Genomic DNA, 57,129 nt, shown 5'->3' with positions numbered 1-57,129 from the left:
GGCCGTTCACCGCGAAGGCTTGGCGGCGGATGCCGACGCGATCGGTCGCGATGCCGGGGCCGAGCTGAAGCGGGCAGCGGGCGACGTTTACTTCGCCCATCTCAAGTAGCGTCGCCTCGGCCCCTACCCGGCAGGGTCTCGCTCACACGAGGCTTCGCTCGATCGTTTCCTCGTCGCAGACGACGCCCGCCGTGCCGGCGAATTCCGCCTCGCTGGCCTGGGACGGCGGCCGATCCCGCTTCTCCCCTGACCCGGGCGAAAAGCTCGCCATGAAGGTGCGCATCACGTGGGCGACCCCGGCCTCGGCGATGCTGCGCTGGTCCTCCTCGTAGTAGCGCCCGCCATTGGTGTGGCTGGTGATGATCTCGTATGAGGGAAAGTAGACGAGGCGCGGATCGTCGCGCTCGCAGACCTCGCCGGCCGCAGCACGCAGGACCGCCTTCGAATGCGCGTTCGCGACGAGCACATGCCCGTCGCGATAGGTCGCGATCAGTGGAACCGGCGAAACCGTCAGGATGACCCTCGCCGCCGCGTTCACGCTCCAGAGGCGGTCGAGAAAGCCGGAGACGTCGGCGGTCACCTCCGCGGTAGTGGCGTTGACGAAGGCGACCTCGGCCGGATCGAAGCGCCCGCCGGCGACGCCCGGCGCGAGGGAAAGCGCCGCCCCGTCGGCGCGGCAGCGCCAGCCTTCGGTCAGACCAAGGGTCACCACCAGCACGTCGAGGCTTTCGAAGAGCTCGCGCACGCGGGCGAGATGGAGATCGCGCGCTTCGATCACCGCCGCCTCGTCGGCGAAGCCGTCGGGCTCGATGGTCGGGCGGAACGGGTCGACGAAGCGCCCATCCTCCCGTTGCCACGCCTTGAGGTCCGGATCGAAGGCGCCGAAGGCGCGGTCGAAGAGCTGCACGAACTGGCGCGGGCCGTAGAGATTGCCGTAGCGGGCGGAGAAGGTGCCGTACTGCCGCGCCGACGCGTCGGCCGCAGCCATCCCTTCCGGCGCCGATTCCGTGACGTGATAGCGGAAGCCGCCGCGGGCGAGCGCCTGCGAGACCCGCTGCGCGAAACACGAGCCGGCGGTCGCGACCCGGTCGGTGCGCGCGATGCGGAAGACGTCGCGCGGCCCCGGATCGACGGCGAAGGGCGGCACGCCGGCCACCGCCTTGCGCCAGAACCGCTCGGCCGGTAGATCGCGGTAAGGGTTCATCGCCTGATCCGATCCTGCACGCCCGCCCGCGAGAGGCCGCGCGCCGTTTGGCCCCGCTCCCCGCCCTTTTCAAGCCGTTCGTTCCGGTCGTCCAGGCCGCTGCGGCGCGTCCGTTCTCCCCCCGATCCTGGGCGAGACCGTGGCGGCGTTCGCCGGGCCGCCCCCGCATCGCGGTGATCGGCAATTGCCAAGCCACGGGCATCGCGCAGGCCCTGCGCCTGCTTCTGCCGGGCGCCGAGGTCGAGGCGATCCTCGTCGGCGGGCTTGCCCGCAGATTCGGGCATATCGAACGGCTCGCGCAGCATCTGGCAGAGGCCGATCACGTCTTCTCTCAGTTCTTTCCGGTCGGCTTCATCGCGGGCGGCAACGTCCACGGGCTGGCTGAGCGCATCCCCGGCCTCAGGCTTTTCCCGACGATCCTGTTCTCCGGCTTCCATCCCGATCTCGTTCATGTCGGCGACGAAGCGAGCCTGAGGCTGTCGCGGCTCGTCGCCTCGCCGATCGGACCGTATCACTCGGCGATCGCGCTCCAGGGCTATCGCCTCGGTCTCAGCGTCGAGGCGACGCTGACGCTCTACACCGGCCCCGTCTTCGATCGGCTCGGCTATTTCGATCTTTGGCAGCTGAGCGCGGATTATCTACTGCGCACGGCGCGCGACGTCGGCTTCGGCCTGGATCGGGAGTTCGCGCTCTGGAGCCGCGGCGGCGTGTTCATGCACGTCATCAACCATCCCCGCCTTCACGTCCTCGGCGACATGGCCCTGCGCCTGGCCCGCGAGTCGGGCTGCGATCCGCTCGACATCCCTGTTGCGGCCTACGCGCCGGATACGCTGGCGGCCGAACCGGTCTGGCCGGTGCTGCCCGCGATCGCCGAACGCTATGGCGTGCCGGGCTCGACCCTGTTCAAGGGGGACGGTCGCCGCGCACCGCCGCGTCTCCTCGACCTGCCGGAATTCGTCGCCGAGAGTTTCGCCCTCTATGCCCGGCACCGGCCGGAGGATCTCACCTGCGCGCGCCTCGACGGGTGGCAAACCGATCCGGAGATCCGCGAACTCTTCGACGCCCCAGCGTAGCGCGCGTCGACACGGGCGATCTCAGACGGCAGCGCGGCGCCCGCCCTCGCCGGGACGCGCGGCCATCAGGCCGGCGAGCTCCACGATCTCGCGCGTTTCGAACGGCTTACGGAGATAGATGCTTCCGGGAACCGTCCGGCCCTCGAGTTGCGCCGCCGTCGAGGCATAGACGATCGGCCGGTGCGGATGCCGCTCGCGATAGGCGCTCGCGACGGTCCAGCCGTCGATCAAGCCCGGCAGGAGGATGTCGGTGAACAGCCAGTCGATCGACTCGCCGCCGTCTCGCAGCACCGTCAAAGCGGCCTCGCCGCTCGAGGCCGCCAGAACGCGCATGCCCTCCCGCTCGCACAGCCGCGTCAGCATCTCCAACAACAGGTAATTGTCCTCGACGATGAGCACGGTCGTAGCTGACGACATGACCCTTATCCGGTTTCGGGCTGTGCTCATCACACGGCCGAACGGTTAATGCTTCGTTAACTCCACGGCTGCATAGCAATCTTTCGCAAAGCTGAGCAATCGAATGAACCCGCCCGACCTGCCTCAGCCCGAGCCGCCCCGGGCGGCTGCCTTCGATGCCGAGACGCTCGCCGAGCTGGAGGACCTGTTCGGCCGTTCCCGTTTGATGGAGCTGCTCAGCGTCCTCGACCGCGAGATCGCGACGCGCTTCGATCCGCCGGCCGTCGAACCCTCACGACTCGCTCAGGACGCGCACATCCTCGTCTCTTCGAGCGGCGGTCTCTCCTTCCACGATCTGTCGGGAGCCTGTGCAGCCCTGGAACAGGCCTGCCTCAGCGGCGCGGAGATCGCGGTGCCCCTCGGAAACGCCGTTCATGCCGCCCGCCACGCGCGGGACGCGATCGCCCTCCTGCGCGCAGCCTGACGTCAGAGCTGTTGCTGCACCGCAACATCGGCAGGCAAAGCGACGAGGCTCCGGCTCCGGCCCTCGGGGCGCCGCATTTACTGCCAGAACACTGATGCCGCGTTGCGGTCGAGCTTGAACCGGTGACGGATCTCGCCGGCCCGGCCGCTCGGCCCGCCGAGGAACCCGTCTCGCACCCAGACAGCGGCGTCAGCACACCCGTGAGAGACACTTAACCATCCGCGGCTACACCATCTGGAACGAGAACGCCCTCGGTCGACGCAGGTCCGCGTGCGGTGATCGAGGTCTCACCCCAGCAGGAATTCGGGTCTGGTCCCGATCGCCGAGCGATCGTGGCGGGAACCGGAAGGACAACCGACACGGCTCGGCCGTGAGGAGACAGACGATGTCGACACCCGCGCGCTTTCGTGGGCTTTCCCTGACGCTGGCACTCTGCGCCGCCCTCGGGCTCGGCGCCTGCAGCAAGGATAGCGATCTCGCCGACGCCTCGGGCTTCGGGGCAGGCGGCGCCGGCGGCGTCGCACGCCCCGGCAGTGCCCAGGATTTCGTCGTGAATGTCGGCGACCGGGTCTTCTTCGAGTCCGACTCGACGGATCTCACGCCGACCGCCACCGCGACCCTCGACAAGCAGGCGTCCTGGCTTCAGCGCTATCCGCGCTACAGTTTCCTCATCGAGGGTCATGCCGACGAGCGCGGCACGCGCGAGTACAACTACTCGCTGGGCGCCCGCCGCGCGCAGACGGTTCAGGACTACCTCGCCTCCCGCGGCGTCGCGTCGTCGCGGATGCGGACGGTCTCCTACGGCAAGGAGCGCCCGGTGGCGGTGTGCAACGACATCTCCTGCTGGTCGCAGAACCGCCGCGCCGTCAGCGTCCTCGACGGCGGCGCCGGATCCTGAACCGGGCCGGGGCCCGGTTTTGCGGCCGACCGGGCCTTCTGCTAACGGGTGAGCGTGCCTCGTCGAAAATCCCGGTGATTCACCTTATCCGCTCTGGCCGCATCGGCGAGGCGGAGGACTTTCGAGGCACGAAGACGGCCGCGAGCCAGATGACCGATCGGTGCCAGCCGCCATGTTCCGCCGCCTCCTCCTGACCCTCGGACTCGGCCTCTCGATCTCGACGGCCGCCCTGTGCGCCGCGCAGGCGCAGGACGCATCCGAACTCGTGGTGCGCCTGAACCGCCTGGAAAACGTGTCCCGTCAATTGTCGGGGCAGATCGAGACGCTTCAGTACGAGAACCGGCAACTCAAGGAACAGCTTCGGAAGTTCCAGGAGGATGTCGAGTTCCGCTTCCAGGAAGGGAAGGGGAGCGCCGCCCCCGCCCGCAAGACCCCGGCTCCTGCCGCATCGCCGCCTTCGGCAGCGCCCTACGGCACCAATCCCGGCGAGGGACGCCCGGGCAAGCGCAGCGATGCCTTCGACCCTGGGCAGAACCCGAACGCGCCGGGCGCCCCGAAGCCACTCGGAACGACGCAGCCCTCGCTTCCGCTGCCGACCGGCGCCATCGCCGAGGCCGAGGCGCCCCTTCGCCGCTCCGTCCCGCCGACGGTGGCGGATGCGGATGCAAGTGCTGCCGATGACACCGATCTTCCACCGCCCGGTTTCGGCGGCCCGGTTGACCTCTCTCCGCCGCCCGTGCGCACCGGGTCGATCGGTACGGTCGAGGCGCCCGGGACAGCCGCGAGTATCGCCGCCACCGGCAGCGGCGACGCGCAGGCCGACTTCGAGGCGGCCTACAGCCTCATCCGCGAGCGGCAATACGAGCAGGCCGAGATGAGCCTGCGCCAGTTCATTCAGTCGCATCCCCGCGACCGGCTGGTGCCCAAGGCGACCTATTGGCTCGGTGAGAGCTACCTGCAGCGCAATCGCTCCCGTGAGGCCGCCGAGCAGTTCCTGAAGGTCTCGACCGACTACGCGAACTCCCCCGTCGCTCCCGAAGCCATGCTGAAGCTCGGCGCATCGCTGCATGCCCTGGGGGCCAAGGCACAGGCCTGTGCCACGCTGGCCGAAGTCGAGCGGAAGTTTCCCGGGGCGGGCGCCGGCGTGCGTCAGGGCGTCGAGCGGGAGCAGAAGCGCGCCCGCTGCGCCGCTTGAGCGAAGCGCCCGTACCCCTCGACGAACGGCTCGCCCGCGCCCTCGCTCCGCTTCTCGACGGGGCCACGTCTCCGCTTCTCCTCGCCGTCTCCGGCGGACCCGATTCCACGGCCTTGATGCATGCGGCCCGCTCCGGTGGCGCCGGCGTCCATGTGGCGACCGTCGATCACGCTCTGCGCGCCGGGTCGGCGGAGGAGGCGGCCGGGGTAGGGCGTCTCGCGTCCGAATTCGGCCTCGTCCACACGGTTCTGACCTGGCAGGCGCCGCGCCGCGACAGCGGCATCCAGGCCGCCGCACGCCGGGCCCGCTACCGCCTTCTCTCCGACCACGCCGCCCGGATCGGCGCCGGCCTCGTTCTCACCGCCCACACGCTCGACGATCAGGCCGAGACCGTGCTGATGCGACTCATCGCCGGCAGCGCCCCCTCCGGTCTTGCCGGCATGCGCGGCGATCGCCCGCTGACTCCGGAGATCCGGCTGGCTCGGCCCTTCCTCGGCATCCCGAAATCCGATCTCGTGGCGTATTGCGAGGCGCATGGGCTTCCCTTCCTGCGCGATCCCTCGAATGCCGACGAGCGCTTCGCCCGGGCCCGGCTGCGCAATCTTCTGCCCCTGCTGGCGCAAGAGGGCCTGACCGCGGCGCGCCTCGGCCGTCTGGCCGTCCGCGCCGACCGGGATGACGCGGCGCTGAGACAATGCGCCGAGACGGTGCTGTCGCAGGTCGCACGGAACGGCATCGACGAATTGCGCCTCGACGGCCATCGCCTGTCGCGCGAGCCGGAGGCGATCGTGATGCGCGTGCTCGATGCCGCCCTCGACCGGATCGCGCCGGACCACGAGGCGCCGGTCCCGAAGCGCCTCGAACGGCTCGAGACTCTTGTTCTCGAGGGTTTGCTGCCGGCGCTGAATGAGGGGAGGGTACTGCGCCGGACCCTGCGCGGGGTTCTCATCGAGGTCGACCGGCAGGGCAGTATCCGTCTCGCCGCCGCACCGCCGCGCAGGGCAATCCGGGAGCGCCGCTAACGCTGCGTGGTGAGCCTCGCCGCAGGTCCGTCCGATTTACTTGGCAACCGAGGGGGCGCCGCCTACATTGGCTTCGAGCGCGTGGGGTATGCCGCGACCTTGCGGGACGACGCTCGCACGCCTCCCAGGACCGATCGATGAACCCGAATTTCCGCAATTTCGCCCTGTGGGTCGTCATCTTCCTGCTGGTGCTCGCCCTCGTGACCCTGTTCCAGAACCCGGGTCACCGCGGCGGCGGCAGCGAGATCGCCTACAGCCAGCTTCTGAACGACGCCGATGCCGGCAAGATCCAGTCCGTCACGATTTCGGGTCAGGATGTCAGCGGCACCTATGTGGGCGGCGGCAATTTCTCGAGCTACCTGCCGAACGACCCGAGCCTCGTTTCGAAGCTTCAGGCCAAGGGCGTGCAGATCACCGCGCGCCCGCCCTCCGACAACACGCCCTGGTTCATCCAGCTTCTCGTGAGCTGGCTGCCGATTCTCGTGTTCATCGGCGCCTGGATCTTCCTCTCGCGCCAGATGCAGTCCGGCGCGGGCCGCGCCATGGGCTTCGGCAAGTCAAAGGCCAAGCTTCTGAACGAGGCGCATGGCCGCGTTTCCTTCGAGGACGTCGCCGGTGTCGAGGAGGCCAAGGAGGATCTTCAGGAGATCGTGGAGTTCCTGCGTGACCCGCAGAAGTTCCAGCGTCTCGGCGGCCGGATCCCCCGCGGCGTGCTCCTCGTCGGCCCGCCCGGCACCGGTAAGACCCTGATCGCCCGAGCGGTGGCGGGCGAGGCCAACGTGCCGTTCTTCACGATCTCGGGCTCGGACTTCGTCGAGATGTTCGTCGGTGTCGGCGCGAGCCGTGTGCGCGACATGTTCGAGCAGGCCAAGAAGAACGCGCCCTGCATCATCTTCATCGACGAGATCGACGCGGTCGGCCGTCACCGCGGCGCGGGTCTCGGCGGCGGCAACGACGAGCGTGAGCAGACCCTCAACCAGCTTCTCGTCGAGATGGACGGCTTCGAGGCCAACGAGGGCGTCATCATCATTGCGGCGACCAACCGCCCCGACGTGCTCGACCCGGCGCTGCTGCGTCCCGGCCGCTTCGACCGTCAGATCATGGTGCCGAACCCGGACGTCACCGGCCGCGAGCGCATCCTGCGCGTCCACGTCCGCAAGGTGCCGCTGGCGCCCGACGTCGACCTCAAGACCATTGCTCGCGGCACTCCGGGTTTCTCGGGCGCCGACCTGATGAACCTCGTCAACGAGTCGGCCTTGCTGGCGGCGCGTCGCGGAAAACGCATCGTCACGATGCACGAGTTCGAGGACGCCAAGGACAAGGTGATGATGGGCGCGGAGCGCCGCACCCTGGTCATGACCGAGGACGAGAAGCGCCTCACCGCCTACCATGAGGGCGGCCACGCCATCGTCGCTCTGAACGTTCCCGCGACCGATCCGGTCCACAAGGCGACGATCATTCCGCGCGGCCGTGCGCTGGGCATGGTCATGCAGCTGCCCGAGCGCGACAAATTGTCGATGTCCTACGAGCAGATGACCTCGCGTCTGGCGATCATGATGGGTGGGCGCATTGCCGAGGAGATGATCTTCGGACCCGAGAAGGTGACCTCGGGCGCACAGTCGGACATCGAGCAGGCGACGCGGCTGGCGAAGATGATGGTGACCCGCTGGGGCTTCTCGCCGGAGCTCGGCACCGTGGCCTACGGCGACAACAACGACGAGGTTTTCCTCGGCATGTCGATGGGCCGTCAGCAGACGGTCTCGGAGGCGACCGCTCAGAAGATCGACGCCGAAGTGCGGCGCCTCGTCGAGGCCGGCCTGGAGGAAGCCCGCCGCATCCTGGGCGAGCACAAGGACGACCTCGAGGCGCTGGCGCAGGGACTGCTGGAGTACGAGACGCTCTCGGGCGAGGAGATCCGGAAGCTGCTTCAGGGCGAGCCGCCGGTGCGCGACTCGGGCGATGTGCCGCCGACTCCGGCGCGCGGATCCCCGGTCCCCTCGACCGGACGCGGCCGCCCCCGCGGCAGCGACGGCGGTCTCGAGCCCAGCCCGCAACCGCAGGGCTGAACCAGACCAGGGGTAGGGAAGGGGGCGCCGTGCGGCGCCCCTTTTCGTGTCTGCCTCCCGTCCGGCTGCACATCGAGCGGCCACTTCATCATCAATCGCTCTCGAATTCTCGACGGAACGGCCGATCATGCCGAGTTCGGTCACCCTGATCGTCGCCCTCGGCGCGGCGGTCGCCGGCTTCGTCCAAGGGCTGTCCGGGTTCGCATTCGGCCTCGTGGCCATGTCGATCTGGGTCTGGGTGATCGATCCGCAGCTTGCGGCGGCTCTCGCGGTCTCGGGCGCACTCGCCGGCCAAGTCATCGCCGCCTTCACCGTGCGCCGTGGCTTCGCGATCGGCTTGCTGGCGCCCTTCGTGCTCGGCGGTCTCGCCGGAGTCCCTCTCGGCGCCTTCCTGCTGCCGCACCTCGACATCCACTGGTTCAAAGCCGTCCTGGGCGCCGTCCTCGTCCTGTGGTGCCCGGCGATGCTCCTGTCGAAGGATCTGCCCCGCATCACCTTCGGCGGTCGGATCGCCGACGCGGTCGTCGGCCTCGGCGGCGGCGTCCTCGGGGGGCTCGGAGGGTTCACGGGCACGCTGCCGACGCTCTGGTGCACCCTCCGGGGCTACGAGCGCGACGTGCAGCGCACGGTCATCCAGAACTTCAACCTGTCGATGCTCGCCGTCACGCTCGTCGTCTACGTCGCCTCCGGGCTCATCACCCGCAGCATGCTGCCGATGATCGCTCTGGTACTCCCGGCCATGCTCGTCCCCGCGCTCATCGGTGCCCGCATTTACGTCGGATTGAGTGAAGCCGGCTTCCGCAGGATCGTCCTGAGCCTCCTCACCGCCTCGGGTGTCGCCCTCCTCGTGTCGGCCCTGCCGCATCTTCTCCGATAGCGGCCCCTCGAACGGCCGCAGCCGCCCCATTTCGACCGCCTTTGTCGCGGAGCAACCGATTCACCACGCCCGCGATCCGCTCCGCCGGCCCGGGTCGTTGTCTGGTAATGTGGCCGTCTGCGAGCCACGCCGAGCGCGGAGAAGCGACGTTGCGCAAACACTTCGGAACCGATGGCATTCGCGGCCGGGCCAACGGGGTCATCACGCCGGAACTCGCCCTCAAGATCGGGCAGGCCGCGGGCCTGATCTTCCAGCGCGGCGACCATCGCCACCGCGTCGTGATCGGCAAGGATACGCGGCTGTCGGGCTACATGATCGAGACCGCGCTCGTCGCCGGCTTCACCTCCGTCGGCATGGATGTGCTGCTGCTGGGTCCGATGCCGACCCCCGCCGTCGCCATGCTGACCCGCTCGATGCGCGCCGATATCGGCGTGATGATCTCGGCCTCGCACAACCCGTTCGAGGACAACGGCATCAAGCTGTTCGGACCCGACGGGTTCAAGCTCAACGATGAGCTGGAATTGGAAATCGAGAGCCTGATCGACGGCGACATGCGCCGCCGCCTCGCCAGCTCGCGCGACCTCGGCCGTGCCAAGCGGATCGAGAGCGTGCATGCGCGCTACATCGAGTTCGCCAAGCGCACGCTGCCCCGCCACGTGACTCTCGACGGCCTGCGCGTCGTCGTGGACTGCGCCAACGGCGCCGCCTACCGCGTCGCTCCGGAGACACTCTGGGAGCTGGGCGCCGAAGTGATCTCCATCGGCGTCGAGCCCGACGGCTTCAACATCAACCACGATGTCGGCTCGACCGCGCCGGAGGCCCTCGTGCAGAAAGTGCGGGAGCTGCGCGCCGATGTCGGCATCGCCCTCGACGGTGATGCCGACCGCGTCCTGATCGTGGACGAGAAGGGTCAGAAGGTCGACGGTGACCAGCTCATGGCGGCCGTGGCCCAATCGTGGAAGGAGGACGAGCGCCTCACCCAGCCAGGCCTCGTCGCGACCATCATGTCGAATCTCGGTCTCGAACGCTTCATCAACGGGCTCGGCCTCACGCTCGCCCGCACGGCCGTGGGCGACCGCTACGTCCTCGAGCACATGCGCGAGCACGGCTACAACCTCGGTGGAGAGCAGTCCGGCCACATCATCATGTCGGATTACGCCACCACCGGTGACGGCCTCGTGGCCGCCCTGCAACTGCTCAGCGTCGTGAAGCGCCGCAACCTGCCGGTCAGCGAAGTCTGCCACTGCTTCGAGCCGCTGCCGCAGATCCTCAAGAACGTGCGTTTCCGTTCCGGCGAACCGCTGCGGGCGGATTCGGTGGTGACGGCCATCGCTCATGCCAAGGATCGGCTCGGCCAGTCGGGGCGCCTCGTCATCCGTCCTTCCGGCACCGAACCCGTCATCCGCGTGATGGCCGAGGGCGACGACCACGACCTTGTTGCCGAAGTGGTGGACGAGGTGGTGGATGCCGTCACCCGCGCTGCGGCCTGAAGCGCCACTCTCTTGAACCTGGGCCCTCGCTCGATACGGGGGCCTGTTCAACTTGAGCGGTGACCCGCAGGGCGTGTGAACGCGGACAGCAAAGCCCTCCGTCAAAGGCGATTTTCAATCGCACGGCGCAATCGACGATTGGCACTGACTATCTCGAAACTTCAGCAAGCGGAGAAAGGAGTCAGCAAGACTAAATTTTTACGTTAAGTCTGACTTAACCTTCATAGACCATCCTTCTCTCCGCATCTCGGGCCGGCCTGACCTTTCGGCGCGCTCGATGGGTGAAGGATATCTTAATGCGCCGCCGCTCCAGAATTCCCGCATTGGCGCGCACCCTCACGCTCCTCGCGGGCGTCGGGGTGCCCTGCCTTGCACAGGCCGCCGACCTGCCTCTCCCCATGCCGGCGCCGCTGCCCGAACCGGAGGTGTTTGCCGGTGGATGGTATCTGCGCGTGGATGGCGGCTATGGCTCGCTCGACCTGCGCAAGAGCATCGCCGAGGACGTTTCGCACCCGCCCAAGCCGTACGACTACGCCGTCATACAGGATAAGGTTTCGAACCAGTACTTTGTCGGTGCCGGCGTCGGCTACCAGATCAACCCGTGGCTGCGCGTCGACGCGACCGGCGAATACCGTTTCCGTAGCACGTGGAGCTTCGTCGCCGAAGACAAGACATTCGGTGATACCGGTGGCTACAACGTCACGAGCGGCAAGTTCGACTCCATCGTCGGCCTCGCCAACGGCTACATCGATCTCGGCACGTGGTACGGCATTACACCGTTCGTCGGCGCCGGCATCGGTGTCGCTCATCACAGCTTCGGCGGTGTGACGGACAAGGGCTACGGCGCGTATGAGGGTGGCTACGGCATCGGCCGGCACAACGAGCGGACGAACTTCGCCTGGGCGCTCCACGCCGGTCTCGGTTACGCCGTGACGCAGAACCTCCGGTTCGAGGCGGCCTACCGCTTCCTCAACATGGGCGAGGCCGCGACCGGCGTGGTGACCTGCGCGCCGGACTGCCCGAAGACGGTCTACCGGATGAAGGAACTCGAATCGCACGACGTCAAGGTCGGCTTGCGCTACATGTTCGGTGCTCCCGTTGCGGTCGCCGCCGTCGATTACGCGCCGCCCCCGCCGCTGGTCCGCAAGTACTGATTGCCGAACCCTCTCGATGCACTTTGGCACGGCGCGGAGCCTTCCCGCGCCGTTGCTGTTTTCGCGTCCGCGCGGCCGGATCCGGTTAAGGTTAAGCCGATCATAACCTTTATCGAAAAGACTACCGGTCGATCGAGGCGCGGCCATCTCCTGCCGCCATCTCCGACGAGGCTTCCCATGTTCGTATCGCATCGTCTGGCGCTGGCGGCCACGCTCGCGACCGGCACGCTGTTAGGGGCCCTGACCGGGTCCTTCGCACTTCCCGGCGCCGCCACCGCCGCCGACCTGCTTCCGCCGCCGCCGCCACCGCCCGTTCGGGCCGAACCGGTGGTCATCGGCAGCGGCTGGTATCTTCGGGGCGACTTCACGCAGACCTGGTACGATCACCCCCGCGACGACGCCATTCCCGATCCGAGCGATCCCGGCATGCCGCCCCTGGTCGGGCTGCGGCTGAGCTCGGAAGCGGGCTACGGCGGCGGCATCGGCTATCAGATCAATCCCTGGCTGCGCGTCGACGCCACGATCGACCAGCGCGGTACCTCTTCCTTCCGCGGCTACTCCTCGCGCTCGGTGTTTCAGACCGGCTACAACCTCGAGGCCGGCAAGGTCGACGTGCTGACGGGTCTCGTCAACGTCTACGCCGACATCGGAAAGTGGTACGGGTTCACGCCCTATGTCGGCGCCGGCATCGGCTTCGCCGACATGAGCATGCGCCGCAACTACACGCAGACGACCTGCCTCATCGATGGCTGCGACGGCGCCGCCGGCACAGGGCCCCGCGACCCCGCCTTCCGCGCCAACCATTCGGTGACGACCTTTGCGTGGGCGCTGACCGCCGGTGTGTCCTACGATATCGGCGCCGGCTTCAGCCTCGATGCGGCCTACCGCTACATCAATCTCGGCCGGCTTCGCAGCGGGCTGGACGAGTATGGCGGCCTCACCCGGGTGAAGGATCTGGCGGCCAACGAGTTCAGGGTCGGCCTGCGCTACCGCTTCGCCGACGGCCTGCTCCCGACCGCCGCCCAGAACTTCGGCAACTGAACCGACCAGAGCTGTCATTCGTCGACACACGGCGTCCGGGTGGATCCCGGGCGCCGTTCCCGTTTCGCGCGCCGGCAATCCGCCACGCGCCGAACGGCATAGGCCGGTATCCAACACAGCACGATACTCGAACAGAAGAGTCGCCGATCCGGCTCGATCTGATGTCCGGAGCGCAGCGCCCGTCATCTCGGGACGCCAACCAATGTTGGTTCAGCATAAAAAATTAAGGTTACCGAGATAGTACGAATGGGTCAGCCCGGCGCCGCGACGGCCCGGTGCGTGAGGACGACGACGATGCGCATCGCGACCCTGGCCCTTCTGACTTCCGTTCTAGTATCGCCTGCTCTCGCGGCCGACCTCGACTACGGCGTCTTGCGCGGCGCTGATGACGACTACGTCTCCACGGCTCCGCTGATCGATTGGAGCGGGTTCTACGTCGGCGGACATGGCGGCTACTCGTCGGCCGCCCTGGGCTTCAACAACGCTTTCCAACCGATCGTAGCGAATGCGCTCCGCAACACCGTTGCAGAGATCGAGATGGGAGCGTCTCAATATCTCGCGACGCGCGCAACCCATTCCGGCGGAGCCAGCTACGGCGTTTTTGCCGGCATCAACTATCAGTTCGAAGACGTCGTCGCTGGCCTGGAAGCCGATTACACCTATTTCGGAAGATCCGGATCTTCCTTCGATCGTATCGCTCGCTTCAGAATCACGAATGACGGCTTCCTCACCACAGTCGCACTGAATGGCCAGGCAAGTACCGAAATCGAGGATTATGGGACAGTTCGGGGCCGCCTCGGCTACGCCTTCGGAAATCTTCTGCCATTCTTCACAGGCGGTCTCGCGGTTGGCCGGGCGACGGTCAGCGACACGGTTTCAGTGCAAAACTACGCCTACGATAACGCCGCCTACACCGCCAATCAAACAGGCGGTACGACGACCTACATCAAAAACTACGGCTACTCATCCTTCAGTCAGACAAATCCGCCCGGCAGCATCCCCGCACCCGGCACCCTCTACGGGGCGACGAAGAAAGTCACCGTCGTCGGCCTCGCCGTCGGTGGCGGCATCGAATATGCCATCACGTCGAACTTCCTGCTACGTGGCGAATATCAATACGTGTTGTTCAACGACTTCCAGGGCCACAAGGCTGAGCTGAACACCGTGCGCGGTGGCGCCGCCATCAAGTTCTGATACGACCGACCACGAGGGCCTCCGATGCGCCACCTGCTTCCGCTCGCCGCCGCGACACTGGCCGGTTTCGCGGCGATTTCGCAGGCTGAGGCCAGCGAAACCAGGAGGCGGACGGCACCGCACTCGGCGGTGACGGCACTCCCGCCGGAAACGCCCTACCGCGATCCGCGTCCGCGCTTCCGCGCACCGCCGGTCGAGAGGCTTGCCGTCCGGGCCTATGTCCCGCGACCGACCAACCAGCCGATGTTCAACGAGCCGCCGCAGCCGCTGCGCTGACGCCGGCTCAGCTGTCGAGCTCGCTGTCCCAGTAAAGATAATCGAGCCAGGTGTGGTGATATTGCCGGTGGTCGAACTCCGGTTGGCGGCGGTGGAGTTCGTGACGCGTCGGCCGGTGCGGCTCGTTCAGAAGGGGCATCTCCGCCTCGTCCGGCGTGCGGTTGGCCTTGCGAAGGTTGCAGGGCGAGCAGGCCGCCACGACGTTTTCCCAGGTGGAGAGGCCGCCGCGGGAGCGGGGCACGACGTGATCGAAAGTCAGACCGCCCGAGGGAAGGCGGAGACCGCAGTACTGGCAGGTGAAGGTGTCGCGCAGATAGATGTTGTAGCGCGTGAAGGCCGGGCTGCGGGCGAGCGCCACGTAACTCTTGAGAGCGACCACGCTCGGCACCTTCAGGGACCGGCTCGGGCTGTGGGCCTCGATGTCGTAGTTCGCGACGAGGGTGACGCGGTCGAGAAACAGGGCCGTGAACGCGTCCTTCCAGGACCACAACGAGAGCGGATTGTAGGAAAGCGGCCGGTAATCCGCGTTGAGCACCAGGGTTTGCAGATCGATCATCGACGCCACTCACTGCTCGTGACGGCGCCCTTCGGGCGCCTCGGCCTTGGACGCTGGATGTCACAAGGGCCATGCCGTGCCCGCGCCGGTCGGAGCCTAGGAGGTGCCTCGGATCCGAACCGGTGGGCATGGCGCTCCGGTACGGCCACGAGTCTCCGACCCGTCGCGCGCGCTCTCACCGCAGCCGGCGCGCGGTGCGCTCCAGCGGGGCGGCGGATGTAGATGAAACCAGTGGGATCTTGACGCCGAAAGCTCCCCCGACCGGCGAATCTTGCCGGTTCGAGCCGAAGCGTGGCAGGGCGGACGATCAGCGCCGCCTCCTCGCTGCGTGAGGATATGGCCAAGTCCATCGACGCTTAGTGTAATATCAGCGTGACAAGCTTGTGAAGGCGAGCCGGTGGTTCGTGACGTCGCGGCGGCTGATTTTTCCTACGAATCGGACTTTGATCGCCCGATCCCGCACGCTTTCGCCCAATTGCGCGGGCAGAGATTGCGGCACAGAGCCATGGGTCGCGCTTTGCGGCGGGTTGTTGTGCGCTGCAAAAAGTTTGTCCGCGCTCCCCTGGGAAGCCCGGGCCGGGGCCCTAGCTCGAGGGCATCACGGCGGAACTCCCGTATCGGCTCGCCCGAGGCGGCCGTCGCGCGGGCTTGCGCAATCGAGGCGGCGTGGCTGCCTCAGCGCCGCCAACCCGACGCGAACCGTTCCTCCCGCGAAGGATGACAATGCTACGACGCTGCCTTCTCACCCGCTTCCGCCATAGGATCGTCGGCACAGCCCTGATCGCGACGCTGGCCGCGACCGCCGTCCTTCCGAACCCGGCGGTGGGGCAGGGGAGTCCGCCAGCGGCGCAAGCACCGGCCGCGCAGGCTCCGGCCGCGCAGGCTCCGGCCGCGCAGGCTCCGGCGGCCAAGCAGCCGACCGCCGCGCCGACCCCGGCGAACAATCCGCCGGCTCCTGCCAACGGGCAAGCGGCGCCGGCCGCCAAGCCGGCCGCGCCGAAGGCCCCCACCTCGGAGGCTCTACAGACCCTTCGGGACCGGCTCGATACGATCAAGGCGGATCTCGAAGCGCGGGAGAAGGCGATCACCGGCCCGAATGTCGGCGCGGGGGATCTCACCCGTGCCCGCGACGGACTCGATCCGCTCGCTGACCGGCTGCGGTCGATCATCGACCTGCTCGGACCGCGCCTAGAGGCCGCCCGCGAGCGTCTGGCCCAGATCGGCCCGAAGCCGAAGGAAGGCGAAGAGAGCGAGGAGGTCGCCCGCGAGCGCGCGGAGCGCGAGCAGGCCGTCAACGACATCGACGGCACCCAGCGCTTGGCGAAGTCTCTGCTGGTGCAGAGCGATCAGATCGTCGATCAGATCTCGAACCGCCGCCGCGCCGCCTTCACACGCGGCCTTTTCGAGCGCAGCTCATCGCTGCTGACCCCCGATCTCTGGATGAGGGTCGGCGCCGACATCCCGCGGGACATCAGCTCGCTGAAAAGCGGCTTCGACGACACCGTCTCCCTGTTCCGCCGAAACGGCAACCTGTGGAACCTGCTGGTCCTCGGCCTCGCCCTCGGTCTGTCCGTCGCTCTGTATTTCGGACGCCGCAACATCGCTCCGGCCCTGGGGCGCCGGGACATCAATGTCACCAATCCCTCGAAGCGCGCCAAGCTCCTCGGTGCTTGGCGCGTGCTCCTTCTCGGGACCCTGCCGGCCCTGGCGGGAAGCTATGCCGTCTACTACGCCCTCGATGTGACCGAGCTGCTGCCGGCCCGCTTCCTGCCGGTCGCCAGCACCATTCTCGGCGGCATCGCCTTTATCGCCTTCGTCGAGGCGACGGCCGACGCCCTGCTCGCGGTCAACAAGCCGGCCTGGCGTCCCGCACCGGTCTCGGATGCCGCCGCATGGCGCATCACCGCGCTCGCCGTCAGCATCGCCGTAGTCATCACGGTATCGAAATCGACGGAAGCCCTCAATTCGGCGATCTACGCCGCCCTGCCGATCTCGATCGCCACCCGCGGCATCGGAGCTATCTCGGCGGCGCTGCTGCTCGCCATCGGCCTCCATCGGTTCGCCGACACGGCGGAGAAGGAGGAGGAGTGCTTCGGCCCCTATGTCGGCACCGAGACCTCGTCGAATATCGGCGGCCCGCTTCGGCTGCTCGGCTGGGTCGCGGTCGCCGTGATCGCGGTCGCGCCGCTCGTCGGCTACGTCGCGTTCTCGGCGTTCGTCGTCGATCAGCTGATCTGGAGCGCCAGCATCCTCGTGCTGCTCTGGCTCCTGATCGTCAGCGCCGACGTCCTGATCGGCGGCTCGCTGTGCGAGGACACCCGCATCGCCACGACGCTCCAGGCCAATACCGGCCTGCGCAAGCGCTCGCTCAACCAGATCGCGGTGCTGGCCACGGGCTTTTCCCGCGTCCTGCTGATCGCTGTCGCCGCGCTCCTCGCGCTCGCACCCTGGGGGCTCGACTCGACGGATATCTTCTCGTCGATTCGCACGGCCTTCTTCGGGTTCAAGGTCGGCGACGTCACGATCTCGCTCTCCGCGATCGCCTTCGGCGTCGGCATCCTGGTGCTCGGCGTCTTCATCACTCGCGGCGTGCAGCGCTGGCTGGAGAACACCTATCTTCCCGCGACCGACCTCGACGCGGGTCTGCGCAACTCGATTTCGACGGTGGCCGGCTATGTCGGCTTCCTGCTCGCCCTGGCTCTGGCCTTCTCCTATCTCGGCCTCAGCCTCGAAAAGCTGACCATCGTCGCCGGTGCCCTCTCCGTCGGTATCGGTTTCGGCCTGCAGTCGATCGTCAACAACTTCGTCTCGGGCCTTCTGCTTCTCTGGGAGCGCCCGATTCGCGTCGGCGATCAGGTGCTGATCGGCGACAGCGAGGGCATCGTGCGGCGCATCTCGGTGCGCTCCACCGAGATCCAGACCTTCGATCGCTCGGCGGTCATCGTGCCGAACTCGAACCTGATCTCCGGCATCGTGAAGAACCGCGTGCGCGGCGACCGGACCGGTCGGGTGATCATCTCGGTCAACGTCCTTCGCAGCAAGGACCCGGTGGCGGCGGCCGAGATGATGGTCGCCTGCGCCAAGGCGCATCCGGACGTGCTCAAGGAGCCGGCGCCGCGGGTGGTGTTCAAGAAGATCGGCGATCCCTTCCTCGAGTTCGAGCTGATCGCCATGGTGGTCGACGTCAATCTCGGCCAGAAGGTGCAGAGCGACTTGAACTTCTCGGTGTTCAAGGCCCTGGCCGACGCCGAGTTCATCCCGCCGATGGGCCCGGCTTCGAGCTTCATCACCGTGCAGGGTCTCGAACCGGTGCGCGACGCGCTCGGACAGATTGCCCACGCGGTCGGCAGCCCGGCGGCGCAGGTCATCGCACCGCCGGCTCCCCCCCGCTCCCAGAGCGAGGAGAGAGCGGCGGACGACACGCCGTCATCCGACTCGAAGGAGGCGCCCCGCCGGCCGACCGGCGCGTCGCAGGACGTGTCCCTGCGACGCCATGGCTAGACCAAGCCGGATCGACAGACGGCGAGGCCGGCCCTGAGGATAGCGGGGCCGGCCGCACCGATACACTTGAGTTTCCCGCGGGCAGGGGCCACCTGAATCCTTCGTTCACGGGAAACACGCTGTCGTGCTCGGACGTCACACCAATCTTGCCGCGCCCGCGGTGCTCGCCCTCGTGACCCTGCTCCAGGGCTGCGCGGGACAGATCGCACCGGAAGCGACCGGCATGCCGAGCATGTATCTACCGCTCACCACCGGCAGCACCGCCGTTGATACCGGCGCGGCGCGGGACATGATCTCGGCCTATCGGCGCAACAACGGCTTCGCACCGCTCGTCGTCGACCCGGAATTGCAGCGCTTGGCCGAGACCGAGGCCGCTGCCATGGCTGCTTCCGATCGGCCGAGCAAGAGTCAGACGGTGCGCGCCGCGGTGACCCGCCTCGGCTACGATGGGGCCGACGCAAACCTTTCGGCCGGCTACCACACGCTCGCGGAAGCCTTTTCCGGATGGCGCGACAGCCCTCCGCACCGGGCGGTCATGCTCGCGCCGGAGGCGAAGCGCATGGGCATCGCAACCGCCTACGCGCCGGGCTCCAAGTACAAGGTCTATTGGGCGCTGCTGGTGTCCAAATAGCCGTCAGGGCAGAACCCTGCCGTTCGGCGTCGGCGGCGGCTCCGAGAGAAGCGTCACCGTCACCCGGCGGTTGGCCGCGAGATAGGGATTGTCGGGGAACATCGGCTCGGTATCCGCCTTGCCCGTGACCGAGGCGAAGCGGTCGTCGGGCAGCCCGGCATTGGCCAGGACGTCGCGCACGCTCAGAGCGCGGTTGGCCGAGAGTTCCCAGGGCGGGGCGGTGTCGCGGGTGCCGGGGCGCGTGGTCGCGGTGAAGCCGGTCACGGCGATGCGGTTCGGCAGCTTCATCAGCGTCGGCGCGAGGCGCTCCAGGAGCCGCCGGGTGCGGTCGTTGGGACGGCTCGACCCTTCCGGGAACATCGAGCGGCCGTCCTGATCGACGATCGACACGTCGAGGCCCTTCCGGCTCGGCGCGATGATCACGTTCTTCGACAGTTCCGCCACCTCCGGCATGTCCTGCATCGCCTGCCGCAGGGAGGCGGCGGCCTGTCCGAAGGCATCCGGGAAGCCGCGGTCGGGGATGCCGTCGTCCAGCCCGCTGTCGATCTGCGGCGGCGTCGTGCGGTCGGTGGCACGCTCGGGCGGCACGTCGCGCAGATGCTTGAACTTGTCGGCGGTCGGTATCCCTTCGCTTTCGAGAATGCCGGCGAATTTCGATTCCTTGTTCACGCCGAAGGCATCGCGCATCGAGCCGGCGACGACCTGCAGCTTCTTCTGGTCCTGGGTCGAGTAGGCGGCGATCATGACGAAGAAGCTCATCAGGAGCGCCATCAGGTCGGCGAAGGTCACGAACCAGCCGTGACCGCCATGGGCGCCGCCGCGCTTCTTCTTGGCCACCGCCTACGCTCCCGTCACGCCGCTTCCGCGGCGAGATCCTCGCGGTGGTTGGCCGGCAGGTAGGCGATCAGCATCTCACGCACCAGCGAGGGGCTCTTCTGGTCACGGATCAGCAGGATGCCGTCGATGATGAGGGAGCGGGACACATCCTCCTCCTCGAGCTTCACGTGCAGCTTGTCGGCGATCGGCAGGGTGACCATGTTGGCGATCAGCGCGCCGTAGAGCGTCGCGAGCAGCGCGGTCGCCATGGCGGGCCCGAGCTTCGAGGGGTCGGACATGTTGGCGAACATCGTCACCATGCCGAGGATGGTGCCGATCATGCCCCAGGCCGGGGCGCAGTCGCCGAAGGCGCGGTAGATCTTCGAGCCCTCGTCGAGATGCATCAGGAAGTTGTCGCGGTCGCGCTCCATCGTGTCGCGGATGAAGTCGCGGTCGTAGCCGTCGGCGATGTAGCGCGCGCCCTGGGCCAGGAACGGATCGGAGATCTCCATGTTCTCCAGGGCGATCGGGCCGGACTTGCGCACCACATCGGCGATCTTGGTGATTTCTTCGATCAACTCGTGCGGCTTCACCGAGCGCATGGTGAAGGCGTAGCGCAGGCCCATCGGCAGGCCGTGCAGCATGGTGGAAAACGGGAAGCGGATCATCGTCGCGGCGATGGCGCCGCCGAAGATCACGATCACGGCGTGCTTGTCGAAATAGGCGGCGAAATTGCCGCCATCGATCATGATCAGCGTGAACACCACGCCGACGCCGCCGAGCAGCCCGATACCGGTTGCGAGATCCATGACGCCGACGCCCGAAGCCCGGCCGATCCTGCCGGCCGTCCCCGAGGTGTAAAAAAACAGGCTGAAGGAACCGTAAAGGGGCTTGGACGAACCGACCATTCGCCGTCATGTGCCGTTCAGGGGCGGGACGCCATAAGTGCCCGTGCCGATTGCCCGAGTGGCGTTTCGCGGACAACCGCAGCCTCACGGTCGGCCGGCGCCGGATCAATCCGGTTCCAACGACGGGACCCCACGGCCGCAGCCGAATGGGGCGGGGAGCGAAAGCACGATGTCGATGATTCGACTCTATGCGCGGGTTCTGAGCCTGCTCGGAGCGGAGAAGCGGCTGGCCACCGGTCTGATCGTGGCCAATGTCGCGCTCGCGGTGGCGGCCTTCGCCGAGCCGCTGATCATGGGCCGTATCATCGACGGCCTCACCCATCTGTCCAAGGACACGCCGGCGACCGCGCTGGTGCCCTGGATCGTTTCCTGGGTGGTGTTCGGCCTGTTCACCATCGGCGCGGGCGTGGCGATCGCCCTGCATTCCGACCGGCTGGCCCACCGCAACCGGCTCTCCACCATGGCGAATTTCTTCGAGCACGTGCTCGAACTGCCGATCGCCTTCCATTCGTCCAACCATTCGGGCCGCGTGCTGAAGGCGATGCTGGAAGGCACGAACGCCATGGCCTGGGTCTGGCTCAACTTCTTCCGCGAGCACTTCGCCGCGCTGCTCTCCGTCGGCGTGCTGCTGCCGCTGACACTGTTCGTGAACTGGCGGCTCGGGGCGATCCTCGTCGTGCTCGTCCTCGTCTTCACGGCACTCGCGACCTACGTCATGCGCCGCACCGAGACGCTCCAGGGCGAGGTCGAGCAATTCCAGTCGGGTCTCGCCGCCCACGCCTCCGACGCGCTCGGCAATGTCGCGGTGATCCAGTCCTTCACCCGCGCGCGTGCCGAGAAGGAGGCGATGCGCGACATCATCCACGACCTGCTGCGGGTGCAGATTCCGGTCCTGTCCTGGTGGGCGATGGCCAACGTTGCCACGCGCGCCTCCGGGACGCTGACCATGACGGCGATCTTCATCACCGGTATCGCCCTGCACCAGCGGGGTGAGGCCACCGTCGGCGAGATCGTCGCCTTCATGAGCCTCGCCACCATGCTCGTGACCAAGCTCGATCACGTCGTGACCTTCGTGAACGGCGTGTTCATGCAGGCCCCGAAGATGCGCGAGTTCTTCGAGGTGGTCGACACCGTACCGACTGTGCGGGACCGGCCGCAGGCCAAGCAGGTCGCCCGGTTCGAGGGCGAGGTGAGCTTCGAGGACGTCGCCTTCTCCTACGACGGCCGCCGCAACGCGCTCGACGGCGTGTCCTTCACGGCCCGTCCCGGCGAGACCGTGGCGCTGGTCGGCACCACGGGCTCGGGCAAGTCGACGACGCTGGGCCTGCTGCACCGGACCTTCGACCCGGACGCCGGCGCCATCCGCATCGACGGTCTCGACATCCGCGACATCGGCCTCTCGAGTCTGCGCCACAACATCGGCGTCGTGTTCCAGGAGCCGATGCTGTTCAACCGCTCGATCCGCGAAAACCTTCAGGTCGGCCGCCCCGACGCGACCGATGACGAGATGCTCGACGCTCTGGACCGTGCCCAGGCCAGCGAGTTCATGGCGCGCCAGCCGGACGGGCTCGACACGATCATCGGCGAGCGCGGCCGCTCGCTCTCCGGCGGCGAGCGCCAGCGGCTCTCAATCGCCCGGGCGCTCCTGAAGAACCCGCCGATGCTGATCCTCGACGAGGCCACCAGCGCCCTCGACGCGGCGACCGAACGCAAGCTGCAGCAGGCGCTGGAGACGGTGATGGAGGGGCGCACCACCTTCGTGATCGCCCACCGCCTCGCGACGATCCGCAACGCCGACCGCATCCTCGTGTTCGAGAACGGCAAGATCGTCGAGGCCGGCGATTTCGATGAGCTGGTCGCTCTCAACCAGCGCTTCGCGGCGCTCGCCCGGGCCCAGTTCATGGCGGCCGAGACGGAAGACGATCTGCCGCTCGCCGCCTGACACGGCGGTCGCTCAATCGAAGCCGAGATAGCCTTGGCTAACCCGCACGGCACCCGAACGGTGATCCAAAAGGGAGCGCTCGGATTGGGCCTCCGGCGAGACAGGATCGGGCCCGGTCCCCACGGGGGCCGGGCACTGGGCACAAAGCGCCGCCGGTGGAACCCCCTTGACCAACGCTCAGTCGAACCGGGCGTCGCTTCCGAATGCGCTGCGGATTACGGTCTGGCCCGGACCCGTGGCGCGGTAGGAGCCGGGTTTTCGGATAGCGGCGCCGGCGCGGCGTCGAAGGCCGTCTCGTCGAGCGTCAGAATCGGCAAGGCTCCGAGATCGATCGTCTGAGTGGAGACCGGTTTGGAAACCGGGGCAGCGGGCGCGACTGAGACGACCGGCTGCGGCTCGGGCGCCGTGATAGCCGTCGAAAGTTGCCGGGAGGCCTCGATCGCAGCCGGCGCTTCGCTGTCCGGGGCCGCTGGGTTGATAACAACGGAGCGGACCGGCCGAACCTCGTCTTGAGCAGGTTCTGCCCCTGCCACGAGGGCGGTCTGCTCCGAAACGGCGTCACTGCTGCGGATCTGCGAGGCGATCGCCCAGGTCGTGACGAGGGAGAGACCCAACAGGCCGGCGGCGATGCTCCAGGCGGGCCGTCGGCCGCGCCGATCGAGGAACTTCAGCGGGCCGGGCTGCAGGCGTCCGCGCCGCAGAGCGAAGCGCGGCTGGCGGACCCGCGGCCAAGCGTCCAGCGCGGCCGCACCGTCGGCTGCTCCCATCGGGGTACTCCGGTTTCGTCGAGGATCGGCCGTTCATACACGGGTAGGATCCACGTCGAAAATGAGGCGGACGCCGCAACCTGCGGCGAGGAGGCGCGCTCGGGGTCAGGCCTCGGCTGCCTCGCGATCGATGTACCACGTCAATCGCCCCGCGCTCTCGACGTGACGCGCCGGCAAATCCTCGCCCGCCGCGAGCCGCCGAAGCGCGTCGCGCTTGCCCGCGCCGTTGACGAGAAACAGCACGGATCGCGACGAGGCCAGGGCGGGAAAGGTCAGGGTGATGCGCGGCACGAAAGGCTCCATCCCGGCTTCCGGCACCGGCGCCACCCAGGCCGAGCGCTCGGCCAGAGCCGGCTTGCCCGGAAACAGCGATGCGGTGTGACCGTCGCTGCCGAGACCAAGGAGCACGAGATCGAAGAGCGGACGGTCCGGGTCGAGCCGCTCGCCGCCGTAGAATGCCTGCAAAGTCCGCTCGTAGGCGCGGGCGCCCGCCTCAACGCCTTCGTCCGAGGGGATGAAGTGCAGGTGCGTCGCCGGCACCGGTGCGGCGTGGCCGAAGGCCTCGCGCACCATCCGCACGTTGCTCAGGGGATCATCCCATGTCACGACGCGGTCGTCACCGAAGAACCAGTGGATGCGCGCCCACGGCACCCGCTCGACGAAGCCGGGCGAGGCCAGCAAGGCGTAGAGCCGCTTCGGCGTCGAGCCGCCTGACAGGCAGATCGCGACGCGCTCGCCCGGCGCGCTTTCAGCTATCGCGAGAAGATGCTCGGCGGCCGCACGGGCGGTCGCCTCGGCGTCCGCCGTCAGCTCGGTGTTCGGGGGAAGCGCGATCACGGCGCGGGCCCGCGGCGCGGCGGCTCCTTGTGGCCACCGAATCCCTGGCGCATCGCCGAGAGCAGCTTGTCGGCGTAGCTCTCGTCCTCGCGGGAGCGGAAGCGGCGATACAGCGCGCTGGAGAGGACGGTGGCCGGTACGGCCTCCTCGATCGCCGCGTTGATGGTCCAGCGGCCCTCGCCGGAATCCTCGACATAGCCCGAAAACCCTTCGAGGCGCTCGTCGCCGGCCAGCGCGGCGGCGGTGAGATCGAGGAGCCAAGAGGAGACGACGCTACCCCGCCGCCACACTTCGGCGATGTCCCCGAGATTGAGATCGAAGCGGCGCTCCTCCGGGACGTCGGGAGCGTTGGCGTGGCGCAGGATGTCGAAGCCCTCGGCATAGGCCTGCATGAGGCCGTACTCGATGCCGTTGTGGATCATCTTCACGAAATGGCCGGCGCCGCTCGGGCCGGCATGGATGTAGCCCTGCTCCGCCCGTGGGTCGCGGTCCTCGCGTCCCGGCGTGCGCGGGATTTCGCCGATGCCCGGCGCGAGCGTGCGGAAGATCGGGTCGAGCCGATCGACGGCCTCCTTGTGGCCGCCGATCATCATGCAGTAGCCGCGCTCCAGCCCCCATACGCCGCCGGATGTGCCGACATCGACGTAGTGGATCCCCTTCGCGTCGAGGTCGCGGGCACGTCGCACGTCGTCCTGATAGAACGAGTTGCCACCGTCGATGATGCAGTCGTCGGCGCTCAGGAGGCCGCCGAGCGTCCTCACCGTCTCCTCGGTGATCTGCCCGGCCGGAAGCATCACCCAGGCGGTTCGGGGCGCTTCAAGCTTGGCGACGAGATCTTCGAGGCTCGTGGCGGCGGTCGCACCTTCGGCGGCCAGCGCCTCCACCACCTTCGGATCGCGGTCGTAGACCACGGCCGTGTGGCCGTCGCGCAGAAGACGGCGAACGATGTTACCGCCCATCCGGCCGAGGCCGATCATGCCGAGTTGCATCCGGTCGCACTCCCATCGGGGCCGTCAGGACCCGCCGCGCGATCCGTCCGGTTCACGGATCGGATCGTTCGAGCGGCGGCGACACCCGGCAATGGTAGGGCGTAAAACCCGGAATCAAGGCTTGGGTGGCGTTGCCCCCGAGGCCGGGGGCTGGCCGGGCGCGGCGTCCACCCGTTTCTCCGGGTTCTTGACCTGGCTGTAGGCGACGTTGCCGAACGAGCCGATCGTCGCGGACCAGGGCAGCGGCTCGGCCGTCCGATCGGTGCGGTTGGCCTTGCAGAAGGCCGCAAGCAGTCCGTTGACCACCGCATCGTCGCCGGCTTCGGGGGCGGCCGCCTTCACCTGCGGCGCGACCCGGGAGAGGACGGGAACGAAGTCGTTCGGCTTCAGCCCGTTCAGCGCATCGCCGCCCACGGCCTGCTCGATGCCGGCCTTCAGCTTATCGTTCTCGATGGTCGAGCACGGGGCGTTGCCGGCCATCATGGTCCTGATCTTCCGCCGCGCGTTCGCGACGACGCCGGTCTCCGTGACCACCGGCGCCTTGTTGCCCCAGGAATTGCGGATGTAGTCGGTGACATCCTTGATCTGGTCGTCAGTCATCTCCTGCCCGATGGCCGGCATCGGCGCGTAGCCGCTTTGGGCGGCGAGTCCGCCGACGATCACGTTGATGACCGTCTCCGGGCCTGCGGACTGAACCGAGGTGTTGCCCGCCAGAGCAGGGATCGCGCCCTCGACGCCCTTGCCGTCCGGGCGGTGGCAGGAGGAGCAGTAGGTCAGGTAGGTGTCTGCCCCCGGTGCGCCCGGCTGGTTGAAGGCCTGGAGGTCCCGCTCCTTGTAGGTCTGCTTGGCCGGAACCGTCCGCAGATAGGCGACCATCGCCTTCAGGTCGGCGTCAGTCATCTTGGAGAGCGATTCCTCGATGGTCTGGCGCATCGGGCCCGCGGCCACGCCCGGCCGGTTGCCCGGGGCCGTGCCGGTCTTGAGGTAGGTGACGACTTCCGCATCGCTCCAGGCGCCGATCCCCTGGTGCCCGTCCGGCGTGATGTTGGGCGCGTACCAGCCGTCGATGACACCGCCGCCGAAGCGGCCGGAAAGGCTGGAATTGCCGACGAGCTTTCGCTCGTTGTGGCACATGCCGCAATGGCCGAGACCTTCGACGAGATAGCCGCCGCGGTTCACCTCGGCGCTCGCATTCGGATCCGGCTTGAACCGTTCCGCGGTGAAGAAGGCGGTGCGCCAAGTGATCAGGGCAGTGCGCACGTTGAAGGGGAAGGGGATCTCGTTCTCCTCCCGCATCTCCCTCACCGCCGGCAGCGATTTGAGATAGGCGAAGATCGCCCTCGTATCCTCGTCGGACACCTTGGTGAACCAGCCGAACGGAAAGGCCGGATAGAGGTACTCACCCTCGTCGCCGATGCCGTGACGGAACGCCTTCTCGAAAGTCTCGTAATTCCACTTACCGATGCCGGTCTCGTCGTCCGGCGTGAGATTGGGTGTCATGATCGCGCCGATCGGCGTGTCGAGCCGATAATTGCCGGCCATGAACTTGCCGCCGGTCTTGGTATGGCAGGCCGTGCAGTCGCCGGCCGTTGCCAGATACTCGCCGCGCTTGATGAGATCGGTATCTGCCTCCTGCGCGCGGGCCGTGCCGACCGAGAGGAGTGTGGCCAGAGCGAGCCCACCGGAGCCCAGGACGGTCAGACGTGTCATGAACCCGATCTCCGACGTTGAAGAGCCCCCGGCGAGAATCGTTCTAGGTTATTGGCGGACGCGCACCGAACGTCCGCCACTTTCGGTTGTTCCGGGCCGCATTGTCACAGTTCCGCGCGGAGCCGGATCGCTCCGGCGAAAACGGATCGCCAACTCGGCGAGATGCGCGACGAGGGCCACGGTCAGCCAAGCCGCAAGGGAGGGCCAGGCGGCACCGGTGACCGCCGCACGGAGGGCCAGCATCAGCGCGGCACCGGAGGCGAGATTGCTCAGGAGTGCCGCCGGCGTCGGGCCGCGTCCCCAGCGTGCGCGGGCGCCGAGCAGCACCAGGGCCTCGATGCCGATCAGCACGAGGATGCCGTCGACGATGCGCCCTGAGAAGAAGAGCGGGGCGAGGATCTCGGCCATCGCTCATGTGCTCCTCAAGCGGGGATCGAAGGGCGGGTTGAGGCGGACGATGGTACGGTTCAGACAGGCCGCCACGCTGACCCAGGCGAGATAGGGAAGGTTGAGCAGCGCCGCCGGCAGCGAGACCGCGCCGACGATGGCCATCACGGCCAGGATCGAGAGCCAGAGCACCAACACCTCGGCGAAGGCCCAGTCGGGCCGACGCAGGCGGAAGAAGATCACGCTCCAGGCGATGTTGAGCGCACCGTTGACGGCGAAGACGGAAACGAGCCTCGCGCGCGCCATCGGATCGGGATCGGCGTTCCAGGCGATGACGGCCGAGGCGGTGGTGAGGGCGAAGATGATGGCCCAGACCGGACCGAAGGCCCAGTCCGGCGGTTTCCAGGCGGGAACGCGCAGCCGGCGATACCAAGCGTCCGTCCGGGTCGCGACACCGCCCGCCAGGGCGACGGCAAGGGCAGCGAGGCCGGCGACGATGGGCGGCCCCCACCCGCCGGCGACCATACCGGTCACGGCGAGACCCAGCGGAACAGGTGCGCGAGATCCTTGAAGAAGATTCGCGCATGAGCCGCTGGCTTCGCGCGGACCAGTTCCTTGTTCATGTAGGCGTCCCAGGTGAGCTGCTGGACGTCCCGGTCCTTGCAGATCGCGACGAAGCGCTCGCGCAGGGCGTCACTGCGGTACCAGACCCACTGCATCATCCCGAGGATCCAGAAGACACGCCCGTGCAGCCGCATGAAGCGCTTGCGCGCGCCGGCCAGCGCCCGGGCATCGTCGGTGGCGAGGAACGCCTTCGCCGCCTCGGCCGCGAGGCGGCCGCCGAGCATGGCGTAGTAGATGCCCTCGCCGGATGCCGGTGCGACGACGCCCGCCGCGTCGCCCGCGAGCAGCACGTCGCGTCCGTTGTCCCAGCGCCGCAGCGGCTTGAGCGGGATCGGCGCGCCCTCACGGCGGATCGTCTCGCAGGCGTCGAGGCCGGTGCCCGCACGCAGATCGCGGATCGCGCCGCGTAAGGAGAAGCCTTTGCGGGCGCTGCCGGTGCCGACGCTCACGGTCTCGCCGTGGGGAAAGATCCAGGCGTAGAAATCCGGCGACAGGCGGCCCTGATAGTAGACGTCGCAGCGCGCCCCGTCATGCGCGGCATCGGCCGGGCGCCGGATGATCTCGTGATAGGCGAAGACCTGCCGCATCCGGGCATGCCCGGGTATCTCGGCGCGTCCCACGGCGGAGGTCGCCCCGTCGGCACCGATGACGAGGCGCGCACGGGCGCGATGATCCGCGGCCCCCTTGTCGGAGCGGTAATGCACGGTCGCGAAACCCGGAGCGTCGCGGGAGATGCGCTCGAACAGGCCGTCGCGCAGCTCCGCCCCGGCCAGCGCCGCCCGCTCCCGCAGATAGGGGTCGAAATGCTCGCGATCGACCATGCCGACGAAGCCGTCACCGACCGGCATGTCGACGTGGCGCGCGCTCGGCGCCACCATCCGGGCGCTGCGAATACGAGCGACCAGAAGCGCATCGGGAATCGCGAAGTCGCGGATCAGCCGCGGCGGGATCGCGCCGCCGCACGGCTTGATCCGTCCGGCCTTGTCGAGGAGCAGCACGCGGTGTCCGGACGTGGCGAGATCCGCGGCCGCGGTCGCTCCGGCCGGGCCGCCCCCCACCACCACGACGTCGAAGATCTCGCAAGCGTCGTGGTGGGCCATGGCGCTACCTCGCCTCGTATCCGGGGTTGAGCTGGAAGGAGGCCGTTTCGGTCAGCGGGTTCTGCCGACGGCCGACGGTGACGTGCTGGACGCTCAGACTGATGAGCAGGGCAACGAGGAACAGGACACCTTCGAGCGCGAAGACCGCGGCGTAGGCGTAGACCGGTTCCGTCGCGACGAGGCGGGCGAGATCGACCGCCAGGGTGCCGAGGAAGCCGCCTGCGCCGAAGGCGACGCCTTGGGCCGCGCCCCAGACGCCCATGCGGGTGCCGCGCTCGGCCTCGCCGCCGCGTCCGGCCAGCGCCATCATCGAGCCGATCGCCGCCACGGCGTAGACCCCGTTGCCGAAGCCGAGCCCCGCCACCGCCGCCCGAAGCGGGAAATCCGGTCCGACCGGCCCGCCGCCGGCGATCGCCCCGAGCGCCAGCGCCGAGAGGGCGCAGCCGACCGCCGTCCAGAGCTTGAGGGAGCCCAGAACCGGCCCGCCGACGAACACGGTGACGCCGGCCACGAAGAGCATGCCGGCGAGCACGCCGCCGTGCTGCAGGCCCGCGAGCTTGGTCGTCGCCCCCGGCGTCATCGCGAAAACGAGACCGGCATAGGGTTCGAGGATCAGCTCCTGCGCGCTGTAGGCCAGCATGGAGACGAAGATGAACAGCGTGAAGCGCCGCGCGGCGGGCTCAGCCAGCACCTGGGCCAACACGGCGCGGAACGGCGGCCTGTCCGCAAGCCTCGTGGCGGCGGAGGTCGTCCGTATCGGCTCGATGCCGGCGACCGCGAGCCCGGCCACGGCGAAGGCGATCAACGAAACAGTGCCCGACACGGCGACGAGGCGGGCGCCGGAGAATGGATCGAGGAAGTGCCCCGCGAGCGGCGCAGTGACGGCGAAGCCGGCGATCATCATCACCCAGACGATGGTCGCCGCCGCGCCCCGTCGCCTGGCCTCGACCCCGGTCGCGAGCAGCACGAGGAGCGAGGTGCCCGCCGCGCCCGCGCCCATGCCGACGAGCAGGAACGACAGCACCGCAAGCGCCAGCCCGGCCGCGACGTCCGTCGCGGCGAGAGCGGTCGCCGCCGCGGCGCCGAAACCGCCGAGGCAGAGCGCGGCCATGCCGCCGACGATCCAGGGCGTGCGCCGACCACCGACATCCGAGCCGTAGCCCCAGCGGGGCCGCAGCACCTGCGTGGCGTAGTGCAGGGCGACGAGCCCGCCGGGCACGATGGCCGGCAGGGCGAGTTCCACCACCATGACGCGGTTGATGGTGGAGGTCATGAGAACCACGACCGCTCCGAGGGCGGTCTGGACGAGCCCGAGCCGGACGATCTGGATCCACGAGAAGGATGGCGGGAAGGCAGGGACGGCGCGGGTCATGGCGCCAGCCCTTGCACGAGTGGACGCAGGGCGAAAGCCGAGGCCAGCATGCCGAGGACGTAGAGCGTCGTGCCGGTACCGTTGTACCAGGCGGCGCGGGACCGGGGCGCCTTCAGGAAGTGCAGCATCAGGGCGAGCTGCCCTGCGAGCAGGGCGGCGACCAGCCCGGCATGCCAGGTGCGCTCCCAATGGAAGAGGAGCGCCACCACGACCACCTGCGGCAGGGCCATGACCAGGCAGGCGAAGCGCGCGGCCCGATCGGAGCCGAGCTGCACCGGCAGCGAGCGCAGGCCCATTGCCCGGTCTCCCTCAACAGACTTGAAGTCGTTGAGGGTCATGATGCCGTGGGCGCCGACGGAGTAGAGCAGGGCAACGAGGAGCACGTGCCGGTCCGGCATCGACGCGGCCATCACTGCCGCGCCCGTGAACCAGGGCAATCCCTCGTAACAGAGGGCAACCGCCGAGTTGCCCCACCAGCCGTTGCGCTTGAGCCGGAGCGGCGGCGCGGAATAGATCCAGGCCAGCACGAGGCCGAACAGGGCAGCGCCGAGGATCCAAGGTCCGAGCATCGCGGCGACGACCAGCGACAGGATCGTCCAGCCGGCGGCGAGATAGAGGCCCCACCGTCCGGGAATGCGCCCCGACGGAATCGGGCGGTTCGGCTCGTTGATGGCGTCGACGTGGCGGTCGAACCAATCGTTGGCGGCCTGGCTCGTGGCGCAGACCAGGGGCCCGGCCAGGACCACGCCGGCGGCGATGACGAACCATTGTCCGGACGGCGCCTGACCGGACGAGATCACCCCGCAACCGAAGGCCCACATCGGCGCGAACCATGTGATCGGCTTGAGGAGCTCGACGACGGCGCTCGGTGCGGGCGTTGCCATGCCTGGAAGCTAGCGGCCCGGCACGACAAGTGTCAATCAGACTTTACACTCGCGTGAGACAAAATCGGTTTCGCCGACAAAGAATATAAAATTGCATTATATTTCATGAAAACGAGGCCACATGCTAGGGCATCAACTCAGGGTCGTTCGCATCGAGATCGCCGACGCCGTAACGGCGCATCTTGGCGTAGAGCCCCTGCCGGCTCAGACCCAGCATCTCCGCGGCGGAAGCGCGGTTGTCGCGGGTGATTCGCAGAGCCGCCTCGATGCACAGCTTCTCGATCAGATCGGTCGTCTCGCGCACGAGAGCTTTCATCGAGACGCGTCCCACCAGCTCCGTCATTTGCTCGACCGAGCGGGGGAGGTCGTGCATGCCGCCGCCCGTATGGACCGGGGCCGCTCGCCGCGGCGTGGCACGGACCGTGAAGCCGAAACAGGGCTGCTCGGCGTGAGCAGTGGCGACGGCGGCAATCTCCACCTCCTCGACCGACCCGTATTGGCCGCGCATCGCGGTCGGGAAGTGGCGCACCGAGCCGTGATCGCGCAGCAGTGCGAACAGCGCGAGCGCCTCGGTCTCCTCGCGGCCGAGCCAGTTGTCCAACGTCCGGCCCCGCACCTGCTCCTCGGTGGCATGCTGGGTGAGGTCGAGGAAGGCGGTATTGGCGGTGAGAATCCGGCGCGCGGCGTCCGTGACGACGAAGCCTTCCGGCATCCGCTGGATGATATCGAGCGCGCCGCCGCCGAACTCGACACGTTCGGGCGTGACGGGGGCCAGCGGGGCGAGGCGCACCAGCACCGAGGTCGTACCCTCGCCGCGGAACAGGGAGGCGGAAACGCGGACATCGCCCCGGCCGCCGGTCAGCGGCACGACGAGGTCGGCTGCCTGCCCGGTCACGCGGAGGCCCGCGAACAGGGTCTCGAGCTCCCGCAGGCTTCCCGAATCGAACAGGTCGGCGGCATCCTGCCCGACGACGCGCTTCTGCGAGCGGCCGAGCAGCCGCATCGCTGCCGGATTGATCTCCGTCACGCGCCGCGTGCCCGCATCGACCACCAGCACGGGCTCGCCGGAGAGTTGGAAAAGAAGCTTGTAGCGGGTCTCAGCCGTACGCAGGCGGTCGTAGTCACGCTCCAGCGCCTGCTGGGCCTCGGCCAGCCGCCGCTGCAGCGCGGCGGTCGCCCGAAGGTCCTGTCCGACCACGATGATCGGTCCGTCCTTCTGCGGCCTGAGGGTGGCGTAGCGGATCGGCAGATCGGTGCCGGTGGGGGAGGGATGGTTGACCTGCCGCCAGCGAGTGATGGTGCCGGGTGCCGCGTCGCGCAGCAGCGCGTCGATCTTCGGCCGGCTCTCGACGGTCACCGTGTCGATCCAGGGCCGTCCGAGCCAGGATTCGATTCCCTGCCCCTCGAGATCGGCGCGGCCCGCACTCGTGTCGCGGATGATGCCGCGCTCATCGACCACGAGAGAGAGATCGGACGTCGCCGCAATCAGCAGTCCGGCCGCCTCTCCGTCGAGGAGGCCGGCCGCCTGTTGCAGCGCCGGGGAAGGGCGCCGGGGAGTGGGGCTCGCCAAGCTGCTCAAGGTCAACACTTCGTGATGGCGCGGAAAGCGCCCTTATCAACAGGCTCGCGATCGCATTTCAAGCAAGCTTTCCGCGATGAGCGGTGCAAGGCGCCCATCTTCCGCGGTGCCGTCCGCGCCCACGAGGCGCACATGGGCCGGGTTCCTGACGAAATAGGGCCCTCCGACCAGAACCTTCAGCCGCGGATTGCGCGAGGCGACGCGCAGGCGTCGGATCAGATCCGCGAGGGCCGGGAGGAACACGTCGCAGGAGAGCGTCAGACCGGCGACGTCGAACCATTCCGACCGGACGAGCTCCTCGGGACCGTAATCCGATCGCACGCCCGCGGTGGTCACGTCCCATCCCGCCTCGCGGAAGATGGTCGCCACCAGCGACAGGCAGAACACGTGGGTCTCGCCGGGGCACGGCAGCAGGAGGATACTACGACCCGCCGGATCGGCGCCGTCGTCCTCCAATCTCGCGCACAGATCCCGCGTCGCCGCCTGAAGCCGCCCCAGGGCGAGGGTCACGTCCACGAAGTCACACGCATCGTCTTCCCAGAGCTGCCCGAGGTGACGGGCCACGGGGGCGAGCAACTCGACCAGCACGCCTTCGAGCGTCAGCCCGGCATCGAGCAGGGCCAGAAGATGCGCAGCGAGGTCGGTATCGGTGCGGGCGAGCAACAGCGCGCAGAGGCGCTGGATCTCCTCCTGTTTCGGCTGGGCGCTCGAAACCGGACCGCGCGGATGGGTCCGGAGGCGGTGGGCGAGCATGAGTCGGGGCAGAATCTCCGCCTCGACAACGCTTGCGAGCTGACCGCGCATCAGCGCCCCGCCGGGCTGGTCGTCGAGGGCCGAGTTCTCCAGCGGCTCCCCTAGGGCACCGCAATCCGGTGCGACCGTAGGGAATTCGAACCGCTCGCCGAAATGCCTCCACTCACCCATGGGCGCCTCCCCGAGGATGCGGATCAATGGGGAAAGGCGCATTTTAATGCGCTATGCCCCGCCGAAAGCAACGGACGCGTGTAGCCCAACGATACGCTTCCGCCGACGATTGGCAATCCCCGGCCTCGCTCCGGACGCCGAGAAATGTCATCTTGAGAGAACGTCAACTTGGATTGACAGTTTCTGCCGGCCAGGCCTAGGCTCCACTGCAATCGGGGTTCCGCGAAACGGGACCGGGAAGCGAGCGAGGGCCGACGCCATGCGTCAGCGCCAGGGCCGGCACAGACCGCTCTACACGAGCGCCGAACGCCAACGGCGCGATGCCTCGCCCTGGACACTCGTGCAGGGGGTGCTGGCCCCGCTGCAGTTCGTCGTCTTCCTCGTGAGCCTCGGCCTCGTCCTGCGCACGCTCGCGACGGGGGAGGGGGCGGAGTTCGCCAACGCTTCCGTCGTCGCCAAGACCCTACTTCTTTACGCGATCATGGTGACGGGCTCGATCTGGGAGAAGGTCGTGTTCGGCCGCTACCTGTTCGCGCCGGCCTTCTTCTGGGAGGACGTGTTCAGCATGCTCGTGCTGGCGCTGCACACGGCCTATCTCGCCGCACTGGGCCTCGGTTGGCTCGGCACGCCCGGATTAATGGTCCTCGCTCTGGCCGCCTATGCCGCCTACCTCATCAATGCCGGCCAGTTCCTCCTGAAGCTCCGGGCGGCTCGGCTCGAGGCGCCAGCCCCCCTCGCCCTCGCAGCGGGGGCCACACGGTGAACGCCCACGCGCCCATCGCCGCAACGGAATGCGGCGTCGCCGTCCGCGCCGAGCGTGGGCAGAGAGCGGTGTTCTGCGGCCTGACCGGCATCGTCTGGTTACACCGGAAGATCCAGGACGCGTTCTTCCTCGTCGTCGGCTCGCGCACCTGCGCCCACCTGATCCAATCGGCGGCGGGCGTGATGATCTTCGCCGAACCGCGCTTCGCCACCGCCATCATCGACGAGCGCGATCTGGCCGGTCTCGCCGACATGAACGAGGAGCTCGACCGGGTCGTGACGCGGTTGATCGAGCGGCGACCGGACATCCGGCTGCTGTTCCTCGTCGGATCCTGTCCTTCCGAGGTGATCAAGCTCGACCTGTCGCGGGCGGCCCTGCGGCTGTCGCAGCGGCTGGCTCCCGCCGTGCGCGTGCTCAATTACTCGGGCTCGGGCATCGAGACGACCTTCACTCAGGGCGAGGATGCCTGCCTCGCGGCGCTGGTGCCCGCTCTTCCCGAAACGGCCGCGACGCGGGACCTGCTCGTCGTCGGCGCGCTCGCCGACGTGGTCGAGGACCAGTTCACGCGACTGTTCTCCGATCTCGGCATCGCCGCACGGTTCCTGCCGGCGCGGCGAGCCGATCAGATGCCGGCGGTCGGACGCGGCACGCGCTTCCTCCTCGCCCAGCCCTTCCTCGCTGACACCGCCCGGGCCCTGGAGGAACGCGGCGCCCACCGGATCGCCGCTCCGTTTCCCCTCGGCGCGGAGGGGACGACCGCTTGGCTTCACGCGGCGGCCGAGGCGTTCGGCGTCGATGGGCGGCGCTTTGAGACGGTGACGGCGCCGGGCCTTCGCCGGGCGCGTCAGGCACTGGCGGCCCACGCCGAAAAGCTCGCCGGGAAGCGGGTGTTCTTCTTCCCCGATTCGCAGCTCGAAGTGCCGCTCGCCCGCTTCCTGGCGCGGGAGATGGGCGTGGAGCTGATCGAGATCGGCACGCCCTACCTCCATCGCGCCCACCTCGCCGCGGAGATCGACTGGCTTCCCGGCGGGACGCCGGTGGTGGAGGGCCAGAGCCTCGATGACGGTCTCGACCGCTGCCGGGCAGCGCGGCCGGACCTGACGGTGTGCGGCCTCGGCCTCGCCAACCCGCTGGAGGCGGAGGGGCTGACCACGAAGTGGTCGATCGAGCTGCTGTTCACGCCGATCCAGGGCTACGAGCAGGCGGGCGACCTTGCCGAACTGTTCGCGCGACCGCTCGTCCGGCGCGCCCGGCTGGAGGTGTAGCCGCGATGCAGCTCACCGTCTGGACCTACGAGGGACCGCCGCATATCGGCGCCATGCGGGTCGCCACCGCGATGCAGGGCCTGCACTACGTGCTGCACGCGCCTCAGGGCGACACCTACGCCGACCTTCTGTTCACGATGATCGAGCGGCGCGCCAAGCGTCCGCCCGTGACCTACACGACCTTCCAGGCCCAGGATCTGGGTCGCGACACCGCCGCGATCTTCAAGGAGGCGGTCGCCGCCGCCTACGCGCGCTTCCGTCCGCAGGCGATGATCGTCGGCGCCTCCTGCACGGCGGAACTGATCCAGGACGATCCGGGCGGCCTGGCCAGGGCGCTCGACCTGCCGATCCCCGTCATTCCTCTGGAACTGCCCGCCTATCAGAAGAAGGAGAACTGGGGCGCGTCCGAGACCTTCTACCGCTTGGTGCGCGCGCTCGCTGGCAGCCCGGCCGAGCGCCGCCCGCGCACGGGACGGCGCCCCTGCTGCAACCTCCTCGGGCCCACCGCGCTCGGCTTCCGCAACCGCGATGACCTGATCGAGGTCCGGCGCATTCTCGATGCGCTCGGGATCGCGGTGAATGTCGTCGCGCCGCTCGGTGCCAGTCCCGGCGATCTCGCCCGGCTGGGGGAGGCCGACTTCAACGTCGTGCTCTATCCCGAGGTGGCGCGCTCCGCCGCGCAGTACCTCGAAAAGACGTTCGGGCAGCCCTTCGTCGACACAGTACCGATCGGCGTCGGGGCGACACGGCGTTTCGTGGAGGCCGTTGCGGCGCTCGCCGGCGCCGATCCCGCCCCCGTCCTCGCCGACGCGTCGTCGCGGCTGCCCTGGTACAGCCGCTCCGTCGACTCGACCTATCTCACCGGAAAGCGCGTCTTCGTCTTCGGAGATGCCACCCACGCCCTGGCCATCGCCCGGGTCGCCGCGCACGAACTCGGCTTCAGGCTCGTCGGACTCGGCAGCTACAGCCGCGAGTTCGCCCGAGAAGTCCGGGCGGAGGCCGTTCTACACGGGATCGAGGCGACGATCACCGACGACTACCTCGACGTCGAGGCGGCGATCCAGGCAGCTATGCCGGAACTGGTGCTCGGCACGCAGATGGAGCGCCACGTCGCCAAGCGGCTCGGCATCCCCTGCGCGGTGATATCGGCGCCGATCCATGTCCAAGACTTTCCGGCCCGCCACTCGCCGCAGATGGGCTTCGAGGGCGCGAACGTCCTGTTCGACACCCTCGTGCATCCCCTGATGATGGGGCTGGAGGAGCATCTCCTCGGGATGTTCCGTGAAGATCCCGAATTCCACGATGGCGCCGCCCCGTCCCATCTCGGTCGCACGCCGAGCCGGATCGCGGACGCCGCGGAGCGGGCGCCGATGAATCCTCCCCTCGCGTCGGCGCCCGTTCCATCCCTCCCCATCCCCGACGCCGATGCGATCCGAACCGCGCCGTGGGCGCCCGATGCCGAGAAGGAGCTGAAGAAGATCCCGTTCTTCGTGCGCGGGAAGGCCCGCGCCAACACCGAGCGCTTCGCCCGCGAGCGGCACCTACCGCTCATCACCCTCGAGACCCTCTACGATGCCAAGGCGCATTTCGGCCGATAGGCCCACCATCCGCGTCGCCATCGTCACGCTCGACAATCATTTGGCGAGCGCGGTGGAGCGGGCGCGTCTGCGGCTCGCCGCGCAGATGCCGGGCCTGGTGCTGAGCTTCCACGCCGCCGCCGAATGGGAGACCGACAAGGCCGCGCTCCAGGCCTGCGAGGCGGACATCGCCCGCGCCGACATCGTCGTCTCGGCGATGCTGTTCCTCGACGAGCACGTTCGGGCGATCCTGCCGGCGCTGCTGGCTCGCCGCGATGCCTGCGACGCGATGATCGGCTGCCTCTCGGCCGCCGAGATCGTGCGCACGACGCGGCTCAACCGCTTCGACATGAGCGGCGCCAAGCGCTCGGCGCTCGACTTCCTCAAGCGTCTGCGGGGCAAGCCGGGCGCGGAGGGCAACGCCGCCCGGCAGATGGCGCTGGTGCGCAAGCTTCCGAAGATCCTACGCTTCATCCCCGGCTCGGCGCAGGACGTGCGGGCCTATTTCCTGACCCTGCAATTCTGGCTCGCGGGCTCGGACGAGAACGTAGCGAGCCTCGTGCGCTTCCTCGTGCAGCGTTACGCCGCCGGTCCCCGCTGCGGATGGCGGGAGATCGCAGCCGCGCCGGCCCCACAGCACTATCCCGAGACCGGCCTCTACCATCCGCGCATGTCGGGCCGGGTCGGCGAGAACCTCTCGGCGATGCCGGCCGTGCCGGGGGCGCGCGGGCGCGTTGGCCTGCTGCTGATGCGCTCCTACGTGTTGGCCGGCAACACAGCACATTACGACGGCGTCATCGCCGCGTTCGAGGCGCGCGGCCTTTCGGTGGTGCCGGCCTTCGCCGCCGGGCTCGACAACCGCCCGGCGGTCGACGCCTTCTTCACGGCGGACGGACAGCCGACGATCGACGCGCTGGTCTCACTCACCGGCTTCTCGCTGGTCGGCGGCCCGGCCTACAACGACTCGGCGGCGGCCGAGGCGACCCTGGCACGGCTCGACGTGCCGTATCTCGCCGCCCACGCGCTCGAGTTCCAGACGCTCGAACAGTGGGAGGCGGGCGCGCGCGGCCTCTCGCCGGTCGAGGCGACCATGATGGTCGCGATTCCGGAACTGGACGGCGCGACCGCGCCGATGGTGTTCGGCGGCCGCTCATCGGCTTCCGGCCCCGGCAATGCCCGTGACATGCGCGTGCATCCCGAGCGTGCCGAGCGCCTCGCCGCCCGGGTCGAGCGGCTCGTGCGCCTTCGACACCGTCCGAAGCACGAGCGGCGGCTCGCCGTCGTACTGTTCAACTTTCCCCCGAATGCCGGCGCCACCGGTTCGGCCGCCTTCCTCTCGGTCTATGCCTCGCTGCTGAACACCCTGCGCGGCCTGAAGGCCGACGGCTACGATGTCGAGGTCCCCGCCGACGTCGACGCGCTCCGGGAAACGATTCTCGGCGGCAACGCCGCGCGCTACGGAGCGCCGGCCAACGTCCATGCCCGTGTCCCGGCCGAGGAACATGTCCGCCGCGAGACCTATCTGCCGGAGATCGAGGCGCAATGGGGTCCGGCGCCTGGCCGCCACCAGAGCAACGGCGCCGACATCCTCGTTCTCGGCGCCCGGTTCGGAAACGTCTTCGTCGGAGTGCAGCCCGCCTTCGGCTACGAGGGCGACCCGATGCGGCTGCTGTTCGAGGAAGGCTTCGCGCCGACCCACGCCTTCTGCGCCTTCTATCGCTGGCTGCGCGAGGACTTTTCCGCCGACGCGGTACTGCACTTCGGCACGCACGGCGCGCTCGAGTTCATGCCCGGCAAGCAGTCCGGGCTGTTGGGGGCCTGCTGGCCCGAGCGGCTGATCGGCGACCTTCCGAACATCTATCTCTACGCCGCCAATAATCCGTCGGAGGGCACGCTCGCCAAGCGGCGGTCCGCCGCGACGCTGGTGAGCTACCTCACACCGAGCCTCGCCACGGCGGGGCTCTACCGCGGTCTGAGCGACCTCAAGGTCTCGATCGAGCGCTGGCGCGGCCTGGAACCCGAAGCGTTCTCGGAGCGGACGGCGCTGGCCGCCATCATCCAGGCACAGGGCGCAGCCGTCGATCTCGTGCCGGCCGAACCGGCCTGGGAGGGCGACACGGGCCCGCGCGTCGCCGCGCTCGCCGCCGCGCTGAGCGAGCTCGAACAGACCTTGATCCCGCACGGCCTTCACGTGGTCGGCGAGGGCATGGCCGGCGAGGAGCGCGTCGATCTTCTGCTCGCGCTGGCGGACGCCTCGCACGGATTGAAACCGGCGCGCGCCGGGATCGAGCGGCTGACCGAGGGTGCGGCGCTCAACGAAGCGTTGGCCGAGGCAGGTCTGCCCCTCAGCGAAGCGAACCGAACCGCTTTCGCCGATCTCGCCCGGATCGATCGTGACCTGACCCGCGACAGCGAGATGCCCGCCCTGCTGCGGGCACTCGACGGGCGCTTCATTGCACCCGTGGCGGGCGGCGACCTGTTGCGCAATCCCGCGATCCTGCCGACGGGGCGCAATCTGCACGGCTTCGACCCTTACCGTCTGCCCTCGGCCTTCGCGCTGGCCGATGGAGCGAAGCAAGTGGCGCGGGTGCTGGAGCGCCACATCGCCGAAGGCCGGGCATTGCCGGAAAGCGTTGCTCTCGTCCTGTGGGGCACCGACAACCTGAAGAGCGAGGGCGGCCCGATTGCCCAGGCGCTGGCGCTGATCGGCGCGGCGCCGCGATTCGACGGCTACGGACGGCTTGCCGGAGCCGAACTGATCCCGCTTGAGCGGCTCGGCCGGCCGCGCATCGACGCGGTGGTCACGCTTTCGGGCATCTTCCGCGATCTCCTGCCGCTTCAAACGAGGCTTCTGGCGGAAGCGAGCTTTCTGGCGGCCTCGGCCGACGAGCCGATCGACCGGAACTTCGTGCGCAAGCACGCCCTGGCGATCCAAGCCGAGCAGGCTTGCGACTTCGAGACGGCAGCCCTGCGGGTCTTCTCGAACGCGGAGGGGGCCTACGGCGCCAACGTCAACCATCTCGTCGAGTCCGGCCGCTGGGACGACGAGGGTGAGCTCTGCGAGACGTTCTCCCGCCGCAAGAGCTTCGCCTACGGCCGCACCGGGCGTCCCGAACCGCGGCGCGACCTGATGAAGGCGGTGCTCGCCCGGGTCGATCTCGCCTACCAGAACCTCGATTCGGTCGAACTCGGTGTCACATCCGTCGATCACTACTTCGACGGGCTCGGCGGCATGAGCCGTGCGGTCGCCCGCGCGAAGGGCGCCAGCGTGCCGATCTACATCAGCGACCAGACCCGCGGGGAGGGGCGCGTGCGCTCCCTCGATGAGCAGGTGGCGCTGGAGACCCGCACCCGCATGCTCAACCCGAAATGGTACGAGGGCCTGCTCGGCCACGGCTACGAGGGCGTGCGCCAGATCGAGGCGACGCTGACCAACACGGTCGGCTGGTCGGCCACCGCCGGCGCGGTGCAGCCCTGGATCTACGAGCGCATCACCGAGACCTTCGTGCTCGACGATCAGATGCGCGACCGGATGGCGTCGCTCAACCCGACCGCCTGCGCCAAGGTCGCGAGCCGTCTCATCGAGGCCCATCGCCGCGGCTTCTGGACCCCCGACCCGGCGATGCGCGACGCGCTCGACCGCGCCGAGGAGGAGCTGGAAGACCGGCTGGAGGGCGTCACCCCCGGCATCACCGCAGGAGTCGCGGCATGAACATCGCCATCCGCAATCCGGTCGCCATGCGCCGCGAGGAGGGCAGCCTCCAGGTCGCGCTCGATCCCGCCGACCGGATCGAGACCGCCAAGGTCTTCGCGGTCTACGGCAAGGGCGGCATCGGCAAGTCCACCACCTCCTCGAACCTTTCGGTGGCCTTCTCGAAGCTCGGAAAGCGCGTCCTGCAGATCGGCTGCGACCCGAAGCACGACTCGACCTTCACCCTGACCAAGCGCCTCGCGCCCACCGTCATCGACGCGCTCGAGTCGGTGAACTTCCACTCGGAAGAGTTGCGGCCCGAGGATTTCGTCGTCGAGGGCTATAACGGTGTGAAGTGCGTCGAGGCCGGCGGTCCGCCGGCCGGCACCGGCTGCGGCGGCTACGTCGTCGGGCAGACCGTGAAGCTCCTCAAGGAGCACCACCTGCTCGAAGACACCGACGTGGTGGTGTTCGACGTGCTCGGCGACGTGGTCTGCGGCGGCTTCGCCTCGCCGCTGCAGCACGCCGACCGGGCGCTCATCGTCACCGCCAACGATTTCGACTCGATCTTCGCCATGAATCGGATCGTCGCGGCGATCCACTCCAAGGCCAAGAATTACGGGGTGCGCCTCGGCGGCGTCATCGCCAACCGCTCGGCCAAGACGGACGAGATCGACCGCTTCAACGCCGCGGTGGGCCTGCGCCGACTGGCGCATTTTCCCGATCTCGACGTGGTGCGCCGCTCACGCCTGAAGAAGTCGACGCTGTTCGAGATGGAGCCGTCGCCGGAGCTGAAGGCCGTCACCGACGAGTACATGCGGCTGGCCGAAGCGCTCTGGGCCGGCGCCGACCCGTGCGAGGCGGCGCCGATGAAAGACCGCGACCTGTTCGAATTTCTTGGTTTCGACTGATCGGGCTTCGATTGATGAGCACGCCCTATCTCACCCGCCGCTCGCAGCTCGAGACCTATTTCGACCGCACCGCCGTCGAGGCGTGGTCGCGCCTGACCTCCGACGCGCCGGTCTCGAAGATCCGCGCCACGGTGCGGGCCGGGCGCGACACCATGCGGGCGACCCTGCTCGGCTGGCTGCCGCAGGATCTGACCGGCCGACGCCTGCTGGATGCCGGCTGCGGCACCGGCGCGCTCGCGGTCGACGCGGCCCGCCGGGGGGCGGAGGTTGTCGCCATCGACGTTTCGCCGACGCTGATCGGGCTCGCCCGCGAACGTCTGCCGGCGATGGTAGGGCCGGGCTCGGTGGAGTTCCGGGTCGGCGACATGCTCGACCCCTGGCTCGGCCGCTTCGACCATATCGTCGCGATGGATTCGCTGATCCACTACCAGGCGCCCGACATCGTGCGGGCGCTCGCCGAACTCTCCCTGCGCACCGATGGCAGCCTGCTGTTCACGGTCGCCCCGCGGACAGCGCTGCTGACGCTGATGCATGCCGCCGGCAAGCTGTTCCCGAAGGCCGACCGGGCGCCCGCCATCGTGCCGGTGACGGAGGGCGGGCTTCGGCGCCGCCTCGCGCGGGAGCAGGCCCTAGCGCGCTTCGCCGTCGAGCGGACGCACCGGGTCAATAGCGGGTTCTATCTCTCGAACGCCATCGAGCTGCGCAGGATGCCGCCTGCCCCGGTCGAGAGCGGGGCCACTCGATGAAGTCCGGACCTGCCATCACCCAGGCTCTGCTTCGCCTCGGCCCGGCGGTTCTCCCCTTCGCCGACGCGGCGACGAAGGAGCTGCCGCTCGGGCGGCTGATGCGGCTGTCGCTGTTCCAGGTCACCGTCGGCATGGCTGCAGTGCTGCTCATCGGCACGCTCAACCGCGTCATGATCGTCGAACTGGCGGTGCCGGCTTGGATCGTCGCGGTGATGCTGTCGCTGCCGCTCCTGTTCGCGCCCCTGCGGGCGCTGGTGGGCTTCCGCTCGGACACGCACCGGTCAGTGCTCGGCTGGCGGCGGGTGCCTTACATCTGGTTCGGGACGCTGCTGCAATTCGGCGGGCTGGCGATCATGCCGTTCGCCCTTCTGATCCTCTCGGGCGACACCACCGGTCCGCTCTGGATCGGTCACGTGGCCGCCGCGCTCGCCTTCCTGCTCGTCGGCGCGGGACTTCACACGACGCAGACCGTCGGCCTGGCGCTCGCCACCGATCTTGCCCCGGCCCACGCCCGCCCGAAGGTGGTGGCGCTCCTCTGCGCCATGCTGCTCGCCGGCATGATGGGCAGCGCCGTTCTGTTCGGGCTGGCACTCGCCAATTTCTCGGCGATCCGCCTGATCCAGGTGATTCAGGGTGCGGCGCTGATCACCGTCGTGCTCAACGGCGTCGCGTTGTGGAAGCAGGAGCCGCGCAATCCCGGCCGCACGGACCGGACCAAGCCGCGGCCGCGTTTCTCGCAATCCTGGCGCGCCTATGCCGGCGAGGGCACTGCGCGGCGGCGGCTGGCGGCTATCGCCCTCGGCACCGCGGCCTTCTCGATGCAGGACATCCTGCTCGAACCCTATGGCGGCCAGATTCTCGGCCTCACCGTGGCGCAGACCACGGCGCTCACCGCGATGCTCGCGGCGGGCGGCGGGCTCGGCCTGATCGCGGCGGCGCGCTGGCTCAACCGCGGCGGCGACCCCTACCGGGTCGCGGCCACCGGCACGGTGATCGGCATCGCCGCCTTCTCGGCGGTGATCTTCGCCGCGCCGCTCGCCTCCGCCCGACTATTCGCGGCGGGCGTCACGCTCATCGGCATCGGCGGAGGCCTGTTCGCCCACGGAACGCTCACCGCCTCCATGTCCAAGGCCGGGCCGGAGGATACGGGCCTCGCCCTCGGCGCCTGGGGCGCGGCCCAGGCCACCGCCGCCGGTTCGGCGATCGCTGCCAGTGGCATCCTGCGCGATCTCGGCGGGGCGATCGCCCAATCGGGCGCGCTCGGCGAAGGCATGAACGAGCCGGCGATCGGCTACCTCATCGTTTACCACGTCGAGATCGCGCTGCTGTTCGCGACCCTGGTCGCGATCGGCCCGCTCGTGCGCGCGGCCGAACCCGCAGCCGACTGCCCGGACGAGGGGCAGGTCGGCCGGTTCGATCCCCTCGTCAACCGACTTACCTGATCGGGAGGCCTGCCATGCCCAGAGGCGAGATCACCGGTTACATCGATGTCGCACAGATCACGCTCTACGCGTTCTGGATCTTCTTCGCGGGCCTCGTCTTCTATCTTCGCCGCGAGGACCGTCGCGAGGGCTATCCGCTGGAGAACGAGGCCGCCGGCCGTCTCAAGAGTCCGGATCCGATCCTGATCCCGACGCCGAAGGCGTTCCATCTGTCGAGCGGCCACACGATGTACGCGCCGCAGACCAACATCGCCTACGACACCGACGTGCCGAGCACCCGCCGCGAGGTCTTTCCCGGCGCCCCCTATTTCCGGACCGACACCTCGCTTCAGGCCGGCGTCGGTCCGGGCTCGTGGGTGCCGCGCCACGACGAGCACGACCGGACCTGGGATGCGCAGTACCGCATCGTTCCGTTGCGGGTCGCCGATGCCTTCGTCGTCCACGAGGACGGGCCGAACCCGATCGGGATGCCGGTCTTCGGCGCCGACCGGCAGGTCGCCGGCACCGTCGTCGATCTCTGGGTCGATCGCGGCGAATCCTTCGTGCGCTACTACGAGGTCGAACTCGGTGCGGGCGGCCGCCGGGTGCTGATGCCGGCGACCTTCTGCACCACCGGCCGCTTCTCGCGCACCGTGAAGACCGAGGCGCTGCTGGCGGCGCAGTTCGCCGACATCCCCGGAACCAAGGATCCCGACTCCGTCACCCTTCGGGAGGAGGAGCGGATCATGGCCTATTTCGGCGCCGGCACGCTCTACGCCTCGCCGGCCCGCCAAGAACCGATTCTCTGAGGCCGATCCTATGAGCGAGTCGGATTTCCTGCCCGAAGGGACTCTGCGGGGGCTGCCCGGTCCGCTGCCTGCGGGCGAGCGCATCCTATGGCGCGGCGCCCCGACCTTGCACGGCGTGCTGCTGCGCGCCTTTCACGCCCGGCTCATCATGCTCTGGTTCGCCGGCGCCGCCACGGTGCTCGCCATCGGTGCTGCCGCCAGCGGCGGGCCGGCGCGGGCACTCGCCGTCGCGGGTCCGACCCTGCTGATCGGTCTCGGCGCTCTGGGGCTGCTGACCTTCCTCGCTTGGCTCGTCCAGCGCACGACGGTCTACACCCTGACCGACCGGCGGGTGGTGATGCATGTCGGCATCGCCCTGCCGATCACCCTCAACCTGCCGCTCACCCGGATCGAGTCGGCGGATCTGCGCCTGTTCGCCGATGGCAGCGGCGACCTTCCCCTGCGGCTGCCGCCGGGCGAGCGTGTCGCTTACCTGCACCTGTGGCCCCATGCCCGCCCCTGGCGGGTGAGCCGACCGGAACCGATGCTGCGCTCCGTGCCGGAGGCCCGGAGCGTGGCGGCCCTGCTCGCGCCGGCGCTGGCGGCCCATGCCGACGGCCCCACCCGCATCGAGGAGCCGGCCGCCATCGGCGCGCGCGGGGGTGCCGCACCGGGCCGTCTCTCGACGGCCGCGGCGCGATAGCCGGGAATTGGACCGATGCCCGTGGAACTGAACTTCCGCCGACCGCCGCAGAAGCCGCCGTCCCAGCGGCCGGCTCTTCTGGCCGTGGCCTCTCTGCTGGCGGTGTCCCTGCTCGCGGTCGCCCTCGGCCGCGGCCAGGAGAAGGAGCCGGAGGAGCAGCCGTCCCGGCCGGTCCAGACTCTGGCCTTCCACGCCGAGGATCTGCCGGACGGCGGCATCGATCTGCGCGCGGCCGGGGACGGACGCTTGGTCGCCCGGATCGAGCCGGGTCAGGACGGCTTCATCCGCGGGACGCTGCGCGGCCTCGCCCAGGCGCGGCAGCGCGAGGGCCTGGGCCGCGAGCCGCCCTTCACCCTCACGCGATTCGACAACGGCACGTTGTCGTTGGAGGATGGAGCGACCGGGCGCCACGTGGCGCTGCTGGCCTTCGGCCCGTCGAACGCGAAGGCCTTCGCTCGCCTGCTGCCCGGCACGGAGCTGCGCTGATGGGAGGAGCGGCTGACATGGCCTGGATCGGCAAGACGGTCGTCGAGGTGCCCTGCACCGTCGAGATCGAGCAGACACCCGAGAGCCTGCACGCGCACGTGACGCTCGATGCCGGGTTCGAGATCGAACCCGGCGACGAGGTTCAGGTCCACGACGCCCCGACCGAAGTGCCCTACGGCGAGCGCCTGACCGTGCGCCGCACGGCCACCGTGACCCGCGCCGGCTGGCTGGAGCGGGCCTGGACCAAGCTGATCGCCCATCTCGAGCTGACCGAACTCTACGAGGTGAGCTTTTCCGAACGGAGGAAGCTGTGAACGCCACCGTCCAGCCCCAGCACCCGTCCTCGGCCGGAGCTCCGCCGCCGCGCCATCCGGTCAACGACTCGACCAAGAGCGCGCAGCAGACGACCTTCCTGAGCCCGCGCTTCTACACCACCGATTTCGCCGAACTCGACCGCACCGACGTCGAGCCGGTGCGCCGCGAGTGGGACATCCTGATCGACGAGTTGCGCTCGGACCCGAACAAGCGCCACTTCGTGCGCAACGAGGAGTTCGACTGCGACCTCGCGGGCATGGACCCGGAGCTTCGCAAGGAGTTCCTCGACTTCCTCGTCTCCTCGATCACCGCCGAATTCTCGGGCTGCGTGCTCTATGCGGAGATGCGCAAGCGCGCCAAGAACAAGGACATCAAGGAGTTGTTCGGCTTCATGAGCCGCGACGAGGCGCGTCATGCCGGTTTCATCAACGACACGCTGAAGGATTTCGGCGTCGGCGTCGATCTCGGCTTCCTGACGAAGACCAAGAAGTACACCTTCTTCAAGCCGAAGTTCATCTTCTACGCGACCTATCTTTCGGAGAAGATCGGCTACGCTCGCTACATCACCATCTACCGCGAGCTGGAGCGGCATCCCGAGCGGCGCATCCACCCGATCTTCAAGTGGTTCGAGAAGTGGTGCAACGACGAGTTCCGGCACGGGGAGGCCTTCGCGCTGCTGATGCGCGCCAACCCGCGGCTGACGGAAGGGGTGAACCGCTACTGGATCCGCTTCTTCCTGCTCGCCGTGTTCGCGACGATGTATGTCCGCGACCATTGCCGTCCCGCCTTCCACAAGGCGCTCGGGGTCGATCCGACCGATTACGACTTCAAGGTCTTCCGGATCACCTCCGAGATCTCGAAACAGACCTTCCCGATCACCCTCGACCTCGACGACCCGCGCTTCAAGGCGGGTCTCGATCGGCTGCTGGTCTGCGCCGAGAAGATCGCCGCCGCCAAGGCGGAGGGCGGCCTTTCGGGCAAGCTCAAACACGGCGCCCAGGCTCTGACCGCGGCGGCGATCTTCGCACGGCTTTACTGTCTGCCGGTCAAGCAGAACGCGATGCCGGCCGACATCCGCCTCCGGCCGGTCTGGTAGCATGGGAGCCTATGCCGCCCCGGCGCTCTACGCCGTCCTGCTGTGGTGGTCGGCCACCGGTCTGGTGCTGGTTCTCCAGCACCTGCCGCGGCGGACGCATCCCCGCAGCATGGTCGCGGCGAGCGCCGTGCTGGCCGGGGCGCTCTGGGCGATCGGCGCTGTCGCGGACGACGACACCGAGACGGGAGCCTATATCGGCTTCACCGCCGCGGTGGTCGTCTGGGGCTGGCAGGAGATGAGCTACTACATGGGCTTCGTCTCCGGCCCGAAGCCTATGGCCTGCGCGCCGAACCTGCGCGGGCTCGACCGCTTCTTCGCGGCACTCGCCACCAGCCTCTGGCACGACTTCGCGATCCTGCTCGGCGGGCTCGCCATTCTCTGCCTGACCTGGGGGGAGGGGAACAGGGTGGCTTTGTGGACCTACGCCCTGCTCGCGCTGATGAACGCCTCGGCCCGGCTCAACCTGTTCCTCGGTGTGCGCAACCTCCACGCCGAGTTCCTGCCCTCGCATCTCGGCTATCTCGCCTGCTACCTGAGCCGGCGGCCGATGAACCCGCTGTTTCCGGTCTCGGTGACGCTGGGCACGGCGGCGACGGTGCTGCTCGCCCGCGGCGCCCTCTCGGCGGAGGCCGCTCCGCAGGCGGTCACGGGCCTGAGCCTTCTCGCGGCGCTCGCGGCCCTGGCCACCCTCGAACACTGGTTCCTGATGCTGCCTCTGCCCTCGGCGGCGCTGTGGAACTGGAGCCTGCCGGGCCGCACGGCCCCGGCGTCCGCGGAGGTGCAGGACACGGCCGCGGTGCCACGCGAATGAGGTGAGGCGGACGCGAGATCCACCCGCCGCCGGGATTTCCATCGGGGAGGACGGTTATGGACTACGAGGCGTTCTTCGGCAGCGCGATCACCGGTCTCCACCGGGAGGGGCGCTACCGCGTCTTCACCGATCTGGAACGTCAGGCCGGGCGCTTTCCCTACGCGACACATCACAGCCCGGGGGGCGAGCGCGAGGTCACCGTCTGGTGCTCCAACGACTATCTCGGCATGGGCCAGCACGCTTCCGTGCTGCGAGCGATGCACGAGGCGATCGACCGCTGCGGCGCGGGGGCAGGCGGCACCCGCAACATCTCCGGCACCAACCACTACCACGTGCTGCTGGAACAGGAGCTGGCCGACCTCCACGGCAAGGAGGCGGCGCTAATCTTCTCCTCCGGCTACGTCTCGAACTGGGCGGCGCTGGGCACCCTCGCCTCCAAGCTTCCGGGCTGCGTCGTGTTCTCCGACGAGGGCAATCACGCCTCGATGATCGAGGGCATCCGTTCGAGCCGGGCCGAGCGCCAGATCTTCCGCCACAACGATCCGGAGGATCTGGACCGCAAGCTCGCCCTGATCGAGCCCGGCCGGGCCAAGCTCGTGGCCTTCGAGTCGGTCTACTCCATGGACGGCGACATCGCCCCCATCGACGAGATCTGCGATGTCGCCGAGGCCCACGGGGCGCTGACCTATCTCGACGAGGTGCACGCGGTCGGCCTCTACGGGGCGCGGGGCGGCGGCATCTCGGAGCGGATGGGGCTCGCCCACCGGCTCGACGTGATCGAGGGGACGCTCGGCAAGGCCTTCGCCGTCCACGGCGGCTACATCACCGGCTCGGCCCAGCTGTGCGACTTCGTGCGCAGCTTCGCCTCGGGCTTCATCTTCACCACCTCCCTACCACCGGCGGTCGCGGCGGGCGCCGCCGCCAGCATCCGCCATCTCAAGGCGAGCGGCGTCGAGCGCGCCCGCCATCAGGAGCGGGTGGCGCGGGTGCGGCAGGCGCTGGACGCGGCGGGCATCCCGACGCTCGCCAACCAGAGCCACATCGTTCCGGTGATGGTGTGCGACCCCGTGCTGTGCAAGGCGATCAGCGATTCTCTGCTCGACGAGTTCGGAATCTACGTCCAGCCGATCAACTATCCCACCGTGCCGCGAGGAACCGAGCGCCTGCGCATCACGCCCTCGCCGCTGCACTCCAACGCCGACATCGACCACCTCGTGGACGCGCTGAGCACGATCTGGCGGCGGATCGGCCTGAGCAAGGCGGCGGCGGAGTAGGGAACGGCGCTCGGGCTACATCTTCTTCTCGAGCGCGGCCTTCACCTGCATGAGCTGATCCCACACCACGCCGGGGCTGGTGCCCATCGCTTCCAGCACCGCGTTCACGCCCCAAAACAGACCGAACAGAATCACCGGCACCAGAATCCAGCCGAGGATCTCCTCGCCGCGGTGGCGAGCCTTGCGGCGACGGCGTCGTCTCTCGCGGGACGTCAGCGGCTTCGGCCGGGGCGAAACCGGCTGTGGCGCGACAGGCGTGAGGGGCTCCTCCTGCGCGTCGCTCGTCATGCTACCCCCATTGCTGGCCGATGCCGCGACCTCTCACAGAGCGCGGCGCCGTCCATATCCGGGAGGCGGCACGGGAACGCAACCCGCACCGGCCTCGAAGGCCGCTCACTCTTGCGCGTGAGCGGCCTCGTTCCGTCAGACCTTGAGCGGGACCTTCGGCACGGTGCGGACCGAGCCGCCGCCCGATGAGCCCCCACCGGACGGGCCGCCGTCACGCTTGGTCGCCTTCTTGCGCGGCGCCGAGCGTGGTTTGGAGCGCTTGCGCTTGGTGGCGTTGGTGACGTCCTTCTCCGGCTTCGGCGTGACCGGGCCGGCGGGGAACTCGAAGCCGAGCTCGCCCTTGCCCTTTCCGGTTTCACCCTTGCCGTCCTCGCCCTCCGGCTTCTTCAGCACGACCTTGACCGCGCCGCCGTCCTTGAGACGGCCGAACAGCACCTCGTCGGCGAGCGGCGTCTTGATCGTGGACTGGATCAGACGGGCCATGGGCCGGGCGCCCATCGCATCGTCGTAGCCGTTCTCCACGAGCCAGTCGCGGGCCTCGTCCGAGAGCTCGATCGTGACGTTGCGGTCGGCGAGCTGGGCCTCGAGCTGGAGCACGAACTTGTCGACGACCTTGGCCACGACCTCCTTCGGCAAGTGGCCGAACGAGATGATCGCGTCGAGGCGGTTGCGGAATTCCGGCGCGAACAGACGGTTGATCGCCTCGACGTCATCGCCCGAGCGCTTGTTCTGGGTGAAGCCGTAGGCGGACTTCGCCAGATCGGAGGCACCCGCGTTCGAGGTCATGATGATGATGACGTTGCGGAAATCGACCTGCTTGCCGTTGTGGTCGGTCAGCTTGCCGTGGTCCATCACCTGCAGCAGGATGTTGAACAGGTCCGGATGCGCCTTCTCGATCTCGTCGAGCAGGAGCACGCAGTGCGGGTGCTGGTCGATCCCATCGGTGAGCAGACCGCCCTGGTCGAAGCCGACATAGCCGGGCGGGGCGCCGATCAGCCGCGAGACGGTGTGGCGCTCCATGTATTCCGACATGTCGAACCGCAGCATTTCGACGCCGAGCGAGGCGGCGAGCTGCTTGGCGGCCTCGGTCTTGCCGACGCCGGTCGGGCCCGCGAACAGGTAGGAACCGATCGGCTTGTCGGGATCGCGCAGACCCGCACGCGCCAGCTTGATCGCCGAGGTCAGCGCCTCGATGGCGTTCGTCTGGCCGTAGACGACGCGCTTCAGGTTCTCGGTCAGGTTCTTGAGCACCACCGCGTCGTCCTTCGACACGGTTTTCGGCGGGATGCGCGCCATCGTGGCGATCGTGGTCTCGATCTCCTTCACGCCGATGGTGCGCTTGCGGCGCGCCTCCGGCACCAGCATCTGCGAGGCGCCGGTCTCGTCGATCACGTCGATCGCCTTGTCCGGCAGCTTGCGGTCGTTGATGTAGCGCGCCGACAGCTCCACCGCCGCCTTCACGGCATCGGTGGTGTACTTGAGCTTGTGGAATTCCTCGAAGTAGGGCTTGAGGCCCTTGAGGATCTCGATCGTGTCCGGGATCGACGGCTCGTTGACGTCGATCTTCTGGAAGCGGCGCACCAGGGCGCGATCCTTCTCGAAGTACTGGCGGTACTCCTTGTAGGTGGTCGAGCCGATGCAGCGCAGCGCGCCGGAGGCGAGCGCCGGCTTGAGCAGGTTCGAGGCATCCATCGCGCCGCCCGAGGTTGCACCCGCACCGATCACGGTGTGGATCTCGTCGATGAACATGATGGCGTTGGGATGCGCCTCGATCTCCTTCATCACCTGCTTGAGGCGCTCCTCGAAGTCGCCGCGATAGCGGGTGCCCGCGAGCAGCGTGCCCATGTCGAGGGAGAAGACCGTCGCGTCGGCCAGAACTTCCGGCACCTCGTGCTGGATGATCTTCCGCGCAAGGCCTTCGGCGATGGCGGTCTTGCCGACACCGGGATCGCCCACCAGGAGCGGGTTGTTCTTCTGGCGGCGGCAGAGCACCTGGATCGTGCGCTCGACCTCGGAATGGCGGCCGATCAGCGGATCGATCTTGCCGTCGCGCGCCTTCTTGTTGAGGTTGACGCAGTAGGCCTCCAGCGCGTCGCCCTTCTTCTTCGGCCGCGCCTCGCCGTCCTCGCTGCCGGGGCGCTCGGAGGCACTCTCCTCCTCGGCACCGCGCACGGGCTTGGCCTCGGAGGCGCCCGGCCGCTTGGCGATGCCGTGGCTGATGTAGTTCACCGCGTCGTAGCGGGTCATGTCCTGCTCTTGCAGGAAGTAGGCGGCGTGGCTCTCGCGCTCGGCGAAGATCGCGACGAGCACGTTGGCGCCGGTGACCTCCTCGCGGCCCGACGACTGCACGTGGATCACCGCGCGCTGGATCACCCGCTGGAAACCGGCGGTCGGCTTGGCGTCCTGACGCCCATCGCCCGTCAGATTGGAGAGTTCGGTATCCACGTACTCGACGAGATTGCGGCGCAGCACGTCAATCTCGACGTTGCAGGCCCGCATCACGGCGGCGGCATCCTGATCGTCGACGAGGGCGAGCAGGAGATGTTCGAGGGTCGCGTATTCGTGGCGGCGCTCTCCGGCCAGGGCCAGGGCGCGGTGGAGGGCTTGCTCGAGGCTGCGTGAGAAGCTTGGCAATGCTCTGGCCTTCGCTGGATGCCTATTTCTTTTCCATAACGCACTGAAGCGGATGTTGGTGCTTGCGGGCGAAATCCATCACCTGCGTCACTTTCGTTTCCGCGACTTCGTAGGTGAACACGCCGCACTCCCCCACGCCATTGTGGTGGACGTGCATCATGATCTGATAGGCGTCTTCGTGACTCTTGTTGAAGAAGCGCTCCACGACATGCACGACGAATTCCATCGGCGTGTAGTCGTCGTTCAGCAGCAGGACACGGTACAGGCTCGGCCGCTTCGCCCGCGGCTTGGTCCGGGTGATGATCGCGGTGCCTGAACGATCGTCGTCGCCCGGATTGCGTGGGGTCGAAGCCGCACGCACCGGAACCCGTCCCCGACCCGCCTCCTGCACGTCGTTCTGGATCTGCTTGAAAGACATCTGAATCGAAGCGACCCTGGTCTGGCAGACTTCGGCACCACCGTCCCGGCGAGGGGCGCGGTGCTCGAGACGCAATCTATAGGCCGATCGGCGACTGCGCCAGTGAGGTGCGTGAAACTGTCCGGCCCCGTCCGTCCTCACTTTGCCGCCGCATGATCGTGACAGACCGTCCCGCAGAGCGGGCCGGTACGGCGTCCAACGCGCTCTGCGAGACGGTGCGGACGGATGACGGGCGGGTTTCGTCAAGATCGGCTTAACCCCTGTGGCAAAAGGACGATCTCGAACGTCCCTGCGGCCGCATTAACGGCCGCGTAACCGCGTTCGTCCTACCGTCCTCGCCAGAGATTGCGGACCCGGTGGCGGTGTCCGTGAAGGGTGCCAGCCGGGCTCGAAGGGTCCGACTGTCGAGGCGAAGGTTTCGAGATGCGTCGCGTAGAAGGCCGGCCCGCCACGGGGTCCCGCGCTGTCGCCGTGCTGCTCCTGGCGACGAGTTTTCTCGTCGCGGTGGCCGATCCCGCCGAGGCCAAGCGCCGAGGCCACGCGCGCAAGGCGGTGAGCGGCTACAACCCGCCCTACGCCGCCATGGTGGTCGACGTGAAGTCGGGCCGCACGCTGCACGCGGTCAACGAGGACGCTCTGCGCCATCCGGCCTCGATCACCAAGGTGATGACCCTCTACATGCTGTTCGAGCAGCTGGAGAAGGGCCGCTACGACCTCGACTCGCCGCTGACCGTCTCGGCCAACGCCGCCGCCCAGGCGCCGTCGAAGCTCGGCCTGCGCCCCGGCTCGACCGTGACGGTCGAGGAAGCGATCAAGGCACTCGTGACGAAGTCGGCCAATGACGTGGCCTGCGCCATCGGCGAAAACATCGCCGGCTCCGAGCCGCGTTTCGCCGAGATGATGACCCGCAAGGCCAAGGCGCTCGGCATGAGCCGCACGCACTACGCCAACGCCTCCGGCCTGCCCGACCCCGACCAGATCACCACCGCCCACGACCTGACCATCCTGGCCCGCGCGATCCAGGACCGCTTCCCGCGCTACTACCGCTACTTTCAGACCCGCTCCTTCGCCTTCCGAGGCCGGACCATCGGCAACCACAACCGGCTGCTCGGCAATGTCGAGGGTGTGGACGGCATCAAGACCGGTTACACGCGTGATTCCGGCTTCAACCTGATGACGGCGGCCAAGCTCGGCGACCGGCAGATCGTGGCGATCGTGCTCGGGGGTAAGTCGGGCGCGAGCCGCGACCGGATCATGGCCGACCTGGTCCGGGCCAACCTGCCGCGGGCCTATGCCGGCGCGCGGCAGACGTCGCCGGTCGTCGAGGTCGCCGAGCGCGGCCGCCCGGCGGTCGTCGCCGAGGCCGAGTCCCGCACCCGCACCGTCCTCGCCTCGGCGGACGACGACGCGGTCGAGACCACGAGTTCCACGAGCACAGCCCCGCTCGACATCCGGCCGCCCACGACGACGCCGGGCTCGCGCCGCGCCGGCCTGCAGGCGCTGCCGAGCGCTGCCCAGGCCTATGCCGGTGCGGCGAGCCAGGCGCCGTTCCCGAGCGCCGGCGGCAAGTCGACCGCCCGGCTGCCCGCCGTCGAGGGCGTCGCCTCCCGCGCCGAGGGTCCGCCGAAGGATGCCCGCAGCGACGGTGCCAAGCCCGTCACGCCGAGCCCCTGGGTGATCCAGCTCGGCGCCATGGACGACGAGGACAAGGCGAAGTCGATCCTCGCCGATGCCCGCAGCCGCACCGGCATGCTGTCCAAGGCCGCCCCCTACACGGTGCGCGTGACCCATGGCGGCACCACGCTCTACCGGGCCCGCTTCTCGGGCTTCTCCGAGCAGAGCACCGCGCAGGATGCCTGCACCGCGCTGAAGAAGAACGGCTTCAACTGCTTCGCCACCCGCAGCTGAGCTTTATCTCGCCATCGCTTCGGTTTGCCCTCCGTCGCCGCGAGGCGAGGCCGAAGCGATCCAGGGCGCAGACCTTTCCGGAGACGTCGTGCTCCGGATCGCCTCACTTCCGCACGCGATGACGGCGTGTGGAGAAAGCCGGAGCGATCAACCGGAAGCCCAATGACACCGCACGGTGCGCGACCCGCTCTGTCCGGCGGGCCGTCGCTCCTCATACGAGCCGCGCAAAGCGGCCATCAAAATCGGTTCGCGTAAAAAATCCTGACAACGCGCGTGGAGTTCTAGCGATGTCGGTTCACCAGCCTGTCACGCGCCGCGTTCACCCGCGCCGCCCGCTCGACGCTGCCGCCCTGGTCGGGATGCAGCCGCTTCATCAGCGTCCGATGAGCCGCGCGGACCTCCTCCAGGGGCGCCCCGCGCTCAAGCCCCAGGACCTGATAAGCCTCCTCCTCCGTCATCGTCCCTGGCTTCGCCGCGCCGCCCGACCGCGGGTATCCGTCGCCATCAGCGTCTACACGCCAGCCGGACTGCCGGCGGTCGAGATACGCCTCTAACAGGCGCGTGCCCTCGGGATCGTGCGGGCGCAGAAGGATCGTCAGTTCAATCAGCGCCTCCGTCGGCACCGCCGACAGGGGGCGCCCGGCGAAGGGCCCGACGAACAGGGTTCCGTCCAGCGGGGCGCCGTCGAAGCGCAGCGCGAGCTCGAGCGAGGCCGTGCGCACGAGTCGCGGCTCCGGGTGCCCGCGCCACGCGCGGACCCGCCGGATCACGCCCGCCTCTCCCTCCGTCAGCCAGAGCCCCCCGGCGCCGAGCAGCAGGGCGGGGAGGAAGCTGCCGCGCAGCGAGAGCACGAAGGCCGTCGCCAGAAGGGCGTAGCCGGCCAGCAGCCTCGGCGTCAGGCCGAAGGGCAGGCGCCCGTTGCGGCGGCCGAGCCACCAGAATCCGATGAGCGCCAGAAGGCCGAGGGCGAGGAGCATTCCTCGCTCATCGGCCGGTTCGGCCCGCGGGTAAAGCGCTCATCCGGTGAACGCCCCTGTGCGCAGGATCACAGCCGCGTCTGCGCCACATCGGCGGTGTTGAGCCGCACGGTCCGCACCCGGCCGTCGCGCTCCACCAGCAGCGTGACCGGACGATCGAGCCCGGCTTCCTCGACCACGGCGGTGAGGTCCGACAGGCGGTGGACCGGGCGGCCATTGGCGCCGACGATGACGTCGCCGATGTCGCCGGTCCGGGGATCGACGCCACGCAGGCCGGCCAGCGCCGCCGGTGAGCCCGGGAGCACCCGCAGCACCACGACGCCGTCGATGCCGAGCCGGGCGGCGGTCGCCTCCTGGCCGGCGATGATGCCGATGCCGGGATTGCGCACCCGGCCGTTCTTGATGAGGTCGGGGACCACCCGGTTGACCACATCGACCGGGACCGCGAAGCCGATCCCGGCGCTGGCGCCCGAGGGCGAGAAGATCGCCGTGTTCACGCCGATCAGCCGGCCCGCGGAATCGAGGAGGGGCCCGCCGGAATTGCCGGGATTGATCGCCGCATCGGTCTGGATCACGCCCGACAGCTCGCGGCCCTCCTGCGTCGGCAGGCGCCGCTGGAGCGCGCTGATGACGCCGGTCGTCAGGGTGTGGTCGAGGCCGAACGGATTGCCGATGGCGAAGGCCGACTGCCCCACCTTGAGGTCGGCCGAGGTTCCGACGGCCAGGGGCGGCGGCATCTTGGCCACGCGGCCGAGTTGGAGCACGGCGAGGTCATAGCTCGGCGCGGTGCCGACGACCCGCGCGCTCACCACCTCGCCGGAGGCGAGCCGCACCGAGATCGAGCCGCCCCCCTTCGTCGCCGCCTCGACCACATGGTTGTTGGTCACGACATGCCCGGCCGCGTCCCAGACGAACCCGGTGCCGGTCTGCGTGCCGGAGCCCTGCTGCTGCTCCCCTTGTCCGAACTCGTCGTCCGGCTCCATCAGGCCACGCCCCTGCGCCGCCGCCTGGGCGAAGACGTGCACGACGGAGGGAGAGGCCCGGGCGAACAGATCGACGGTGGTCTTCTCCGCCGCCGACAGGTCGCCGCGCGCGGTCACCGAGCGTGGCGCGTCCGCCGAGTAGAGGAAGGCGAGGATGTAGGGCTGCGCCACGAAGGC

52 protein-coding genes (2 of these 52 cut by a window edge) are annotated in these 57,129 nt (G+C 68.7%); 31 read left to right on the top strand and 21 right to left on the bottom strand.

The annotated features are described in order from the left end of the window. Positions 1-109, top strand: the final stretch of a protein-coding gene (gene hemC, locus HNR01_RS19410) for a hydroxymethylbilane synthase (protein ID WP_183669214.1). It extends 821 nt beyond the left edge of the window; only the last 109 of its 930 coding nucleotides appear in the window; its start codon lies beyond the left edge, outside the window; the stop codon is at positions 107-109. Between the two features lie 33 nt (positions 110-142). On the opposite strand, the gene HNR01_RS19405 is transcribed toward hemC, so the two are convergent. Further along, entirely contained in the window at positions 143-1,204 is a 1,062-nt protein-coding gene (locus HNR01_RS19405) for a GSCFA domain-containing protein (RefSeq protein ID WP_183669212.1), read from the bottom strand. Positions 1,205-1,251: 47 nt separating this feature from the next. On the opposite strand from HNR01_RS19405, the gene HNR01_RS19400 reads away from it, so the two are divergent. Next, positions 1,252-2,277 carry a WcbI family polysaccharide biosynthesis putative acetyltransferase gene (locus HNR01_RS19400; RefSeq protein WP_183669210.1) on the top strand — a complete coding sequence of 342 codons (1,026 nt, stop codon included), beginning with the start codon at positions 1,252-1,254 and terminating at the stop codon, positions 2,275-2,277. Positions 2,278-2,298: 21 nt separating this feature from the next. Here HNR01_RS19400 and HNR01_RS19395 read toward each other — a convergent pair whose 3' ends face one another. Beyond that, positions 2,299-2,694, bottom strand: a complete 396-nt coding sequence (locus HNR01_RS19395) for a response regulator (protein ID WP_026105339.1) — start codon at positions 2,692-2,694, stop codon at positions 2,299-2,301. 103 nt (positions 2,695-2,797) lie between these two features. Here HNR01_RS19395 and HNR01_RS19390 point away from each other — a divergent pair, with 103 nt between their 5' ends. The 11 genes from HNR01_RS19390 (at position 2,798) to HNR01_RS19340 (ending at position 14,370) form a co-directional block, all read left to right on the top strand. Then, the gene (locus HNR01_RS19390; RefSeq protein ID WP_183669208.1) at positions 2,798-3,157 is read left to right on the top strand and encodes a hypothetical protein; all 360 of its coding nucleotides are present in this window, start codon (positions 2,798-2,800) and stop codon (positions 3,155-3,157) included. A gap of 385 nt (positions 3,158-3,542) precedes the next feature. Continuing rightward, positions 3,543-4,055: a peptidoglycan-associated lipoprotein Pal gene (pal, locus tag HNR01_RS19385; RefSeq protein ID WP_017483239.1), complete on the top strand. Its 513-nt coding sequence runs from the start codon at positions 3,543-3,545 to the stop codon at positions 4,053-4,055. Between the two features lie 172 nt (positions 4,056-4,227). Then, on the top strand, positions 4,228-5,250 hold the full coding sequence (gene ybgF / locus HNR01_RS19380) for a tol-pal system protein YbgF (protein WP_183669206.1): 1,023 nt from the start codon (positions 4,228-4,230) through the stop codon (positions 5,248-5,250). Next, positions 5,247-6,272: a tRNA lysidine(34) synthetase TilS gene (gene tilS, locus HNR01_RS19375; protein ID WP_183669204.1), complete on the top strand. Its 1,026-nt coding sequence runs from the start codon at positions 5,247-5,249 to the stop codon at positions 6,270-6,272. The genes ybgF and tilS overlap by 4 nt, the downstream gene beginning before the upstream one ends. Positions 6,273-6,409: 137 nt before the next feature. Then, positions 6,410-8,338, top strand: coding sequence for an ATP-dependent zinc metalloprotease FtsH (gene ftsH, locus HNR01_RS19370; protein ID WP_017483242.1), 1,929 nt, complete (start codon positions 6,410-6,412; stop codon positions 8,336-8,338). A gap of 127 nt (positions 8,339-8,465) precedes the next feature. Next, the gene (locus tag HNR01_RS19365) at positions 8,466-9,215 is read left to right on the top strand and encodes a sulfite exporter TauE/SafE family protein (RefSeq protein ID WP_183669202.1); all 750 of its coding nucleotides are present in this window, start codon (positions 8,466-8,468) and stop codon (positions 9,213-9,215) included. A 149-nt stretch (positions 9,216-9,364) separates the two neighbouring features. Beyond that, complete coding sequence (glmM, locus tag HNR01_RS19360; RefSeq protein WP_183669200.1) at positions 9,365-10,705, top strand: phosphoglucosamine mutase; 1,341 nt, start codon at positions 9,365-9,367, stop codon at positions 10,703-10,705. A gap of 296 nt (positions 10,706-11,001) precedes the next feature. After that, complete coding sequence (locus HNR01_RS19355; RefSeq protein WP_183669198.1) at positions 11,002-11,859, top strand: outer membrane protein; 858 nt, start codon at positions 11,002-11,004, stop codon at positions 11,857-11,859. A gap of 177 nt (positions 11,860-12,036) precedes the next feature. Continuing rightward, positions 12,037-12,900 (top strand): outer membrane protein, encoded by an 864-nt coding sequence (locus tag HNR01_RS19350; protein WP_183669196.1) that lies wholly within the window; start codon positions 12,037-12,039, stop codon positions 12,898-12,900. Between the two features lie 294 nt (positions 12,901-13,194). Then, positions 13,195-14,094 carry an outer membrane protein gene (locus HNR01_RS19345; RefSeq protein ID WP_183669195.1) on the top strand — a complete coding sequence of 300 codons (900 nt, stop codon included), beginning with the start codon at positions 13,195-13,197 and terminating at the stop codon, positions 14,092-14,094. A 24-nt stretch (positions 14,095-14,118) separates the two neighbouring features. Then, positions 14,119-14,370 (top strand): hypothetical protein, encoded by a 252-nt coding sequence (locus HNR01_RS19340; RefSeq protein ID WP_183669193.1) that lies wholly within the window; start codon positions 14,119-14,121, stop codon positions 14,368-14,370. Positions 14,371-14,377: 7 nt separating this feature from the next. Here HNR01_RS19340 and HNR01_RS19335 read toward each other — a convergent pair whose 3' ends face one another. Continuing rightward, the gene (locus HNR01_RS19335; protein WP_012457067.1) at positions 14,378-14,926 is read right to left on the bottom strand and encodes an HNH endonuclease; all 549 of its coding nucleotides are present in this window, start codon (positions 14,924-14,926) and stop codon (positions 14,378-14,380) included. Positions 14,927-15,649: 723 nt separating this feature from the next. Between HNR01_RS19335 and HNR01_RS19330 the strand changes: the two genes are divergently transcribed. Continuing rightward, positions 15,650-18,427 carry a DUF3772 domain-containing protein gene (locus HNR01_RS19330; RefSeq protein ID WP_183669191.1) on the top strand — a complete coding sequence of 926 codons (2,778 nt, stop codon included), beginning with the start codon at positions 15,650-15,652 and terminating at the stop codon, positions 18,425-18,427. Between the two features lie 124 nt (positions 18,428-18,551). Then, a complete protein-coding gene (locus HNR01_RS19325) occupies positions 18,552-19,058 on the top strand; it encodes a CAP domain-containing protein (RefSeq protein ID WP_017483250.1) in 507 nt (168 codons plus the stop codon). Positions 19,059-19,061: 3 nt separating this feature from the next. On the opposite strand, the gene HNR01_RS19320 is transcribed toward HNR01_RS19325, so the two are convergent. Both HNR01_RS19320 and HNR01_RS19315 read right to left on the bottom strand, forming a co-directional pair. After that, a complete protein-coding gene (locus tag HNR01_RS19320) occupies positions 19,062-19,895 on the bottom strand; it encodes an OmpA/MotB family protein (RefSeq protein ID WP_017483251.1) in 834 nt (277 codons plus the stop codon). A 14-nt stretch (positions 19,896-19,909) separates the two neighbouring features. Beyond that, entirely contained in the window at positions 19,910-20,683 is a 774-nt protein-coding gene (locus tag HNR01_RS19315) for a motility protein A (RefSeq protein ID WP_026105343.1), read from the bottom strand. Positions 20,684-20,951: 268 nt separating this feature from the next. Here HNR01_RS19315 and HNR01_RS19310 point away from each other — a divergent pair, with 268 nt between their 5' ends. After that, positions 20,952-22,724 (top strand): glucan ABC transporter ATP-binding protein/ permease, encoded by a 1,773-nt coding sequence (locus HNR01_RS19310; RefSeq protein ID WP_183669189.1) that lies wholly within the window; start codon positions 20,952-20,954, stop codon positions 22,722-22,724. Positions 22,725-22,939: 215 nt separating this feature from the next. Here the strand turns inward: HNR01_RS19310 and HNR01_RS19305 are convergent, their stop codons facing one another. From HNR01_RS19305 to HNR01_RS19255, 11 genes are all read right to left on the bottom strand, one after another. Further along, positions 22,940-23,491 (bottom strand): hypothetical protein, encoded by a 552-nt coding sequence (locus tag HNR01_RS19305; protein WP_183669187.1) that lies wholly within the window; start codon positions 23,489-23,491, stop codon positions 22,940-22,942. 105 nt (positions 23,492-23,596) lie between these two features. Continuing rightward, the gene (pgl, locus tag HNR01_RS19300; protein WP_183669185.1) at positions 23,597-24,328 is read right to left on the bottom strand and encodes a 6-phosphogluconolactonase; all 732 of its coding nucleotides are present in this window, start codon (positions 24,326-24,328) and stop codon (positions 23,597-23,599) included. Further along, entirely contained in the window at positions 24,325-25,317 is a 993-nt protein-coding gene (gene gnd, locus HNR01_RS19295) for a phosphogluconate dehydrogenase (NAD(+)-dependent, decarboxylating) (protein WP_183669183.1), read from the bottom strand. The genes pgl and gnd overlap by 4 nt, the downstream gene beginning before the upstream one ends. 114 nt (positions 25,318-25,431) lie before the next feature. After that, complete coding sequence (locus tag HNR01_RS19290) at positions 25,432-27,027, bottom strand: c-type cytochrome (protein WP_183669181.1); 1,596 nt, start codon at positions 27,025-27,027, stop codon at positions 25,432-25,434. Positions 27,028-27,075: 48 nt separating this feature from the next. Next, entirely contained in the window at positions 27,076-27,435 is a 360-nt protein-coding gene (locus tag HNR01_RS19285; RefSeq protein ID WP_183669179.1) for a hypothetical protein, read from the bottom strand. 3 nt (positions 27,436-27,438) lie between these two features. Continuing rightward, a complete protein-coding gene (locus HNR01_RS19280) occupies positions 27,439-27,948 on the bottom strand; it encodes a TspO/MBR family protein (RefSeq protein ID WP_183669177.1) in 510 nt (169 codons plus the stop codon). After that, entirely contained in the window at positions 27,945-29,138 is a 1,194-nt protein-coding gene (locus tag HNR01_RS19275) for a geranylgeranyl diphosphate reductase (RefSeq protein WP_183669175.1), read from the bottom strand. Before HNR01_RS19275 ends, HNR01_RS19280 begins: the two co-directional genes overlap by 4 nt. Before the next feature lie 4 nt (positions 29,139-29,142). After that, positions 29,143-30,510 carry a BCD family MFS transporter gene (locus HNR01_RS19270; protein WP_183669174.1) on the bottom strand — a complete coding sequence of 456 codons (1,368 nt, stop codon included), beginning with the start codon at positions 30,508-30,510 and terminating at the stop codon, positions 29,143-29,145. Further along, positions 30,507-31,394 carry a chlorophyll synthase ChlG gene (gene chlG / locus HNR01_RS19265; protein ID WP_183669172.1) on the bottom strand — a complete coding sequence of 296 codons (888 nt, stop codon included), beginning with the start codon at positions 31,392-31,394 and terminating at the stop codon, positions 30,507-30,509. The genes HNR01_RS19270 and chlG overlap by 4 nt, the downstream gene beginning before the upstream one ends. 124 nt (positions 31,395-31,518) lie before the next feature. Beyond that, positions 31,519-32,982, bottom strand: coding sequence for a transcriptional regulator PpsR (gene ppsR, locus HNR01_RS19260; protein ID WP_043376533.1), 1,464 nt, complete (start codon positions 32,980-32,982; stop codon positions 31,519-31,521). A gap of 27 nt (positions 32,983-33,009) precedes the next feature. Then, positions 33,010-33,897: a cobalamin B12-binding domain-containing protein gene (locus tag HNR01_RS19255; protein WP_183669170.1), complete on the bottom strand. Its 888-nt coding sequence runs from the start codon at positions 33,895-33,897 to the stop codon at positions 33,010-33,012. A gap of 259 nt (positions 33,898-34,156) precedes the next feature. Here HNR01_RS19255 and bchF point away from each other — a divergent pair, with 259 nt between their 5' ends. The 14 genes from bchF to hemA are packed head-to-tail and all read left to right on the top strand — an operon-like array spanning position 34,157 to position 49,744. After that, complete coding sequence (gene bchF, locus HNR01_RS19250; RefSeq protein ID WP_183669168.1) at positions 34,157-34,660, top strand: 2-vinyl bacteriochlorophyllide hydratase; 504 nt, start codon at positions 34,157-34,159, stop codon at positions 34,658-34,660. Continuing rightward, entirely contained in the window at positions 34,657-35,925 is a 1,269-nt protein-coding gene (locus HNR01_RS19245; RefSeq protein ID WP_183669166.1) for a ferredoxin:protochlorophyllide reductase (ATP-dependent) subunit N, read from the top strand. Before bchF ends, HNR01_RS19245 begins: the two co-directional genes overlap by 4 nt. A 5-nt stretch (positions 35,926-35,930) precedes the next feature. Further along, positions 35,931-37,523 (top strand): ferredoxin:protochlorophyllide reductase (ATP-dependent) subunit B, encoded by a 1,593-nt coding sequence (gene bchB / locus HNR01_RS19240; RefSeq protein WP_183669164.1) that lies wholly within the window; start codon positions 35,931-35,933, stop codon positions 37,521-37,523. Further along, positions 37,498-41,214, top strand: coding sequence for a magnesium chelatase subunit H (locus HNR01_RS19235; protein WP_183669162.1), 3,717 nt, complete (start codon positions 37,498-37,500; stop codon positions 41,212-41,214). The genes bchB and HNR01_RS19235 overlap by 26 nt, the downstream gene beginning before the upstream one ends. Continuing rightward, positions 41,211-42,104 (top strand): ferredoxin:protochlorophyllide reductase (ATP-dependent) iron-sulfur ATP-binding protein, encoded by an 894-nt coding sequence (gene bchL, locus HNR01_RS19230; protein WP_183669161.1) that lies wholly within the window; start codon positions 41,211-41,213, stop codon positions 42,102-42,104. Before HNR01_RS19235 ends, bchL begins: the two co-directional genes overlap by 4 nt. Positions 42,105-42,118: 14 nt before the next feature. Continuing rightward, a complete protein-coding gene (gene bchM, locus HNR01_RS19225; RefSeq protein WP_183669159.1) occupies positions 42,119-42,850 on the top strand; it encodes a magnesium protoporphyrin IX methyltransferase in 732 nt (243 codons plus the stop codon). After that, positions 42,847-44,292, top strand: a complete 1,446-nt coding sequence (locus HNR01_RS19220; RefSeq protein ID WP_183669157.1) for a BCD family MFS transporter — start codon at positions 42,847-42,849, stop codon at positions 44,290-44,292. Before bchM ends, HNR01_RS19220 begins: the two co-directional genes overlap by 4 nt. A 14-nt stretch (positions 44,293-44,306) precedes the next feature. After that, positions 44,307-45,080, top strand: coding sequence for a photosynthetic reaction center subunit H (gene puhA, locus HNR01_RS19215; RefSeq protein ID WP_017483272.1), 774 nt, complete (start codon positions 44,307-44,309; stop codon positions 45,078-45,080). A 10-nt stretch (positions 45,081-45,090) separates the two neighbouring features. Continuing rightward, complete coding sequence (puhB, locus tag HNR01_RS19210) at positions 45,091-45,762, top strand: photosynthetic complex putative assembly protein PuhB (protein WP_183669155.1); 672 nt, start codon at positions 45,091-45,093, stop codon at positions 45,760-45,762. Positions 45,763-45,777: 15 nt separating this feature from the next. Further along, entirely contained in the window at positions 45,778-46,248 is a 471-nt protein-coding gene (gene puhC, locus HNR01_RS19205; protein WP_096487582.1) for a photosynthetic complex assembly protein PuhC, read from the top strand. A 17-nt stretch (positions 46,249-46,265) separates the two neighbouring features. Further along, the gene (locus tag HNR01_RS19200; RefSeq protein ID WP_183669229.1) at positions 46,266-46,562 is read left to right on the top strand and encodes an O2-dependent cyclase accessory protein; all 297 of its coding nucleotides are present in this window, start codon (positions 46,266-46,268) and stop codon (positions 46,560-46,562) included. After that, positions 46,559-47,659 carry a magnesium-protoporphyrin IX monomethyl ester (oxidative) cyclase gene (acsF, locus tag HNR01_RS19195; protein WP_183669152.1) on the top strand — a complete coding sequence of 367 codons (1,101 nt, stop codon included), beginning with the start codon at positions 46,559-46,561 and terminating at the stop codon, positions 47,657-47,659. Before HNR01_RS19200 ends, acsF begins: the two co-directional genes overlap by 4 nt. 1 nt (position 47,660) lies before the next feature. Then, positions 47,661-48,470, top strand: coding sequence for a putative photosynthetic complex assembly protein PuhE (puhE, locus tag HNR01_RS19190; protein ID WP_096487580.1), 810 nt, complete (start codon positions 47,661-47,663; stop codon positions 48,468-48,470). Between the two features lie 56 nt (positions 48,471-48,526). Next, entirely contained in the window at positions 48,527-49,744 is a 1,218-nt protein-coding gene (gene hemA / locus HNR01_RS19185; protein WP_183669150.1) for a 5-aminolevulinate synthase, read from the top strand. Between the two features lie 15 nt (positions 49,745-49,759). Here the strand turns inward: hemA and HNR01_RS19180 are convergent, their stop codons facing one another. The 3 genes from HNR01_RS19180 to clpS form a co-directional block, all read right to left on the bottom strand. After that, on the bottom strand, positions 49,760-50,032 hold the full coding sequence (locus HNR01_RS19180) for a hypothetical protein (protein ID WP_017483278.1): 273 nt from the start codon (positions 50,030-50,032) through the stop codon (positions 49,760-49,762). A 135-nt stretch (positions 50,033-50,167) separates the two neighbouring features. Then, on the bottom strand, positions 50,168-52,666 hold the full coding sequence (gene clpA / locus HNR01_RS19175) for an ATP-dependent Clp protease ATP-binding subunit ClpA (protein WP_017483279.1): 2,499 nt from the start codon (positions 52,664-52,666) through the stop codon (positions 50,168-50,170). Between the two features lie 22 nt (positions 52,667-52,688). Then, positions 52,689-53,084, bottom strand: a complete 396-nt coding sequence (clpS, locus tag HNR01_RS19170; protein ID WP_183669148.1) for an ATP-dependent Clp protease adapter ClpS — start codon at positions 53,082-53,084, stop codon at positions 52,689-52,691. A gap of 423 nt (positions 53,085-53,507) precedes the next feature. Here clpS and HNR01_RS19165 point away from each other — a divergent pair, with 423 nt between their 5' ends. After that, on the top strand, positions 53,508-54,992 hold the full coding sequence (locus tag HNR01_RS19165) for a D-alanyl-D-alanine carboxypeptidase (RefSeq protein WP_026105346.1): 1,485 nt from the start codon (positions 53,508-53,510) through the stop codon (positions 54,990-54,992). 281 nt (positions 54,993-55,273) lie between these two features. On the opposite strand, the gene HNR01_RS19160 is transcribed toward HNR01_RS19165, so the two are convergent. Both HNR01_RS19160 and HNR01_RS19155 read right to left on the bottom strand, forming a co-directional pair. Next, the gene (locus HNR01_RS19160) at positions 55,274-55,969 is read right to left on the bottom strand and encodes a J domain-containing protein (RefSeq protein WP_183669146.1); all 696 of its coding nucleotides are present in this window, start codon (positions 55,967-55,969) and stop codon (positions 55,274-55,276) included. A gap of 68 nt (positions 55,970-56,037) precedes the next feature. Then, positions 56,038-57,129, bottom strand: the 3' portion of a protein-coding gene (locus HNR01_RS19155; protein ID WP_026105347.1) for a S1C family serine protease. The gene runs 54 nt beyond the window's last position; only the last 1,092 of its 1,146 coding nucleotides appear in the window; the start codon falls outside the window, past its right edge; the stop codon is at positions 56,038-56,040.

The organism is Methylorubrum rhodesianum (assembly GCF_014199985.1).
GTDB lineage: Bacteria > Pseudomonadota > Alphaproteobacteria > Rhizobiales > Beijerinckiaceae > Methylobacterium > Methylobacterium rhodesianum.
This window is presented reverse-complemented; position numbering and strand designations above follow the sequence as displayed.

What these genes read in the sequence shown, in the direction of transcription:
- pal (WP_017483239.1), top strand. Translation starts at nt 3,543, where the DNA reads ATGTCGACACCCGCGCGCTTTCGTGGGCTTTCCCTGACGCTGGCACTC.
- bchM (WP_183669159.1), top strand. Translation starts at nt 42,119, where the DNA reads ATGAGCACGCCCTATCTCACCCGCCGCTCGCAGCTCGAGACCTATTTC.
- puhA (WP_017483272.1), top strand. Translation starts at nt 44,307, where the DNA reads ATGCCCAGAGGCGAGATCACCGGTTACATCGATGTCGCACAGATCACG.
- HNR01_RS19345 (WP_183669195.1), top strand. Translation starts at nt 13,195, where the DNA reads ATGCGCATCGCGACCCTGGCCCTTCTGACTTCCGTTCTAGTATCGCCT.
- HNR01_RS19340 (WP_183669193.1), top strand. Translation starts at nt 14,119, where the DNA reads ATGCGCCACCTGCTTCCGCTCGCCGCCGCGACACTGGCCGGTTTCGCG.
- HNR01_RS19395 (WP_026105339.1), bottom strand. Translation starts at nt 2,694, where the DNA reads ATGTCGTCAGCTACGACCGTGCTCATCGTCGAGGACAATTACCTGTTG.
- HNR01_RS19390 (WP_183669208.1), top strand. Translation starts at nt 2,798, where the DNA reads ATGAACCCGCCCGACCTGCCTCAGCCCGAGCCGCCCCGGGCGGCTGCC.
- HNR01_RS19270 (WP_183669174.1), bottom strand. Translation starts at nt 30,510, where the DNA reads ATGACCCGCGCCGTCCCTGCCTTCCCGCCATCCTTCTCGTGGATCCAG.
- HNR01_RS19165 (WP_026105346.1), top strand. Translation starts at nt 53,508, where the DNA reads ATGCGTCGCGTAGAAGGCCGGCCCGCCACGGGGTCCCGCGCTGTCGCC.
- HNR01_RS19335 (WP_012457067.1), bottom strand. Translation starts at nt 14,926, where the DNA reads ATGATCGATCTGCAAACCCTGGTGCTCAACGCGGATTACCGGCCGCTT.
- puhE (WP_096487580.1), top strand. Translation starts at nt 47,661, where the DNA reads ATGGGAGCCTATGCCGCCCCGGCGCTCTACGCCGTCCTGCTGTGGTGG.
- clpS (WP_183669148.1), bottom strand. Translation starts at nt 53,084, where the DNA reads ATGTCTTTCAAGCAGATCCAGAACGACGTGCAGGAGGCGGGTCGGGGA.
- HNR01_RS19275 (WP_183669175.1), bottom strand. Translation starts at nt 29,138, where the DNA reads ATGGCCCACCACGACGCTTGCGAGATCTTCGACGTCGTGGTGGTGGGG.
- HNR01_RS19305 (WP_183669187.1), bottom strand. Translation starts at nt 23,491, where the DNA reads ATGGGAGCAGCCGACGGTGCGGCCGCGCTGGACGCTTGGCCGCGGGTC.
- HNR01_RS19405 (WP_183669212.1), bottom strand. Translation starts at nt 1,204, where the DNA reads ATGAACCCTTACCGCGATCTACCGGCCGAGCGGTTCTGGCGCAAGGCG.
- gnd (WP_183669183.1), bottom strand. Translation starts at nt 25,317, where the DNA reads ATGCAACTCGGCATGATCGGCCTCGGCCGGATGGGCGGTAACATCGTT.
- puhB (WP_183669155.1), top strand. Translation starts at nt 45,091, where the DNA reads ATGAGCGAGTCGGATTTCCTGCCCGAAGGGACTCTGCGGGGGCTGCCC.
- HNR01_RS19235 (WP_183669162.1), top strand. Translation starts at nt 37,498, where the DNA reads ATGCCAAGGCGCATTTCGGCCGATAGGCCCACCATCCGCGTCGCCATC.
- hemA (WP_183669150.1), top strand. Translation starts at nt 48,527, where the DNA reads ATGGACTACGAGGCGTTCTTCGGCAGCGCGATCACCGGTCTCCACCGG.
- HNR01_RS19180 (WP_017483278.1), bottom strand. Translation starts at nt 50,032, where the DNA reads ATGACGAGCGACGCGCAGGAGGAGCCCCTCACGCCTGTCGCGCCACAG.
- HNR01_RS19160 (WP_183669146.1), bottom strand. Translation starts at nt 55,969, where the DNA reads ATGCTCCTCGCCCTCGGCCTTCTGGCGCTCATCGGATTCTGGTGGCTC.
- ybgF (WP_183669206.1), top strand. Translation starts at nt 4,228, where the DNA reads ATGTTCCGCCGCCTCCTCCTGACCCTCGGACTCGGCCTCTCGATCTCG.
- HNR01_RS19355 (WP_183669198.1), top strand. Translation starts at nt 11,002, where the DNA reads ATGCGCCGCCGCTCCAGAATTCCCGCATTGGCGCGCACCCTCACGCTC.
- HNR01_RS19330 (WP_183669191.1), top strand. Translation starts at nt 15,650, where the DNA reads ATGCTACGACGCTGCCTTCTCACCCGCTTCCGCCATAGGATCGTCGGC.
- HNR01_RS19220 (WP_183669157.1), top strand. Translation starts at nt 42,847, where the DNA reads ATGAAGTCCGGACCTGCCATCACCCAGGCTCTGCTTCGCCTCGGCCCG.
- HNR01_RS19315 (WP_026105343.1), bottom strand. Translation starts at nt 20,683, where the DNA reads ATGGATCTCGCAACCGGTATCGGGCTGCTCGGCGGCGTCGGCGTGGTG.
- bchB (WP_183669164.1), top strand. Translation starts at nt 35,931, where the DNA reads ATGCAGCTCACCGTCTGGACCTACGAGGGACCGCCGCATATCGGCGCC.
- puhC (WP_096487582.1), top strand. Translation starts at nt 45,778, where the DNA reads ATGCCCGTGGAACTGAACTTCCGCCGACCGCCGCAGAAGCCGCCGTCC.
- HNR01_RS19310 (WP_183669189.1), top strand. Translation starts at nt 20,952, where the DNA reads ATGTCGATGATTCGACTCTATGCGCGGGTTCTGAGCCTGCTCGGAGCG.
- bchL (WP_183669161.1), top strand. Translation starts at nt 41,211, where the DNA reads ATGAACATCGCCATCCGCAATCCGGTCGCCATGCGCCGCGAGGAGGGC.
- chlG (WP_183669172.1), bottom strand. Translation starts at nt 31,394, where the DNA reads ATGGCAACGCCCGCACCGAGCGCCGTCGTCGAGCTCCTCAAGCCGATC.
- HNR01_RS19200 (WP_183669229.1), top strand. Translation starts at nt 46,266, where the DNA reads ATGGCCTGGATCGGCAAGACGGTCGTCGAGGTGCCCTGCACCGTCGAG.
- HNR01_RS19255 (WP_183669170.1), bottom strand. Translation starts at nt 33,897, where the DNA reads ATGGGTGAGTGGAGGCATTTCGGCGAGCGGTTCGAATTCCCTACGGTC.
- HNR01_RS19350 (WP_183669196.1), top strand. Translation starts at nt 12,037, where the DNA reads ATGTTCGTATCGCATCGTCTGGCGCTGGCGGCCACGCTCGCGACCGGC.
- ftsH (WP_017483242.1), top strand. Translation starts at nt 6,410, where the DNA reads ATGAACCCGAATTTCCGCAATTTCGCCCTGTGGGTCGTCATCTTCCTG.
- bchF (WP_183669168.1), top strand. Translation starts at nt 34,157, where the DNA reads ATGCGTCAGCGCCAGGGCCGGCACAGACCGCTCTACACGAGCGCCGAA.
- HNR01_RS19285 (WP_183669179.1), bottom strand. Translation starts at nt 27,435, where the DNA reads ATGGCCGAGATCCTCGCCCCGCTCTTCTTCTCAGGGCGCATCGTCGAC.
- HNR01_RS19290 (WP_183669181.1), bottom strand. Translation starts at nt 27,027, where the DNA reads ATGACACGTCTGACCGTCCTGGGCTCCGGTGGGCTCGCTCTGGCCACA.
- HNR01_RS19365 (WP_183669202.1), top strand. Translation starts at nt 8,466, where the DNA reads ATGCCGAGTTCGGTCACCCTGATCGTCGCCCTCGGCGCGGCGGTCGCC.